The organism is Faecalicatena fissicatena (assembly GCF_016900595.1).
GTDB lineage: Bacteria > Bacillota > Clostridia > Lachnospirales > Lachnospiraceae > Claveliimonas > Claveliimonas intestinigallinarum.
Genome location: NZ_JACLYY010000008.1, coordinates 1 through 57671 on the forward strand (window position 1 = coordinate 1; position 57671 = coordinate 57671).

The following is a 57671-nucleotide window of genomic DNA, read 5'->3' on the forward strand; positions in this document are numbered from 1 at the left end:
AAATATGGGAGTTGGCATTTTGGCAAAAAGAGTGGTGCTGGAGCTAGGGCTCCAGCACCACCTTTGTCTACAGTCTGCAGGCAGCATGGGAATGCTGCCTTATCTTTCACAGGGAAGAAGCAGAGCAGTGAACGCTGAGAATCCTACCGGAGAAAAGGGAAGAGGAGGGATGAGGGAAAGTGTGCTGGGACCGTCCAGAAAAGGGAGCCCCTGTTTGAAAAACATAAGGCCCCATGAAGAGATTATCCTAGGAGAGATGAAAGGACCGGGTGTTATAACACATATCTGGATTACTGTAGATCAGAAGACATCCCCGTCAGAGTGCTTTGTACTGAGGGACCTGATTTTGAGAATGTATTGGGATGAGGAAGTTAGTCCATCTGTGGAGGTCCCACTGGGAGATTTTTTTTGCTGCGGTTTTGGAAGAGAATGCCTGATTGATTCATCTGCGATTATTGTAGCACCTGCCCGCGGATTGAATTCATATTTTCAGATGCCATTCAGGGAAAAAGCAAAGATTACAGTAGAAAGTCAACATGCCAATGTGATTCCGGAATTTTTTTATCAGATAGATTATGTGCTTTATGATACACTCCCGCCGCAGACGAAATATTTTCATGCAAGCTGGAGACGGGAAGCGATTTCCAGAACAGGTGAGGATTACGTGATCGCAGACCGCATAACAGGCCAGGGGTGGTATGTAGGTACTTATATTGCTCTATCGGTTCTGCAGAGATATTGGTGGGGAGAAGGCGAGGTGAAATTTTATATAGACGGGGATGATAGGTATCCGACTGTTTGTGGAACCGGGATGGAAGACTATTTCGGCGGTTCATGGAGCTTTGCCGTGCAGGAGAATGGAAAGACTGTGGAAAAAACGTACAGTACGTCGTATCTGGGTTATCCCTATTATTCGAAGCAGGATGATCTATCTAAAAGTCCGTATTATAATGATGACTGTCCGCCTATGCGTGGACTTTACAGATGGCATGTGTTGGATCCTATCTTTTTTGACGAGAATTTAAAAGTTACGTTGCAGCAGATTGGCTCAGGCCCGGGCGGACTGTTTGAACGTCAGGACGACTTGTCAAGTGTAGCATACTGGTACCAGTCAGAACCTCATAAAAGTTTTGAAAAAATTCTGGACAGAGAAAAAAGAAAACCGAGATGAGATGGATAAATAACAAAAAAAGTGCGGCTTTTTGGAAAGGGATTAGCTATAGGAGCGAAAGAGAATGTCAAAAGAAATCATGCAGAAAAACATAGCCCGCGCCCAGGCGTATATCGACCAGAACAAGGAGAGTGTAAAACAAGGCCGGATGCGCCAGGACTATCATTTTATGCCCCAGACCGGATGGATCAATGACCCCAACGGGCTCATTTTCTACAAGGGGAAATACCACATTTTTTATCAGTATAACCCCTACTACGGACACTGGGATTATATGCACTGGGGGCATGCCGTCAGTGAGGATCTTGTCCACTGGGAACACCTTCCCCTTGCGCTGGCGCCCAGCGAGACATATGATGACCATTACCGGGGAGGCTGCTTTTCTGGGAGCGCTATCGAGCACGACGGAAAGCTGTTCCTTATGTACACGGGATGTACGAACAATGGCAGCGGTTTTGAACAGACCCAGTGTATCGCCTTCAGTGAAGACGGCATCCATTTTGAAAAATATGAGGGAAATCCGGTTCTCGCAGCCCCGGAGGGAGTGCCAAAACATTTATTTAGGGATCCAAAAGTGTGGAAAAATGACGGGAAATATTATATGATATGTGGAGCAAGCAAAAATAATCTTGCGCAGGCTCTTTTATATGTGTCTGAAGACATGCTCCACTGGGAATTTTTCAGTGTCCTTGCCCAGAGCAGGGGTGAATGGGGATACATGTGGGAGTGCCCGGATTTCTTTCCTCTTGGAGACAAATATGTGCTCCTTGTGTCACCTATGGGTGCGGGAGAGCGGACCTGTGTGTACATGGTTGGAGATTTCAGCTATGAGACAGGGAAGTTTGTCTGGGATGTCTCGGGAGAGGCTGACTGGGGATTTGATTTCTACGCGCCTCAGTCCTTTGTGGACGGGAAGGGGCGGCGCCTTGTCATAGGGTGGGCCAATGCCTGGGACTGGATGCCCTTCTGGAAGGACTGGGGTCCGGCCTACAGGGAAGGGTGGTGCGGATCCTTTGCCGTGCCGCGGCAGGTCAAAATGAACGCAGACCATACCCTCAGCTTTGAGCCTGTGGAGGAGCTGGAGACACTCCGCGGAGAGGAAACTGTGCAGGAGAATGTGCTTGTGGAAGGCGGGAGAGAGGATATCCCGCTGCAGGACGGATACGCCTATGAGCTGAAAATGGAAGTGGACCTGAAAGAGACGACAGCCAGCGCATTTTCCCTTTTGCTGCGCTGCGATCAGGACAGGACCAGGCAGACAAAGATTACCTTTGACCTGAAGGGACAGCACATGTATTTTGACAGAAACCAAGCGGATGGCTGGAGCAGAGGCGTCAGCCACAGCCCTCTCAGACTGAAGGAGCCGGGGGTGTTCTCTGTCCACATATTTGTGGACACCAGTTCCATTGAAGTGTTTGCGGAGGATTACAGGACCAACCACAGCTGTAATGTTTTCGCTGACCGGAGCCAGGATAAAAATTTTCTGTCCGTTCCTGCCGGAAATTTAAAAATACGCTCAATGCAGACATGGTCCCTCAAAAAGACGATGGACTGCTGATACATGCAGAACAGGAGGAACGAGTATGGAGACAAGATACGATGTGGTGGCGCTTGGAGAGCTTTTGATCGACTTTACGGAGAACGGCCTGAGCGGTCAGGGGAACCCTCTTCTGGAGGCAAATCCTGGGGGAGCTCCCTGTAATGTGCTGGCCATGCTGAACAAGCTGGGCAAGAAGACGGCCTTTATCGGCAAGGTTGGAAATGACCAGTTTGGAAAAATGCTGAAGAAAGTGGTGGAGGAAAGCGGTACGGACGTGTCCGCCCTTGCCATGGATGACCAGGTACACACGACGCTGGCATTTGTGCACACATTTCCGGACGGGGACAGGGAATTTTCCTTTTACCGCAACCCGGGCGCTGATATGATGCTAACAAAGGAGGAGGTTGACCCGGAGCTGATCAAAAAGGCGAGGATCTTCCACTTCGGAACTCTTTCCTCCACCCATGCAGGCGTGAGGGAGGCCACGCGCTACGCCATCGACGTGGCGAAGGAGAACGGGCTTCTCGTCTCCTTTGACCCGAACCTGCGGGAGCCCCTCTGGGACAGCCTGGATCAGGCGAAGGAGGAGATCCTGTACGGCATGTCCAAGTGCGACATCCTGAAGATCTCGGACAACGAGATGGAGTTCATGACCGGGACGACAGACTACAATAAAGGAGTGGAGATGCTGCGGGAGCAGTTTGATATTCCCCTGATCTGTGTCACTCTCGGAAAAGAGGGAAGCCGTGCCTTCTATAAGGATATGATCGTGGAGGCGGCCCCCTTTGTGAGGGAGGACACCATCGAGACGACGGGAGCGGGGGACACCTTTGAGGCCTGCACCCTGAACTACATTCTGGAGCACGGCCTGGAGGATCTGACGGAGGAGAATTTAAAGGAGATGCTCACCTTTGCCAATGCGGGCGCTTCCATCATCACCACGCGAAAGGGAGCTTTGAAGGTCATGCCCAAGAAAGAGGAGATCGAGAAGGTCATCCAGGAGAGATAAGGCCGGATTTAGAATGAAATAAGGACAGCGCAGGATGCGCGCCCCAAAGAGAGAAAAGGCGCACAGCTTGCGCTGTTTTTTGTTGACAGAAGACATAAGCTGATGTAAGCTTTTAGTATCTTCTTTTTTTGAGGAAACATTTCTTGAACCGCATCGTTCAAAAGCGGTTCCCATTCATATCTGACGTATCGGGCATTTCTGCCGGATTACCCGGAAATGATGAAAAATTTATGTAAAAGTTGCACGGAGGGAAGAAACTGTATTATACTGACAAGGAGGAGAGGGATGGAGCAGGAGAAGAGAAGACTGTCCTGGCATCCGGCGTTCGGTGCGGTGCTGCGGATCGAACTGGAAAAGGAGCTTGACCTGTTGGAGATCGTGGATGAGCGCCAGCTCACAAAGGAGCCCCTGCAGATGGATGTGCTGGTCGTGAAAAAGGAGAAAGGCATCCGCCTGGAGAAGAATATCGGAAGGATATTCAAGAGCTACAACATTATTGAGTACAAATCCCCGGAGGATTATCTGAGCATCAACGATTTCTACAAGGTGTACGCATACGCCTGCCTGTATCAGTCGGACACGGACCGGGTGATGGAGGTGGACCCGGAGGAGATCACCCTGACATTCGTGTGCATGCGCTACCCCAGGAAGCTGCTTGGGCACCTGAAGGAGACGAGAGGGATACGGGTCAGCAGGCAGGGGGACGGAATTTACTATCTTGAGGGAGACGCCCTTGCGATGCAGCTCCTGGTCACAAGAGAGCTGTCGGAGAGAGACAACTACTGGCTGCAGCATCTGAGGGGAGACCTGAAGGAGGGGCGCGAGCTGCAGGACCTGATGGAGAGATATGAGCGGCACAGACATTCAAAGTGGTACCAGGCGGCCATGGATTTGATCGTGCGAGCCAACTGGGACAAGATGAAGGAGGAGAAGGAAATGTGCGAGGCATTGAGAGAGCTGTTTGCAGACGAGCTGCAGGAGTCGGAGGAGAGAGGAAAAGAAAAGGGGAAGGAGCAGGGGGAGGAGACAAAGCTTATCTCACTGGTCTGCAAGAAAATCAGGAAAAACAAGGCAGTATCAGTCATAGCGGAAGAGCTTGAAGAACCGGAGGAGAAGATAAGTCTTATCTGCGAGACGGCCAGCCGGTTTGCCCCGGACTATGACGCAGACCAGATCTACGCAGTCCTTGCCAAAAAAGAGACAGGGGAAGTGAAGAAACCGTAATAGAGATCTGCGTGAATATTTGAAACAATAGTTTGCCCACACAGCAGCCTGTGTGGGCTTTTTCCTGTATGATTATCGGCCGACAAGGACAATGACAGAGCGCTCTCCGATGAGCAGGGAGTCCTCCCCCAGCACGGGGAGGGGTGCGTCAAAGAGGATATGACCCTCGTCTCCTGTGTTGACCGCGATGTGCCAGTGGAGGCCGCCGGGAAGCTGTGGCAGAGTCAGCTCGTGGGCCTCCCAGTGCACGTTGATCGCGAGGTAGACAATGTCATCCCTGGACCGGGCCGCGTCGTAGCCGGCGAAGAGGACGCCGGCCACACCATTTCCGTCATCCCGCGGCGCCTTCCAGGGCTCCTCTGAGTGATAGCTGATGTCCGGCAGGGTGTAGCGGCAGCTTCTGGCAGATCCCCGCAGCACTGGGTGCTCCCCGCGGAAGTGGATCATGTACTGGAAAAAGCGGAAGATGTCCTGGTGCTTCTCCAGGAGGGACCAGTCCAGCCAGGAAATTTCATTGTCCTGGCAGTAGGGGTTGTTGTTCCCGAACTGGGTGTTACAGAATTCATCTCCGGCAAAAAACATCGGTGTGCCCCGGCTGCACAGAAGGACTGCGCAGGCGTTGCGGATCATCCGCATGCGCAGGGCAAGGACCTCCGGGTTGTCGGTCTCCCCCTCCGCCCCGCAGTTCCAGCTCCGGTTATCACCCGCGCCGTCTGTGTTGTCCCAGCCGTTTGCCTCGTTGTGCTTCTCGTTGTAGGAGTACAGGTCGTAGAGGGTGAAGCCGTCGTGGCAGGTGAGAAAGTTGACGGAGGCGTGGGTGCCCCGGATCCTGGGATCATAGATGTCCGGGGAACCGCTGATCCGCTGCAGGGCCGCGGAGGTGTGGGAGATGCCGCCCTTTAGGAAATCTCTCATGTCATCCCGGTATTTTCCGTTCCACTCGCTCCAGCGGTTAAAGGCCGGGAAATTGCCCACCTGGTAGAGACCGCCCGCGTCCCAGGCCTCCGCGATCAGCTTCGTGTTTCCAAGGAGCGGGTCAAAGGCAAGGCTCTTGAGGAGCGGGGGGTGTTCCATGGGGGAGCCGTCCTCGTTGCGCCCCAGGATGGAGGCCAGGTCAAATCGGAAGCCGTCGATTCTGTAGGAAGTGACCCAGTAGCGCAGGCAGTCCAGGATCATCTGCTGCACTACCGGGTGGTTGCAGTTCATGGTGTTGCCGCAGCCGCTGAAGTTGTAGTAGCAGCCCTCTGGTGTGAGGAGATAGTACACGTTGTTGTCAAAGCCCTTGAAGGAAAAAATGGGGCCGTTCTCGTTGCCCTCCGCTGTGTGGTTGAAGACCACATCCAGGATGATCTCAATGCCGTTGTCGTGGAGCTCCTTTACCAGCTCCTTCAGCTCAAGCCCCTCCCGGTTGTACTCCACGTCAGCGGCGTAGCTGGTGTTGGGGGCAAAGAAGCTGACTGTGCTGTAGCCCCAGTAGTTGAGAAGCTCTTTTCCATTGTAGGTGCGCTTGTCCATGAGCTCGTCGAACTCGAAGACAGGCATCAGCTCCACCGCGTTGACGCCCAGGGACTTCAGGTAGGGGATCTTTTCTTTTACGCCCAGGAAGGTGCCGGGGGCGGACACATCCTTTGCCATTTTTGTGAAGCCCCGCACATGGAGCTCGTAGATGACCAGATCCTCGATAGGGGTGCACAGCTGGGGCGCCACGCCCCAGTAGAAGTTGTTTTTCACCACCCTGGCCCGGTAGCCATTCTCCAGCACCTTCTTCCCCCAGGTGCTCTGGCCGGTGATGGCCTTGGCGTAGGGATCAATGAGGACGTTTTTCTTGCTGAACAGAAGGCCCTTTTCCGGATCCCAGGGGCCGTCCAGGCGGAAGGCGTACTCGAATTCTTCCACATCCAGGCCGAACACGATCATGGAGAAGACATTTCCTATTTTGTAGTTCTCCGGTATGGGAAGGACGGCGTAGGGCTCTTCCGCTTCCCGGTGGTAGAGGAGGATCTCGCAGGAGGTGGCGTTCTGGGAGTGGACTGTGAAGCTGACTCCCGCCGGGATGGCCCAGGCCCCGAAATACTGGTAGAGGCCCGGGCGGACGCGAAATCCGTTGATAGTTGCAAGCGGTTCCATGTGGGCTGGTAAGGTTTCTTTGATCATAGCTGCCTCCTTTTGCTGTCAGATGCCGATAGTATGTGCCCTGTTATTTGTGTCACTATTATTATAGGACGCAAACTCCCCCGGGACAAGCCGTCGGACTGATTGAATTTGAGGTCTGCTTATGTTACAATCTTTAAAGTACGATTGCAGCTAAGGAGGTCTTTTTTATGAAAAATTTTGTGCAGTACGCACCCACGGAGATCATATTTGGAAAGGATGCGGAGAAGGAAGCCGGGCGGCTTGCAAAGAAGTGGGGCGGAGATAAGGTCCTCATTGTCTACGGCGGCGGAAGCGTGGTAAGGAGCGGCCTTCTGGACAAGGTGAAGGGGGAGCTGACAGCCGAGGGCGTGGCCTATGAGGAGCTGGGCGGCGTCAGGCCCAATCCCCGCCTTGGCCTGGTGAGAGAGGGCGTGAAGAAGGCGGCGGATTTTGGCGCGGACCTGATCCTGGCCCTGGGAGGCGGAAGCGTCATTGACACGGCCAAGGCAGTGGCCATCGGAGCGGCTGACACTTCCGTGGACGTGTGGAGCTACTGGGCCGGGGAGAGACAGGTGCAGGCAGCCCTTCCCGTGGGAGTGGTCCTCACTATCTCGGCGGCCGGCAGCGAGACAAGCGACTCCGCTGTCATCACAAACGAGGAGACGGGCAAGAAGGCGGGGATCAACACGGATTTCAACCGTCCAAAGTTTGCCATCATGAACCCGGAGCTCACATACACGCTTCCCAAGTATCAGCTCACCTGCGGCATCGTGGACATCATGATGCACACTCTGGAGCGGTATTTCACACCTGTGGACGGCAATATGCTGACAGACGAGATTGCGGAGGGGCTTCTTCGCACTATGGTTACCTGCGGGGCAAAGGCCTATGAGGATCAGACGGACTACGATGCCATGAGTGAGATCATGTGGTGCGGCAGCATTTCCCACAACAATCTGACAGGACTTGGTCGTCCCAAGGATTTCCTCTGCCACAAGCTGGGTCATGAGATCGGAGGCATGTTCGACGTGGCGCACGGGGCGACTCTGTCGGCTATCTGGGGAAGCTGGGCCAGATATGTGTACAGGATCGATCCGTCCAGATTTGCCCGCTATGGAGAAAAGGTGTGGGGCCTCAAAGAGGAGGATGATGAGAAGGCGGCTCTGGCGGCCATCGGGGCGACGGAGGACTTTTTCCGGTCCCTTCACATGCCCACATGCATCGGAGAGCTGGAGATCGGCGTGCAGCCCGACGAGGTGCTCCGGAAGCTGGCGGACAGCGCCACAAAGGGGAATACCATCCAACTGGGCTCCTTTAAAAAGATAGACGCCGAGGACGCCTACCAGATTTACAAGGCTGCCAACCACGACTGATAAAGACAAGAGAGGTAAAACGGTATGATTTTTTTAGGGAAAGAAGAGATTGAGAAGCTGGTGGATCCAAATGAGATCATGGACCAGATTGAGGAGGCCTACCGGATTTTCGGGGCGGACGCCTACTACATGCCGCCCCGACCGGTGATCGAGCACGAGAACAAGACGCTCATCTACATGCCCTGCTTTACGGAGAATGTCATCGGCACAAAGATGCTGACCATTTTCCCGGAAAATGCGAAGCTGGGACTTCCCTCCCTGGACGGGCTTGTGATCCTGAACGACAGGACCACAGGAGCGCCCCTGGCTATCATGGACGGCCAGGCTGTCACCGCCTGGAGGACGGGAGCCGTGGGCGGCGTGGGGATCCGCCATCTGTCCAGAAGGGACGCCCGTACAGTGGGCATCGTGGGGGCCGGAGCACAGGGCTTCCACCAGGCCGTGTACGCCTGCGCGGCCAGAAATATTGAGACCGTGTACATCTGGAACCACAGCGACCGGGACCTGACGGATTTTATGGACAGGCTGAAGAAGACTATTGCGGACCCGGCGGTGAAAGTAGTACAATGTAAGACAGTGGAAGAGCTTGTGAAAGCCAGCGATATCATCTGCACCGCCACCCCCTCTGAGGAGCCTGTGCTCCCCAATGACAGGGAGCTGCTGGAGGGCAAGTGCATCATTGCCATCGGATCCTACACTCCCAAGATGCGGGAGATACCTGACGTGATCTGGGATCTGGTGGACAAGGTGTACATCGAACTGCCCTACGCCTGCGAGGAGAGCGGGGATCTAAGCCAGCCCCTGGCAGAGGGACGGCTCACCATGGACCGGGTTGTCCTTATGGACAAGTTCCTGGCGTCCGGGGCGGACGAAGATGAGATCGCGGGGAAGACCACGTATTTTAAATCTGTGGGCATGGGTCTTTTTGACGTGTGCGTGGCACAGAAATTATTGGAGAAGGCAAAGGAGAGATAAGAAATGAAATTAGTAGCGACAGAGAAGGCACCAAAGGCACTGGGACCCTATTCACAGGGATATATTTACAACGGCGTATTCTACGCGGCGGGACAGATCGCCATCAACCCGGCTACAGATGCGGTTGAGGCGGACACCATCGAGGGACAGACAGAGCAGGTGTGCAAGAACATCGGCGAGCTTCTTGCGGCAGCAGGAACAACCTACGACAAGGTCATCAAGACAACCTGCTTCCTGGCAGACATGGGAGATTTTGGCGCATTTAACGAGGTGTACGCAAAATATTTCACATCCAAGCCGGCCAGAAGCTGCGTGGCTGTGAAGACCCTTCCGAAGAACGTGCTGTGCGAGATCGAAGTCATCGCAGCAGTGGAAGAGTAGAAGAAGCGGTTTCAGCTGAGGAGACCAATAGAAAAGAGGTAGAGTAAAAATGGCAGAGCAGCAAAACGGGTGCTCCCCCTCCGACTGTGCGGGGTGCGCCCATGCAGACTCCTGTGGCAGCAAGCCCCAGGATATGAGGGAGCCGGCGAACCCGTTTTCCCATGTAAATAAAGTGATCGCCGTTGTCAGCGGAAAGGGCGGCGTGGGCAAGTCCATGGTGACGGCCTCCCTGGCAAGGATCATGCGGGAGCAGGGCTTTTCCGTGGGAATTCTGGACGCAGATGTCACCGGACCCTCCATCCCGAAGATGTACGGCATCCATGAGACGGCAAAGGGGAGCGACGCGGGTATCTTCCCCAGCGAGGCAAAGGACGGCACGAAGATCATGTCCGTCAATCTCCTCCTGGAGCACGAGTCCGACCCGGTGATCTGGAGAGGCCCCATCATTGCGGGAGTGGTAAAGCAGTTCTGGACCGATGTCATGTGGGGAGAGCTGGATTACCTCTTCGTGGATATGCCTCCGGGAACAGGGGACGTGCCCCTCACTGTCTTCCAGTCCCTTCCGGTGGACGGCATCGTCATCGTCACCTCCCCTCAGGATCTGGTGCAGATGATCGTGGACAAGGCCTGCAACATGGCCCGGCAGATGAATATCCCGGTGCTTGGCATTGTGGAGAACTACAGCTATCTCGTCTGCCCGGACTGCGGGAAGAAGATCTCTGTGTTCGGCGAGAGCCACATCGAGGAGACCGCCCGGCAGCTTGGCGTGCCGGTTCTCGGTAAAATGCCCATTGACCCCAGGCTGGCGGAGGCTGTGGAAGAAGAGAAATTCTATGAGGCGGACAACCAGTATCTGGCGGACGCGGTGAATAAATTATAGTCAATTCGTAAATGCAGACGTAATACTTTTCAAAAGTATTACGTCTGCATTTACGTTTATTGGTGCATAATTGTGTATCAGGATCTGGGGAAAAATGATCAAACTGGTGCATAATTGTGTGTAACATGAGGAAAGGGATCCCCTAAAGGCGGACGAAGGAAATAAGCAGGCACTTGACAGGTAGAACATATGTTTGTATACTAAAAACAAACATATGTTCTTATTTTTGGAGAGGGGAGGAATAGCTATGGAAATCCAGCAGTCTATGTCCATAGCTGAAAAACTGAAAATACTGACAGACGCGGCAAAATACGACGTGGCGTGCACGTCCAGCGGAACCCAGCGCAGCAATGACGGCACCGGTATAGGAAGCTGCGCGCAGGCGGGGATCTGCCACAGCTTCTCCGCGGACGGGAGATGTATCTCCCTGCTGAAGATCCTGTTTACAAATGAGTGCATCTATGACTGCAAATACTGCATCAACCGGAGGAGTAACGATGTGCCCAGGGCCTCTTTTACGCCGGACGAGATCTGTACGCTGACAATGGAGTTTTACAGGCGTAATTATATAGAGGGACTTTTTTTGAGCTCCGGCGTGCTCAAAAGCCCGGACTATACGATGGAGCTGATCTATGCGGCCCTGTACAAGCTGCGGACAGAACACCGCTTTCAGGGGTATATCCATGTGAAGGCCATCCCCGGCACAAGCCAGGAGCTGCTGGAGAGGCTGGGATTTCTGGCGGACAGGATGAGTGTTAACCTGGAGCTGCCCACAGCAGAGGGACTGCGTCTCCTTGCGCCCCACAAGACGAGAGAGAGGATCCTTGCGCCCATGCGGCTTGTGCAGAACAGGATGGAGGAGAACAGGCAGGAGATACAGCTCTACCGGAACGCAAAGAGGTTTGTACCTGCCGGTCAGAGCACCCAGATGATCATAGGCGCCACGCCGGAGACGGATTTTCAGATTATCCATGTGGCGGAGGCCCTGTACAAAAAGTTCGGGCTGAAGAGAGTGTTCTATTCTGCATTTGTCCATGTAAACGAGGACGCATCCCTGCCAGCCAGGACGGGGCAGGGGCCCCCGCTCCTTCGGGAGCACCGGCTGTATCAGGCAGATTTTCTGCTCCGATACTATCATTTTCAGGCAGGGGAGCTCCTGACGGAGAAAGACCCTAATTTTAATGTGTTTCTTGACCCAAAGTGCAACTGGGCTCTGCGGCATCTGAATGTTTTCCCTGTGGAGGCCAACACGGCGAAATATGAGATTCTGCTGCGGGTGCCGGGCATTGGATACAGATCGGCGGCCAGGATCGTGAAGGCCAGGCGGTATGGGAAGCTGGACTTTGGGGATTTAAAGAAAATGGGGGTGGTTCTTAAACGGGCGCTGTACTTCTTGACCTGCAGCGGGAAGATGATGTATCCGGTAAAGATTGAGGAGGATTACATTACGCGGAACCTTCTGGACGAGAAGGAGAGACTGCCTGAGGGGGCGGACGGCATGACCTACAGACAGCTCTCTCTTTTTGACGATGTGAGATTTGGCGGCATGGCAGAGAAAGGAGACACTATATGAAAACCATTTACATCTGTACGGACAGCATTACAGGAATTTTCTCTGCTGTGCACGAGGCGTGGAAGGATCGTCGCCGGGAGGGGGCCAGTGGCATCGCCATCCGGGGCAGCGTGGAGCCGGAGCTGTTCTGTGAGTACAGGGAGATAGGGGAAAATGAGGGTAAGGCGGAGGCGGTGGAGAGGATGATACTCACCAACCTTGGAAGGAATGTCTACCGTCATATTTATTATGCGGCGCTTTCCAGGGATGAAGAGAAAGGAGAGGCAATCCTGGGGACGCTGCTGGCGGCCCGGAAGCTCAGGCAGCCTCGAAGGATTATGGAACATTTGGGGAGCCCTGCCGTGGAAAAGGTGTTTGAGCTGAGCCGTAGCGTGGGGAATGAGGCACACCTGCTGACGGGATTTGTCCGCTTTCGGGAGCTGGAGAACGGGATACTCTTTTCAGACATCACACCGAAAAACCAGGTTCTTCCCTGCCTGGGGGCTCATTTTCAGGAGCGCTTTCCCATGGAGAACTGGATGATCCGGGATAAAAACCGCGGCATGTTCGTCGTCCACGAGGCGGGAAAGCGGTGGGTTCTTGTACAGGAGGATCCGGGAGTGAGGGGGGATGAGGGCTTTTTACATCTCTCCGATCAGGAGGAAACGATGCAGGCGTTGTGGCGGGAGTTCTGCGACACCATTGCCATCAGGGAGCGTGAAAATCCCAGATGCCAGAGAACCCACCTGCCGCTCCGCTTCCGGCCCAATATGACAGAATTTGCAGGAGAGTGCGGGATAGACAATTTCGCTAAATAATCAGATAATATTTCCGCGTCATACACAATACCCCACCAGTTGGTTTAATTTCAGACGTAACATTATTGAAAAGTATTACGTCCCCACTTATAATAGACCTATGGAAAAGCAACTGATCAAAATTTCGGTCCGGACCCTGGTGGAGTTTATCCTCCAGAGCGGTGACCTTGACAATCGAACTGCCTCGGCGGACAAGGAGGCCATGCAGATGGGAGCCCGGCTCCACCGGAAGATCCAGCGGCAGATGGGGAGTATGTACACGTCGGAGGTGTCCATGAAATGCCAGGTGCCCTACGAGAAGTTCGTCCTCCAGGTGGAGGGGCGGGCGGACGGCGTCATGGACACGGAGGAGGGCTTGGCCATCGACGAGATCAAGGGGGTGTTCAGAGATGTAAACACCCTGGAGGAGCCGGTACCGGTGCACCTGGCCCAGGCCAAATGCTATGCCTTTATCTACGGGGATCAGCATGAGCAGGAGAAGATGGGCGTGCAGATGACCTACTGTCATCTGGAGACAGAGGAGATACGCCGGTTCCGGCAGGAGTACACCACAGAGGAGCTGAGAGAGTGGTTTTACGGCATCACGGACGCCTACGAAAAGTGGGCTCTCTTCCAGGTGGAGTGGAAGGAGAAGCGGAACGCTTCCATAAAAAAGGTGGAATTTCCCTACCAGTACCGGGACGGGCAGAAGAAGCTGGCGGCCGCTGTCTACAGGACCATTGAGAGACAGAAAAAGCTGTTCATCCAGGCTCCCACAGGGGTGGGAAAAACTATGGCCACTGTCTTTCCGGCTGTGAAGGCAGTGGGGGAGGGACTGGTGGACAAGCTCTTCTACCTGACCGCCAAGACCATCACCAGGACTGTGGCCCAGCAGGCCTTTGACATACTGAAGCAGCCCGGCCCGGATGGGCCCGCCGCAGTGGGGCCCGCTGCAGTGGAGGAGGGGGATACGGCTCTCCGGTACAAGGTCATCACCCTGACGGCAAAGGAGAAGATATGCTTCTGCGAGAAGCCGGAGTGCAATCCGGACTACTGTCCTTACGCCAAGGGACATTTTGACCGTATCAACGATGCGGTCTATGACATGATCACCACCTCTGACGACATGAGCCGTCAGGCGGTGGAGGAGCAGGCGAAGAAATGGCAGGTGTGCCCCTTCGAGCTGGGTCTGGACCTGTCCCTGTGGGCGGACGCAGTCATCTGCGACTACAACTATGTCTTTGACCCCAACGCGAAGCTGAAGCGGTTTTTCGGCGAGGGGGTGAAGGGGGACTACATCTTCCTCATTGACGAGGCCCACAACCTGGTGGAGCGGGGGCGGGAGATGTTCAGCGCCAGCCTCTGCAAGGAGGACGTGATGAAGGTCCGCCGCCTTGTGAAGACGAGGGACGTCCGGCTTGCCCGGCAGCTGGAGGACTGCAACCGCCAGATGCTGGCCCTGAAACGGGAGTGCGATGGCTGCCAGGTGCTGGAGAGCGCCGGGGGCATCTACCTGAAGCTTCTGTCTGTCATGGCTGAGATGGAGCGGTATCTGGAGGAGTGCAAGGAGGAGGACGTCCGGGAGGAGGTGCTGAGCCTCTACTTTGAAGTGCGGATGTTTGAGACCATCTATGAAAAGCTGGACGAGAACTACATGATCTATTCCGAAATTGACGGGGAGGGAAAATTCTTTGTCCGCCTGTTCTGCGTCAACCCGGCGGTCAATCTGAACGAGGCTCTGGAAAAAGGGGTGAGCACCATCTTTTTCTCCGCCACCCTCCTTCCCATCCGCTATTACAGACAGCTCCTCAGCACAAAGACGGACGACTACGCGGTCTACGCCCAGTCCACCTTTGCCAGGGAGAACCGGCTCCTTCTCCTTGGAAACGACGTGAGCACCCGGTACACCGCGAGAGGGGAGGCCACCTACCGGAAATACGCCTCCTATCTGCTGGAGATGGTGCAGGGGAAAAAGGGAAACTACATGGCCTTTTTTCCCTCCTACAAGTTCATGGAGGAGGTATACGACCAGTTCCTCCTCCTGGCTGAAAAGGAGGATAGCAGCGCCCAGTGCGTGATCCAGGCCCCCTACATGTCGGAGGAGGCAAGGGAGATCTTTCTGGAGGAATTCGAGGAGGAGAGGGAGGAGAGCCTCCTTGGCTTCTGCGTCATGGGGGGAATCTTCTCCGAGGGCATCGACCTGTCCAGAGACCGGCTCATCGGCGCTGCCGTGGTGGGCACCGGCCTGCCCCAGGTGTGCCGGGAGAGAGAGCTCCTTAGGGAGTACTTTGACAAAAAGGGACTCCGGGGCTTTGACTACGCCTACGTCTACCCGGGCATGAACAAGGTGCTCCAGTCCGCGGGCCGGGTCATCCGCACGGAGGAGGACAGAGGCGTGATCCTCCTTCTGGACGACCGCTTCCGGGAGGGCAGATACAAAGAGACCTTCCCGCGGGAGTGGGAAGGTCTGGAAATCTGCAATGTGAAAAACGCCGGCGAAAAGATGCGGGCCTTCTGGGATCAGACCTCCTCGAAGTAGTCGAGGAAGGCGGCCGCAGCCCTGGAGAGGGGGATGCGGGTGCCCCGGACAGCCAGCAGCTCCCTCGGGGGCAGCTCTTCCTCTGTCTGTACGATGAAGAGATTGTCGTCCTCCCGGGGAATGCAGTAGTCCGGAAGAAAGGCGATGCCAAGGCCGATCCTGGCCAGGTCGATGAGCAGGTCGTTGCTGCTAAGCTCCACCTCCGGCACCAGGTCCAGGTGGTGCTGCTGGAACTGGCTGTGGAGAAACTCGCTTGTGGTGCTCTTCTTGTCCAGCATCAGGATGGGGTACTCCAAAAGCTCCGCAAAGGAGAGCCGGCGCCCCTTCAGGTCAGCGAAATCCCGGTTGGCCAGAAAGACGTCCTGGAACAGCTTGATCCGCTTTACAGTGGCGGCGCTCCCCAGGTAGGCGTTGGGGGAGTTGACCACGATAAAGTCCACCTGCCCTGATTTCAGGAGCTCCACGCTCTGGATGGAGGTGGCGTTGGTCACCTTGATGTGGGCCCCGGGAAATGCCTCGTGGAACCGCTTGATGTAGGGCACGAGAAAATACCGGCAGATGGTGTCGCTGGCGCCGATGCGTATCTGTCCCCCAGTAGAGGCGGACTCCATGAGCTGGGCCTCCCCCCGCTGTATCAGGTTCATGGCCGGCTCCACGTGGCGCAGCAGGATCTCTCCCTCCGGCGTCAGCTGGACCCTCTTTGTGCTCCGGATGAAGAGGACCTGGTCCAGCTTTCTCTCCAGCGTCTTGATGGACTGGCTCACCGCTGACTGGGAGATGAAGAGCTGCTTGGAGGCCTCGGAAAAGCTCAGGGTCGAGGCCACATAGTAAAATACCTTATATAATTCATAGTTAATATCCATGATAAGTCCTCCTAATAAAAATCATTTGTATTATAAGGGAAGATCAGGGAAATTACAATCACAAAAATGAGACAACAGAAAGAAGGATTGCTTTATGAAAAAACTGCATCATGTACTGGCCGTGGCAGCTATGCTCCTGCTTGTCCTGGCTCTTCTGCTCACCAGCTTCCAGCTGGCCATATACGGTGACCCGGACTACAGGTTTTACGAGAGGGAATATGCGAAGTACAATGTCACGGAAAGTCTCGATATGGAGATGGAGGACGTCATGGATGTGACGGAGAAAATGATGGATTACCTCATCGGGAAGAGGCAGGAGCTCTCTGTCATCACGGATGTGGACGGACAGACCCAGGATTTCTTTAACGAGCAGGACCGCCTCCATATGGCGGACGTAAAGAACCTGTTCCTGGGCGGGCTGACCCTGCGCTGGGTACTCCTTGCCGCCGCGGCTGTGCTCATCGCCCTGCTCGTACTCCTGAAGGGGGACTGGAGGCGCATCATCCCCAGGGCCTACTTTATCGCCCTTGCCATCTTCCTGGCGGTGACGGTCCTGCTTGGAGCTCTCTTTGCCTCGGATTTTACAAAATATTTCACCATCTTTCACGAAATCTTTTTCACCAATGACCTGTGGATTTTTGACCCGGCTACAGACTACATGATCCGGATGCTGCCGGAGGGATTTTTCTACGATATGGTGATGAGGATCGGAGGATTTTTCCTGGGCTTTCTTGCGGCCTTTCTTGCGATTTTCCTCGTGTGGCGGCATTTTTTGGGCAGAGGGCAGCAGGATGAGGACAGACAGGGAAAATAGATAAGAAATACTTATAAAAATCTTTAATTTTATTAACTTTACTAATAAGAAACCTCATGTTATGATAAAACCAGCGTATCATAAAATCAACATATATAAAATGGAGGAAATTTTATGGGCAATGTAAAACGAGTATATGTGGAGAAAAAACCGGAGTATGCGGTTCAGGCAAAGGATCTCTTCCACGAGATTAAGAGCTATCTGGGCATAAGCGCTCTTACGGGTGTGCGGGTGCTGATCCGCTACGATGTGGAGAACATCTCGGAGGAGACCTTTGAGAAGGCTTGCAGGGGCGTCTTCGCGGAGCCTCCGGTTGACGTTTTGTATAAAGAGACATTTCCGGCGGCAGAGGGGGCCAGGGTCTTCTCCGTGGAGTTCCTTCCCGGCCAGTTTGACCAGAGGGCGGACTCTGCCGTGCAGTGCGTGCAGTTTATAAAGGAGGACGAGAAGCCGGTCATCCGCACCGCCACCACCTACGTGATAGAGGGAGAGCTGACGGACGAGCAGTTTGAGGCTGTGAAGCACCACTGCATCAACCCTGTGGACTCAAGGGAGACAGGCATGGAGAAGCCGGAGACGCTGGTGACAAAGTTTGACGAGCCGGCGGACGTCATCATCTTCGACGGCTTTAAGGACCTGGAGGAGGAGAAGCTGCGGGAGCTCTACGACTCTCTCGGGCTTGCCATGACCTTCAAGGATTTCCAGCATATCCAGAACTATTTCAAGGGGGAGGAGGACAGGGACCCGTCCATGACGGAGATCCGGGTGCTGGACACCTACTGGTCCGACCACTGCCGCCACACCACCTTCTCCACAGAGCTGAAAGACATTACCTTTGGAGAGGGAGATTACAGAAAGCCCATCGAGGACACCTACTGCCAGTATGCGGCGGACCACAGGGAGATATTCAAGGGCAGGGACGACAAGTTCATCTGTCTGATGGACCTGGCTCTCATGGCCATGCGCAAGCTGAAGAAGGAAGGGAAGCTTGCGGACCAGGAGGAGTCCGACGAGATCAACGCCTGCAGCATCGTCGTGCCGGTGACCGTGGATGGCGTGGAGGAGGAGTGGCTCGTGAACTTCAAGAATGAGACTCACAACCACCCTACAGAGATCGAGCCCTTCGGAGGAGCTGCCACCTGTCTTGGCGGCGCTATCAGAGATCCCCTCTCAGGCCGTACCTACGTGTACCAGGCTATGCGCGTCACGGGAGCGGCGGACCCCACTGTCTCCGTGAAGGACACCATGAAAGGAAAGCTTCCCCAGAAGAAGCTTGTCCGTGAGGCGGCCCACGGCTACAGCTCCTACGGCAACCAGATCGGCCTTGCCACCGGTGCGGTAAAGGAGATCTACCACCCCGGCTACGTGGCCAAGAGAATGGAGATCGGGGCTGTCATGGGAGCGGCGCCCAGGCGCGCAGTGATCCGTGAGACCTCCGACCCGGGAGACATCATCATCCTCCTTGGCGGGCGCACCGGCCGTGACGGCTGCGGCGGCGCCACAGGCTCCTCCAAGGTGCACACAGAGGAGTCCATCGAGACCTGCGGCGCGGAGGTGCAGAAGGGAAATCCCCCCACAGAGAGGAAGATCCAGCGCCTCTTCCGCAGGGAGGAGGTGAGCCGTCTCATCAAGAAGTGCAACGACTTTGGCGCAGGCGGCGTGTCCGTGGCCATCGGAGAGCTGGCAGACGGACTCAGGGTGGACCTGGACAAGGTGCCCAAGAAATACGCGGGACTGGACGGGACAGAGATCGCCATCTCCGAGTCCCAGGAGCGCATGGCTGTGGTCCTTGACCCGGCTGATGTGGAGACCTTTATGGGCTACGCCAAAGAGGAGAACCTGGAGGCCGTGCAGGTGGCTGTGGTGACAGAGGAGCCGAGGCTTGTCCTTGTGTGGAGAGGAAAAGAGATCGTGAACATCTCCAGAGCTTTCCTTGACACAAACGGCGCCCACCAGGAGACAAGCGTGGCCGTGGACATCCCGGACCGCGCAGGCAAGGTGCTGACGGATAAAGTGGAAGTGACAGATGTGAAAGCGAAATGGCTGGAGACACTGGCAGACCTGAACGTATGCTCCCAGAAGGGGCTTGTGGAGATGTTTGACGGTTCCATCGGAGCAGGATCTGTGTTCATGCCTCACGGCGGAAAATATCAGATGACAGAGACCCAGGCCATGGTGGCGAAGCTCCCTGTACTGAAAGGGGACTGTGACACAGTGACCATGATGAGCTACGGCTTTGATCCCTACCTGTCAAGCTGGAGCCCCTACCATGGAGCGGTCTACGCTGTGACAGAGTCTGTGGCCAAGATCGTGGCAGCAGGCGGCGACTACCGGAAGATCCGCTTTACTTTCCAGGAGTACTTCCGCCGGATGACGGAGGATCCACATCGCTGGAGCCAACCGTTTGCCGCTCTCCTTGGAGCCTATGCGGCCCAGCTTGGATTTGGTCTTCCTTCCATCGGAGGCAAAGACAGTATGTCCGGTACTTTCGAGGACATCGATGTGCCGCCTACTCTTGTTTCCTTTGCCGTGGATGTGGCAAAAGAAAAAGATATCATCACGCCGGAGCTGAAGAAAGCGGGAAGCAAGCTTGTGTGGCTGCGCATCCCGAAGGATGAGTACGATCTGCCGGTATATGAGAAAGTGATGGAGCAGTACGGAAAATTTGCGGAGGATATCAAGGCCGGAAGGATCCTCTCCGCCTACGTGCCGGACCGCCACGGCGTCATCGCCGCTGTCAGCAAGATGGCCTTTGGAAACGGCATGGGCGTGAAGATCGAGCACAGCATGGATGAAAGAGAACTCTTTGCCCCCGCCTTCGGAGACCTGGTAGCTGAGGTGCCGGAGGGCAAAGTGGGAGAGCTGCAGATCACCTACACGGTCATCGGCGAGGTGACGGACGACAAGGCTTTCTCCTACGGCGATGCAGTCATCGGACTTGACGAGGCGGAAGAGGCATGGACAGGCACTCTGGAGAAAGTGTTCGCCACACGGTCCGGCGCCCAGGACGGCCCCACAAGCTGGTTCATCAGATCAGAGAAGAAAGAGGACGGAGAGCTGAAGGAAGATGGCTGCTTCCACGCATCAAAAGTCCACATCTGCAGCCACAAGATTGCCCAGCCCACGGTGTTCATTCCTGTGTTCCCGGGCACCAACTGCGAGTACGACAGTGCGAAGGCCTTTGAGAGAGCAGGGGCCAGGGTCATCACGAAGGTGTTCAGGAACATGGACGCGGCGGACATCGTGGACTCTGTAGACGTGTTTGAAAAAGCCATCAGCCAGTCCCAGATCATCATGTTCCCAGGCGGATTCAGCGCAGGCGATGAGCCCGACGGATCAGCCAAGTTCTTTGCCACTGCTTTCCAGAACGCGAAGCTGAAAGAGGCGGTGGAGAAGCTCTTAAATGAGAGAGACGGCCTTGCCCTTGGTATCTGCAACGGCTTCCAGGCCCTCATCAAGCTGGGACTGGTGCCAAACGGAAAGATTACAGGGCAGACAGACAACTCGCCTACACTGACCTACAATACCATCGGGCGCCACATTTCCAAGATGGTGTACACAAAGGTGGTGACAGACAAGTCGCCCTGGCTCGCGAATGCCCGGCTTGGCGGCGTCTATGTCACTCCGGCTTCCCACGGAGAGGGACGCTTTGTGGCGCCTGCTGAGACCATTGCCCGGCTTTTCGCAAACGGCCAGGTGGCTACCCGGTACTGTGATCCGGAAGGAAACATCTCAAACGACGAGGAGTGGAACGTGAACGGCTCCTACTTTGCCATCGAGGGCATCACAAGCCCGGACGGAAGAGTACTGGGCAAGATGGCCCATGTGGAGCGCCGGGGCCGGAGCGTTGCGATCAACATTTACGGAGAACAGGATCTGAAGATCTTTGAGTCCGGCGTGGAGTACTTTAAATAGAACACATGGATAAAAATGCATTTTCACAAGTGCAATGTTGCAAAGTTTCTGTAAAAAAGTACTAAACACAGCTTGAAATGCAGGAATGAAAGTATAAAGTTGCAGAAAAATCATAAAAAATGCAAAAAATACTTGTGTTTTGCCCCGGAATATTTTATTCTGTTAAAGAGGCAAAGAGGTCTAGTGAAGAGCAGGCTTATGCCTGCTCTTTTTTATGGCTTCCGCCTGATAAGAAGATCAAGGAGGAAGAAAACAATGTCATATGTTGATGAAGTGATTGAAAGAGTTGTGGCCAAGAACCCGGCGGAGCCGGAGTTCCATCAGGCTGTCAAGGAAGTGCTTGAGTCCTTAAGACCTGTAATCGAGGCAAATGAGGAGAAATACAGAAAGGAAGCGCTTCTTGAGAGACTGACTGAGCCGGAGAGACAGTTCAAATTTCGTGTGCCGTGGGTAGACGACAATGGACAGGTCCAGGTAAACACAGGATACCGCGTACAGTTTAACAGCGCGATCGGACCATACAAGGGCGGACTTCGTCTTCATCCCTCTGTAAACCTTGGTATTATCAAATTCCTCGGATTTGAGCAGATTTTCAAGAATTCCCTTACAGGACTGCCGATCGGCGGCGGCAAGGGCGGATCTGACTTCGATCCCAAGGGCAAATCAGACAGAGAAGTGATGGCATTCTGCCAGAGCTTTATGACAGAGTTATGCAAATATATCGGCGCTGACACAGATGTTCCGGCCGGAGATATCGGAACAGGCGCAAGAGAGATCGGCTACATGTTCGGACAGTACAAGCGCATCCGCGGACTGTACGAGGGTGTTCTGACAGGAAAGGGACTGACATACGGCGGATCCCTGGTTAGAACAGAGGCTACAGGCTACGGCCTTCTGTACCTGACAGAGGAGATGCTCAAGATGAACGGAAAGGACATCGCGGGCAAGACCATCGCAGTGTCCGGTTCCGGAAACGTTGCCATCTACGCTACAGAGAAAGCGCAGCAGATGGGCGCCAAGGTTGTCACAATGAGCGACTCCACAGGCTGGGTATACGACGCTGAGGGCATTGACCTTGCGGCAGTAAAGGAGATCAAGGAAGTCAACAGAGCAAGACTTTCCGAGTACACAAAGTATCGCCCGAACGCTGAGTACCACGAGGGCAGAGGCGTGTGGGGCGTGAAGGTTGACATCGCTCTTCCCTGCGCGACACAGAACGAGCTGCACCTTGAGGATGCCAAGGCTCTCGTTGCCAACGGATGCATCGCGGTTGCAGAGGGTGCCAATATGCCCACCACTCTGGAGGCTACTGAGTACCTGCAGGAGAACGGCGTGCTCTTCGCGCCTGGAAAGGCTGCAAACGCCGGCGGCGTTGCCACATCTGCTCTGGAAATGTCCCAGAACAGCGAGCGCCTGAGCTGGACATTTGAGGAAGTGGACAGCAAGCTTAAGAACATCATGGTCAACATCTGCCACAACATGGCTGATGCTGCCAAGAGATACGGCCATGAAGGAAACTACGTGATGGGAGCAAACATCGCGGGCTTCGAGAAGGTTGTAAACGCAATGGAGGCTCAGGGCATCGTCTAGGAGCTGCCTTCAGAGCGCATGGTTCCGGCTTTGGCCCGGAGTATATAAAAAAACGGCGCGGCTGCGCCGTTTTTTGCTACAGAAATATTTTTGGCACAGTATGAGGAGGAGGCTATGGGATTTTTCCTTCAGGGGCTGTCCATAGGGCTTGCCTATGTTGCGCCCATTGGGCTGCAAAATCTTTTCGTCATCAACGGGGCTCTGACCCACACGCGCCGCCGTGCCCTGGCGACAGCGCTGATCGTCATCTTTTTTGACGTGACGCTGGCTCTGGCCTGCTTTTTCGGCATCGGCGCTGTGATGCAGCGGTGGAAATGGCTGCAGATGGTCGTTCTGCTGGCGGGGAGCATTGTCGTTATTTTCATAGGGGCAGGCCTGCTGCGGGCAAAGACGCAGGACATAGACCGTTCCGGGGAGACCATGTCACTTGGGAAAACAGTCTATTCCGCCTGCGTTGTGACCTGGTGTAATCCCCAGGCTATCGTGGACGGGACGATGATGCTGGGTGCCTTCCGGGTGACGCTGCCGGCATCCCGGTCCATCCCCTTTATCTGCGGTGTGGGGACAGCCTCCTGCCTGTGGTTTACAGGGCTGACGCTGGTGATCTCCGCCTTCAGCAGCCGGTTTAACGCCAGGGTGCTGCGGGCCATCAACATTGTCTGCGGCGTCGTCATCCTCTTTTACGGGTGCAGGCTGCTGGTTAGCTTCTTTGCGCTCATCTGACAAACAGGTCGTCCCAGGCAGATTTTTCTGCTATAATGAAAGCATCATGAGAATTCGCAAGCGGAGGGACGAGATATGGACAGGGAAGCAGAAAAGAAAATGCACGGAGGCGCGCTCTATCTGCCCACGGACGGGGATCTTCTTGAGGAGCAGGCGGCCTGCCTGGATCTTCTCTATGAGTACAATCATCTGAAGCCGTCCAGGGGAGAGGAGAAGAGGGCGCTGCTGGAGAAGATGTTTGCGCAGATCGGGGAGGGGTGCTATATTGAGACGCCCTTCTACGCCAACTGGGGCGGAAGGCATGTCCACTTTGGCAGCCACATCTATGCCAACTTTAATCTGACGATGGTGGACGACACCCATATTTATGTGGGCGACCACACCATGATCGGACCTAACGTCATCATTGCCGCGGGAAGCCATCCTGTGTTCCCCTCACTCAGGGAACAGGAGTACCAGTTCAATATGCCGGTCCATGTGGGGAAAAACTGCTGGATCGGCGCGGGGGCCATCCTCCTGCCCGGCGTGACTGTGGGGGACAACACGGTCATCGGGGCCGGCAGCGTGGTGACAAAGGACATCCCGGCGGATGTGGTGGCGGCCGGGAACCCCTGCCGGGTGATGAGGCCCATCGGCGAACGGGACAGGGAATTTTACTTCCGGGACCGCCGGATCGACCCGGGACTTCTCTGATGGGGCGGAAAATGCCGAAAAACCGGCCTTTGAGGGACTCTCGAAAAAAATGAGAAAAAATGTAAAAAAAGTGTTGACATTTGCTCGAAATCAATAGTATAATAGCAAAGCGGGTTGCGGGAAAGCAGCCCGCGAGACCAGAAAATATGGGGTCTTAGCTCAGCTGGGAGAGCATCTGCCTTACAAGCAGAGGGTCATAGGTTCGAGCCCTATAGGCCCCATATACTATGGCGGGATAGCTCAGTTGGCTAGAGCATACGGTTCATACCCGTAGTGTCGCTGGTTCGAATCCAGTTCCCGCTACTCCCAGAGATACGGCATCGGAGATCATCCGGTGCCGTATTTTTTTGTCTGCGGGCGGTGCCGCTCATTGACAAGATCCCGGTGGAAATTATATACTTGTACTACATATGAAAAAATGGAGGAGCGCATACTATGAATGGAAAAACGAGAGACTGGCTCTGGATCATTGTGGGAGGATACCTCACCTACACAGGCGTACAGCTTGTCATGGATGTCATGAACCAGAAGCCGGAGGGATATATAGGATTTGTGGTGGCGGGCGTGCTGTTTGCTGTGTTCGGCATCGGGCTGATCGTCTATGCTATCCGGAATATGACCAAGCCGGTAGAGGAAGAGCTGGATGAGGAGCTTTCCTCTGACGAGGACATGCAGCAGGAGATTGATGAGATCGAGGCGCAGGACGCAGGGCAGACCGGGACACAAAGCGCGGGGCTGACCGGGGTGCAGTCCCAGGACGAAGAGGAAAGCGGGGAATAGAAGATGAGGATTGGAACAGGCTACGACGTGCACAGACTGACAGAGGACAGGAAGCTGATCCTGGGCGGCGTGGAGATTCCCTACGAGAAGGGACTTTTGGGGCACTCTGACGCGGACGTGCTCCTCCACGCCATCATGGACGCCCTCCTGGGGGCAGCGGCTCTGGGAGATATCGGGCGGCATTTCCCCGACACGGACGAGGCCTACAGGGGCGCTTCCAGCATGAAGCTGCTGGAGCGCGTGGGAGAGCTGGTGGCCCAGGAGCTCTACGTCATCGGGAACATTGACGCCACTGTCATCGCCCAGCGCCCGAAGCTGGCCCCCTATATCGGGGAGATGCGGGATAATGTGGCCAGGGCCCTGGGTATCCGGAAGGATCAGGTCAATATCAAGGCTACCACAGAGGAAGGCCTTGGCTTTACTGGCAGCGGTCAGGGGATCGCGGCTCAGGCGGCGGCCTGCCTGGAGACCATCGCCAACTACAGCTATGAGCCCCGGCTGGAGCAGGAGGGTCAAAGCGAGGAGGCAGGGTGCGCCTCCTGCAGCGGCTGCCCCAGACAGTCCGGGCAGCGGAAGGACAGGTGAGAGAGGATGCGGATCAGAAAACTGAAAGACGGGGAGAAGGGCGGCACCCGGAGATTGTATGAGGAGATCTTCTCCGAGGACAGCCCCTCCTTTGTGGATTATTACTATACAGAAAAGACGAAGGACAACACCATCTATGTAGTGGAGGAGGAGGGCGGCATGCGGGCTATGCTCCACCTCAACCCCTACACCCTGATGGTAAACGGAAGGGAGGAGCCCTCTCACTATATCGTGGCGGTGGCCACGGAGGAGGCCTACCGGAAGAGAGGGTATATGGCGGCTCTCTTAAAGACGGCCCTCCGGGATATGTACCGGGCAGGAGAGCCCTTTACCTTCCTCATGCCGGCGGCGGAGGGGATCTATCTGCCTCACGGCTTTTCCACAGTATATGAACAGGAGCGAAGATACTTCCGGGGGGAGGAGGAGCTTCCCGATGGCTGGAGCGCAAGAAAGGCCCTTTCGGCGGATGCGGCGGACATTGCGGATATGGCCGAAAGTGAGCTGAAGGGCCGGTATAAGGTCTATGCGAAGCGGGATCAGGCCTACTACGAGCGGCTCATCCGGGAATATGAAAGCGATGGGGGGTGCCTGATGGTCTGCGAGCAGGAGGGCCGGATTGTGGACTGCCTGCCTGCGGTGGAGGAACTGCCGGAGGAGAGACCAAAGATCATGGTCCGCCCGGTGAATGTGAAAAGGCTGCTCCTTCTTCTGGAGCTGAACTATCTGACAGCTGTGTGCTTTCAGGTGACAGATCCCATCATCCCTGAGAACAACCAGGTGTTCATGATGACGGGGACGGAGTTTTCCGGAGTCATGCTGATGGAGGGAAAGCCGGAGAACAGCGAGGGCACTTTGACTGTGGAGGCGCTCACAAAGCTTGTCTTTGGAAGGATTTCACCGGACCATATTGAAAAGGAAAAGGGAGTCACGGTGACGGAGAGGATGAAGGAGGAGCTGAAAAAAATCGTTCCGCTGTCTCCTGTTTATTTGAACGAGGTAGTATGACCGAACCGGAAAAAGAGAAAACTCTGCCTGGCGGAGGTTGACAAATTCCGGCTTTTCACATACTATAGTAGCTATAGCGGTAAAAACGGAGAACGGAAAGAGTAATATGGAAGGGAGCCACCAGAGAGGAGCTGTCACCGGCTGAAAGCAGCTCCGGGCGAGATCCGTATGAAGTGCATCCGGGAGTTGATCCGGCGAAAGGAGGGCGCTCAGAAGAGTGCGGCGCTGACTAGCCGGGTACGCGAGGGCGGGCGTTATCAGCCGGAAAGCGGGGAGCAGCTGCGTGCGCAAGGCAGGCGGGTGCTTTCAAAAGGAGTGGAACCACGGATCATCATTCGTCTCTTACATGTATTGTAAGAGACTTTTTTATTCTCCTGGAAAGTCCCTTTGGACTCCCCGGCCGATCCGCGGCATGGCGGCGCGCCCCTGACATGGAAAGACCAGAAAAGGGAGGAAGGATATGGGACTTGTAAAATATATTCGGGAAGAGATACAGGTGATCCGGGAGAGAGACCCGGCCATCAAGTCCAACTGGGAAGTGTTTCTCTACCCGAGCTTTAAGGTGATTTTAAGCTACCGGGTGGCCCACAGGCTGTACCGGAAGAAGCATTACTTTCTCGCCAGATGGGTGTCCCAGCGGGCGGCCAGGAAGACGGGAATCGAGATCCACCCCGGCGCCAGGATCGGCAGGGGGCTCTTTATCGACCACGGGACAGGCGTTATCATTGGCGAGACCACCATCATCGGAAACAACGTGACCCTCTACCAGGGTGTGACCCTGGGGGGCACAGGCAAGGAGAAGGGGAAAAGACACCCCACCCTGAAGGACAATGTGATGGTCAGCGCCGGGGCCAAGATACTGGGGTCATTTACCATCGGGGAGAACTCCAAGATCGGCGCCGGGGCGGTGGTGCTCAAGGAGGTGCCGCCTAACTGCACTGTGGTGGGAGTCCCGGGACGCATCGTGAAGATGGGAGACCAGAAAATTCCCAGGGAGGATATGGATCAGGTGCATCTGCCTGACCCGGTGAGCAACGACATCCGTGAGCTCCAGCAGGATAATATCCGCCTGAAGAAGGAATTAAGAGAGCTGGAAAAGCACATGAAATGCATGAAAGACAATTCCATAGAGATGGAAGAAGATAAGGAGGAGCAACATGAAGCTGTTTAACACAATGACAAGGAAAAAGGAAGAGTTTGTACCCCTGGAGGAGGGCAAGGTCAAGATGTACGTCTGCGGCCCTACGGTGTACAATCTGATCCATATCGGCAACGCCAGGCCTATGATCGTGTTTGACACGGTCAGGAGATATTTTGAGTACAAGGGCTACGATGTGAATTTTGTCTCCAATTTCACGGACGTGGACGACAAGATCATCAAGAAGGCCATCGAGGAGGGGGTGTCCGCGGACGAGATCTCCAAGAGATACATCGCCGAGTGCAAGAAGGACATGGAGGGCATGAACATTGAGCCCGCCACAAAAAATCCCCTGGCCACAGAGGAGATCTGCGGCATGGTGGAGATGATCCAGCAGCTCATCGACAAGGGGTATGCCTACGAGAAGAACGGAACAGTCTATTTCCGCACAAGACAGTTCAAGGACTACGGCAAGCTGTCCCACAAAAATCTGGACGACCTGCGCTCCGGCAACAGAACCCTGCTGGTGAGCGGCGAGGACGAGAAGGAGGACCCGCTGGATTTCGTGCTCTGGAAGCCCAAGAAGGAGGGAGAGCCCTCCTGGGAGTCACCCTGGAGCGACGGCCGCCCGGGCTGGCACATTGAGTGCTCTGTCATGTCAAAGAAATACCTTGGAGAGCAGATCGACATTCACGCGGGCGGGGAGGATCTGGTGTTCCCCCATCACGAGAACGAGATCGCCCAGAGCGAGGCGGCAAACGGAAAGGAATTCGCAAAATACTGGATGCACAACGCGTTCTTAAATATCGACAACCACAAGATGAGCAAGTCCCTTGGCAACTTCCGCACAGTCCGGGAGATCAGCGAGCAGTACGACCTGCAGGTGCTCCGGTTCTTCATGCTAAGCGCCCACTACAGGAGCCCCTTAAACTTCAGCGCGGATCTGATGGAGGCCTCCAAGAATGGTCTGGACAGGATCGTGAACGCGGCGGAGAACCTGAAGTATCTGAGTGAAAACGCAAAGACCGCCGACATGTCCCCGGAGGAGAAGGAGGCGCTGGCGAAGACAGAGGAGTATGTAAAAGCCTTTGAGACCGCCATGGACGACGATTTCAACACGGCGGACGCCATTGCCGCCGTCTTTGACCTTGTGAAATACTGCAATACCACTGCCGGCGAGGACAGCTCCGCCGCTTACGCGAAAGGGCTGCTGGAGGTGCTGGAGAAGCTCTGCAATGTGCTGGGGCTGATCGTAGTGAAGGAGACAGAGATGCTGGACGAGGACATCGAGGCTCTCATCGAGGAGCGCCAGGCGGCCAGAAAGGCAAAGGATTTCGCCCGGGCGGATGAGATCAGAGACGAGCTGGCAGCCAGGGGCATTATCCTTGAGGATACACGTGAAGGAGTAAAATGGAAAAGAGCGTAGAACAGAAGATACAGTGGAAGTTTGAGGACTATATGCGGGAGATCTTCCAGATGGAGGAGGCGGATATCCGGGAGTATTCGCCTCTCACCCTGGCCTACATCGGCGACAGCATCTATGACCTGGTCATCAAGACGCTGGTGGTCAGCAAAGGGAACCGCCCTGTGAACCAGCTCCACAGGATGACCAGCTCCCTTGTGCAGGCGTCCGCACAGTCCCGGATGATGCGCACCCTGCAGGGGATCCTGACAGAGGAGGAGCACGGGGTCTACAAGAGGGGGAGGAACGCCAAGAGCGTGTCCCCCGCCAAGAACCAGTCTGTGACAGATTACAGGCGGGCCACCGGCTTTGAGGCCCTTATGGGGTATCTCTACCTGAAAAGGGACTGGGCGAGGATGCTCACCCTGATCCGCGCCGGGCTTGACAGCCTGGAGGCCGGGGAAGAGGCAGGCGAAGCCGGCGGAGACGTGCCAAGCGCAGAGGTGCCCGGTAAAGATGTACCCGGTAAAGACAAAGTCCGCGAAAACCATAAAGAGGATGAACTATGAGTGACAGAGAGATAGAAAAAAACAGTACTGTGATCGAAGGGCGGAACGCTGTCCTTGAGGCCTTCCGCTCCGGGAAGACCATTGACAAGCTGTTTGTCCAGGACGGCTGCAAGGACGGCCCTGTGCAGACCATTCTGCGGGAGGCGAGAAAGCACGACACTATCGTCCAGTTTGTGTCAAAGGAGAGACTGGGCCAGCTCTCCGGGACAGGACATCACCAGGGCGTGATCGCCCAGGCCGCGGCATGGGAGTACGCCAGCGTGGAGGATATGCTGAAGCTGGCAAGGAGCAGGGGGGAAGCCCCCTTCCTCATCCTCCTGGACAATGTGGAGGATCCCCACAATCTGGGGGCCATCATCCGGACAGCCAACCTGGCCGGGGCCCACGGGGTCATTATCCCGAAGCGCCGGGCAGTGGGGCTGACGGCCACAGTGGCCCGCACCTCCGCCGGAGCCATTAACTACACGCCGGTGGCCAAGGTCACCAACCTGGTCCGCACCATGGAGGAGCTGAAGAAGGAAGGCCTCTGGTTTGTGTGCGCCGACATGGGCGGGGAGCTCATGTATGACCTGGATCTGAAGGGGCCCATCGGCCTTGTCATCGGAAACGAGGGGGAGGGCGTGGGACGCCTTGTGAAGGAAAGCTGTGACTTTACGGCAGCCATCCCCATGAAGGGGGACATTGACTCCCTGAACGCGTCGGTGGCGGCGGGAGTTTTGGCCTACGAGATCGTCCGCCAGAGGATGAGCTAGAGCGCGAAGAGGGCCGGAGGCTTTGGCGGGACGGAAAGGAAGGTAGTATGCCTCAGTATGAACAGATGACAGATGAGCAGCTGATACGCAGGCTCCGGGAGGGGGACCGGGCGATCACGGACTATCTGATGGAAAAATATAAGGGACTGGTCAAAAAGGAGGCCAAGGCCATGTACCTTCTGGGAGGAGAGAACGATGACCTCATCCAGGAGGGGATGATCGGCCTTTTCAAGGCCGTCCAGGACTACGACACGACCCAGGAGGCATCCTTTTACAGCTTTGCCAGGCTCTGTGTCAGAAGGCAGCTCTACAGTGCCATAGAGGCGTCCAGGAGGAAGAAGCACACCCCCTTAAATTCCTACATCTCCCTCTACGAGAGGGAGAACCCGGAGGAGGGGGAGGGAGCCAAGCTGATGGACACCATCCAGGCCGGCACGGAGAGCGACCCGGAGCAGGCCTTCCTCAGCAAGGACAATGCCAGGAGGATCGAGGAGGAGCTGGAGGGAGCTTTAAGTGACCTGGAGAGGAGGGTGCTCTACCTCCATCTTCTGGGGACAGACTACCGGACCATAGCGGGGCTGCTGGACAAAAGTCCCAAGACTGTGGACAATGCCCTCCAGAGAATCAAGGCCAAAACTCAGAAGATCCTGCGCAGTGAGGACGGGAAAGATTGACAGACAGCCGGAAGTGTGATATTTTATTTATCAATCCGGTATAAATCTGACAAATGCCGGGAACAAGCAGAAAAGAAAGGTGTGATTACATACATGGACGATGACAGTGACACTGAGAGCTGTGCATGCTTTCAGATGACAGTGTGTGCGGCAGATTTGTGGGCACAGGAAGAGAATGATCCATGTGATATCATGAATAGATAAGGGTATAGCCTGCAGGCGCGCGCCGGTACGACGCGGGGCCTGTGGGTTATACCCTTTTGCGATATTACTTATGACATTACATTCATTACATTAATGATCGATCGGGAGGATTAAGAAAGAAATGGTTGGACCATTAATTTTACAGGTTGTACTGATCGCGCTGAACGCGATCTTTGCAAGCGCGGAGATCGCCGTGATCTCCATGAACGAGACGAAACTGAAAAAAATGGCGGAGGACGGAGACCGCCGGGCACGCCATCTGTACACGCTGACAGAGCAGCCCGCCAAGTTCCTGTCCACCATCCAGGTGGCCATCACCCTGGCAGGACAGCTGGGAAGTGCCTTCGCGGCGGACAGCTTTTCCGGCCCTCTCTCGGACTGGATCATCAGCATGGGAGTGGCTGTGCCGGAGCGGGTGGTGAGAACGGTGGCCCTTGTGGTCATTACAGTCATACTGGCCTACTTCAGCCTCGTGTTCGGCGAGCTGGTGCCCAAGCGGATTGCCATGAAGAAGTCGGAGCAGCTCTCCCTTCTGCTGTCCGGCCTTCTGTACGGGGTGTCCAAGGTATTTGCGCCCATCGTGTTCCTGCTGACCAAATCCACCAACGGCATGCTGCGGCTTCTGCACATCAACCCGGAGGAAGAGGAGGAGCAGGTGACGGAGGAGGAGATCCGGATGCTCCTCATGGAGGGAAATGCCCAGGGAAATATTGACAGCGAGGAGAGCGAGATGATCCGCAACGTGTTTGAGTTTGACGACATCTCCGTGGAGCAGATCTGTACCCACAGGGTGGACATGGACTGCCTGTACCTGGACGAGGACATGAAGGAGTGGGAGACCCTCATCCACTCTACCAGACACACCCACTATCCGGTCTGCAACGAGAACCAGGAGGACATAGTGGGCGTGCTGGACACGAAGGACTATTTCCGCCTGGAGGACAAGAGCAGGGACAATGTCATGGCAAATGCGGTGGAGAAGGCCTACTTTGTGCCGGAGACCATGAAGGCCAACACCCTGTTCCAGAACATGAAGAAGAAGCGCATCTATTTTGCTGTGCTTGTGGATGAGTACGGCGGTGTCAGCGGCATCATCACCCTCCACGACCTGATGGAGTCCCTGGTGGGGGATCTCTATGACCCGGACGACGAGGAGGAGCCGGAGGACATCGTGAAGATCGCCGACGGCCAGTGGCGCATCCAGGGAGGCGCGGACGTGGAGGATGTGGCTGAGGAGCTGAAGGTAGAACTCCCCGCCCAGGACTATGACACCTTTGGCGGCTACGTCTGCGGCGTCATAGACCGCATCCCGGAGAACGGGGAGACCTTTGTCTGCGGCACTGACGACCTGGAGATCCGGGTTCTGGCCGTGGAAAACCACCGCATCAAGGAAGCCATTGTGTGGAAAAAGGAAAAGCCGGAGGAGGAGACGCAGGAGAGAAAATAGCCTGATGCCTGAAAAGAGGACCGGTGAGAAGACGGGACAGGAGCGCGGGAGCGTCTGCAAAGCCGCAGATGCTCCCGTGGGCCTGAAAACAGAAAAAGAGATTTTCAAAAAAGTCATTGACAAGTCCGGCTTTATATTGTATATTATTCATGTTGCTTACGAAATATATGCTGCCTTGGCTCAGTAGGTAGAGCGTCGCCTTGGTAAGGCGGAGGTCGGCGGTTCAAGTCCGCTAGGCAGCTTTTCCATTTATAATGGAACTCATATTGTTGAATGGGGCATTAGCGCAGTTGGGAGCGCGCCACACTGGCAGTGTGGAGGTCACGGGTTCAAGTCCCGTATGCTCCATTTTTTTTGTGCGAAAATTTAAGAATTTCTTTACATTTCTTAAGTATTCATTGCCCTTCTTGTGGATCCTGTCGGATTAGGTTATACTCTGTCGAAAAGAGTATGTCTGGGGAGGATGAAGAGGGACAATGAACAGGAAGGGGAAAAGCAGAGAGACAAGAGGGCGGATACATGGCAGACCCGGGGCAGGGGAGCGGATGCGCAGAAGAAGGAGAAAACGGCTCACAGCCAGGCTGCTGGTGGCCGCAGCCATCCTGCTTGTCTGCGCCGGAGCCGCGGGAACGCTCCTTGTCCTGTCCGGCTTTGGGCGGCAGGCCCGGATACAGATCGCCGCCCCGGACCAGGAGGTCTATGTGGGGGAGGAGCAGCCGCCTCTGTTTGCAAAGGTGACTTCGGATACGGAAAAGTACAATAAGAGGATCCGACTGGACAAACAGAAGAAATGGACGGCAGAGGAGCTGATGCGCCAGCTGGAGAGAGGAGAGGGTTTTTCCCTTGTGTGCGACGCGGACCTGTCCATGGAGGGGACTTACCCCGTGCGGATCGAGCTTGGCGGGAAGCTGAAGAAAAAGCTGGGAGGAGACTGGGAAAAGAAGGTGCAGATCCAGCTAAAAGACGGCACCTTGACGGTCAAAAACCCTGTGGGTCAGTGGAAGGACGGAAAATTTCAGCGGTATGACGGCTCATGGGTCACAGACAGCTTTGTCACCTGGCAGAAGAAGAGCTACTATTTTAACTCTGCCGGGGACATGGCAACCGGCTGGCAGGAGATCGGCGGAGGCAGGTATTTCTTTGACGACAGCGGCGCCATGGAGGCCGGCCAGTGGAAGGACGGGGAGGACGGCAGGTATTACCTTGGGGCGGACGGACGGGCCCTCACCGGCTGGCAGGAGATAGAGGGGAGCCGGTACTATTTTGACCAGAAGGGGAAGATGGCTGTGGGGGACGTCTACATGGGCCTCTCCCTCTATTCCTTTGACGGGGACGGGAAATTTCTCTCCGTGAAGGAGAGCCAGGTGGACCCGTCCCGTCCTATGGTGGCCCTCACCTTTGACGACGGCCCCGGGAAGAGGACAGGGGAGATACTGGATCAGCTGAAAAAGTACGGCGCCCACGCCACATTCTTCATGCTGGGGGAGAAGGTCTCCTCTTACCCGGAGCTGGTAAAGCAGATGAAGGACACAGGCTGCGAGCTGGGGAACCACTCCTATGACCACCCGGACCTGACTAAGCTGGACGAAAGGGGCGTGTCCTCCCAGATCCGGCGGACAAACGACAACATCCAGGCGGCCGCCGGCTCCCAGGCCACGGTCATGCGCCCTCCCTACGGAGCCATCAACAGCACCGTGTCCGGGAACGTGGGGATGCCCATGATCCTGTGGAACATCGACACGCTGGACTGGAAGACAAGGGACGCCAGGAAGACGATAGACACGGTCATGAGCTCTGTGGATGACGGCGACATCATCCTGATGCACGACATACATACAGAGTCTGTGGACGCGGCCCTGGAGCTTATACCAAAGCTCCAGGAGGCGGGCTATCAGCTTGTGACCGTGTCAGAGATGGCGGCGGCAAAGAACACAGCTCTGCTGTCCGGAAAGAGCTACACGGATTTTTAGCCTGGTTTCCCGCCAGACCTTGCGGCTTGTGCTTGTGGATTGCCGGGAAGTATGGTAAGATATTCTTCATGACCAGATCAATTATTGTTATCAGGAGGTTGACATGGGAGAAGAAGTGGTTTCCAAAAATTTTATTGAGCAGGAGATAGATAAAGATCTCAGAGAGGGAGTGTACGACAATGTGTGTACCAGGTTCCCGCCGGAGCCGAACGGGTACCTCCACATCGGACATGCCAAGTCCATCCTCTTAAACTACGGGCTGGCGCAGAAGTACGGCGGCACCTTCCACCTGCGGTTTGACGATACCAACCCCACCAAGGAGGATATGGAGTTCGTGGAGTCCATCAAGGAGGATGTGCAGTGGCTGGGCGCTGACTACGGAGAGCATCTGTATTTTGCCTCCGACTATTTTGATATCATGTACGAGTGCGCGGTGAAGCTGATCAAGAAGGGAAAGGCCTACGTCTGCGACCTGAGCCCGGAGGAGATACGGGAATACAGAGGAACTCTCACAGAGCCCGGCAAGAACAGTCCCTACAGGGATCGCTCCGTTGAGGAGAACCTGGCCCTCTTCGAGGCTATGAAAAACGGGGAGTACAAGGACGGGGAGAAGGTGCTGCGGGCCAAGATTGATATGGCCTCCCCCAATATCAACATGCGGGATCCCATCATCTACCGGGTGGCCCATATGACTCACCACAATACGGGAGATAAATGGTGCATTTACCCCATGTATGATTTTGCCCACCCCATCGAGGACGCGGTGGAGAAGATTACCCACTCTATCTGCACACTGGAGTTTGAGGATCACAGGCCTCTCTACGACTGGGTGGTGAGGGAATGTGAATTCGATCCGGCTCCCCGCCAGATCGAGTTCGCCAAGCTGTACCTGACCAACGTGGTGACAGGCAAGCGCTATATCAAGAAGCTGGTGCAGGAGGGCATTGTGGACGGCTGGGATGACCCCCGCCTTGTGTCCATCGCGGCTCTGAGAAGGAGAGGCTTTACGCCCGAGTCCATCAAGATGTTCGTGGAGATGTGCGGTGTGTCCAAGAGCCAGAGCTCTGTGGATTACGCCATGCTGGAGTACTGCATCCGGGAGGACCTGAAGATGAAGCGCCCCCGCATGATGGCAGTCCTGGATCCCATCAAGCTGGTGATCGACAACTACCCGGAGGGAGAGAAGGAATACCTGGATGTGGCTAACAACCTGGAGAACGAGGAGCTGGGAATGAGACAGCTTCCCTTTGAGAGAGAGCTGTACATTGAGCGGGATGATTTCATGATCGAGCCTCCGAAGAAATATTTCCGCCTCTTTCCGGGAAATGAGGTGCGCCTGATGCACGCCTACTTTGTGAAGTGCGTGGGCTACGAGACCGACGAGGAGGGCAATGTGACCGTGGTACATGCCACCTACGACCCGGAGACAAAGGCGGGCTCCGGCTTTACAGGAAGGAAAGTCAAGGGAACCATTCACTGGGTTCCGGTCTCCTGTGCCCAGAAGGCAGAGATCCGTCTCTACGAGAACCTGATCGATGAGGAGAAGGGTGTGTACAATAAGGAGGACGGCTCTTTGAACCTGAACCCCAACTCTCTGGAGATCCGGAAGAACTGCTTTGTGGAGCCCAGCTTCCAGGATGCAAAGGCCTACGACAGCTTCCAGTTCGTCAGAAACGGCTATTTCTGCATTGATGCCAGGGACTCAAGGCCGGATGCCCTCGTGTTCAACAGGATCGTGTCCCTGAAGAGCTCCTTTAAGCTGCCTAAATAGCCGTGCCATGAACGAGCTGACGATCCATCTTGCGCCTCACAGCGGCACGCCGCTGTACGAGCAGATTTACAGGTATATAAAAGAAAATATAAGGACAGGCAGGATCTCCTGTGGGGAGAAGCTGCCCTCCACCCGGGCTCTGTGCAGCCACCTGGAGGTCAGCAGGAGCACAGTGGAGATGGCCTACGAGCAGCTTCTTTCAGAGGGCTACATCGAGGCTGTCCCATACAGGGGATACTTCGTGGCAGAGGTGGAGGAGCTGTGGCATCTGGAGCCGGCCCCGGCCAGGGATGAAAAAAAGCGGGAGGAAAAGAAGCCGTCTTTCAGATACCGCTTTGACTTTACGCCCAACGGGGTAGATCTGAACAGCTTTCCCTACAACATCTGGCGGAAGCTGTCCAGGGAGGTGCTGCTGGATGACAGGACAGAGCTCTTCCGGCTGGGTGAGCCACAGGGGGAGTACGAGTTCCGCAGAGCGATCTGCAGCTATCTCTACCAGGCCAGGGGAGTGAACTGCTCACCCCGGCAGGTGGTCGTGGGGGCCGGGAGCGACTACCTCCTCATGCTCCTTTGCTCCCTGCTTGGGAGAGATCATGTCATCGCCGTGGAGAACCCTACCTACATGCAGGCCTACCGGCTCTTCCGGAGCCAGTCCTACAGGGTTTGTCCCATCCGCATGGACAGGCGGGGAATGGACACCCGGCTGCTGGAGGAGTCGGGGGCGGACATCGCCTACGTGACGCCCTCCCACCAGTATCCCACCGGGATCGTCATGCCTATCCGCCGGCGGATGGAGCTGCTGGCCTGGGCGGAGGCGAAAAGAGGCAGATATATTGTGGAGGACGACTATGACAGTGAATTCCGCTACAAGGGGAAGCCGATTCCGGCGCTCCAGGGCTATGACGCCAGGGGGAAGGTCATATACCTGGGTACCTTTTCCAAGTCCATTGCCCCTGCCATCCGTCTCAGCTACATGGTGCTCCCGGAAGTCCTGTGCGTGGAGTACGAAAGAAAGCTGGGGTTTATCAATTCCACTGTGTCCAAGGTGGATCAGCTCATCATGTGCCGCTTCCTGGAGGAGGGGTACTATGAGCGCCATCTCAACAAGACACGGTCCCTGTACAGGGGCAGGCACGACCAGCTCATAGCGGGACTGAAGCCCCTGGCGGACACATGCCGGATATCCGGGGAGAACGCGGGAGTACACCTTCTCCTTCACTTTGACGACGGCAGGACGGAGAGAGAGCTGATAGAGAAGGCGGCCGCCCGGGGGATCCGGGTGTACGGCATGTCAGACTACATCGTGGGCGAGCCGGGCAGAGAGGCGGTCATCCTTCTGGGCTATGCCAACATGCCTGAGGAGCGGATCAAGGAGGCCTGCGACATTCTCTGCGGGATATGGAAGCGGGACGTGTGAACAGAAGGGAAGCGCGAACCGAAAATGAAACATAAAAGCGGGAGCTCTCCCTGGATGATCCTTGCAGATCACCGGGAAGGCTCCCGCTTTTTACATGACTTCATTTTCACGTGATTTTTATGCGTCCTTTTTGTCCTCGCTGCCGGCCTCTTCTTTTTTATCGGCAGGCTCCTGCGCATCCTCTTCGCTGTCCTCCCTGGGAGGGGTGTTGAGGGGAACGTACTCCCGGTCGCCTACCGGCTTCAGGTCGTTGTCAAGGTCAAAATCCTCATCCTCAAACTCATCCATATCGTCATCCGTGGTATCTGAAGAAGATTTTTTCAGATAATAGTAAAGTCCGGCAGCGGCGCTTCCCACAGCGGCCAGACCGAGCACGCGTTTTATCCATTTAGACATATTCATGACTCCTTTCTGCAGACTGCGTGTATGTTATGATACATTGTAATACTTTTGAACAAAAAAAGAAAGGGGAAACATGCAAATACTGGCGAAATTCCGGGCACAGGTCCGGTTGTAGAGGCCGGGAAAGTGTGTTACACTATATTGCGTCAGACAAGATAAGGAGGACTTTATGGGAAAAAACGAACCGGGAAAGGCGCGGTCAGGGCTTTCCAGGATCATATTCAGCCGTACAGGATTTATTCTTCTTCTGATCCTGATACAGCTTGGAATTTTTGTGGTGACAACAAATCTGCTGCAGTCGTACGCGCTTTTTATAAACGGAATTCTCAGAGTAATGGGTGTTGTCGTGCTGATCTATATTATCAACGCGGAGGGAAACCCTGCCTTTAAGATGACGTGGATGCTCTGCGTCATGGCGTTTCCCGCGGTGGGCACACTGTTCTATATATATGTAAAGACACAGGTGGGCGCCCGGTGGATGGGAAAGCGGCTGGCCACCCTGAAGATAGAGACAGATCCCTACATGATGCAGGACATGGACGTGGTGGACGCGCTGCGGGCCAGCAAGCCGTCCAATGCGAATCTGGCCTACTACCTGGCCCATCACATGGGATTTCCCACATACCGGAACACGGAGGTGACCTACTTTCCGCTGGGGGAGGACAAATTTGAGGCCCTTGTCCCTGAGCTGAAAAAAGCCCGCAAATACATTTTCATGGAATATTTTATCGTGGAGAAGGGCTACATGTGGGACACCATCCTTAAGATCCTTGTGCAGAAGGCAAGGGAGGGGGTGGAGGTGCGCTTCATGTACGACGGCACCTGCGCCATCTCCAACCTGCCCTACGACTATCCCCAGGAGCTGGAGCGAAAGGGCATCCGGTGCAAGATGATGAACCCTATCAAGCCCTTTTTGTCCACCGTGCAGAACAACAGGGACCACCGGAAGATCTGCGTCATTGACGGCCGGGTGGGCTTTACGGGAGGCATCAATCTGGGGGACGAGTACATCAACCGGAAGGAGCGGTTCGGCCACTGGAAGGACACGGCTGTCATGCTGAAGGGGGACGCGGTCCAGAGCCTGACCATGCTGTTCCTCCAGATGTGGAACGTGGACGAGAAGGAGGAGGAGCACTACGGGCATTACCTGACTCCAAGGCGGCAGGGGCTGCGAAGAGAGCTGGGGTACGTGCTCCCCTACGGGGACAGCCCGTTTGACGATGAAAATGTGGGGGAGGAGGTGTACTTCCACATCCTGAACCATGCGAAGAAGTACGTGCACATTATGACCCCCTACCTCATACTGGACAATGAGATGATCACTACCCTGACAAGGGCGGCCAAGAGCGGCATCGAGGTCATCATCATCATGCCTCACATTCCGGACAAGTGGTACGCCTTTGTGGTGGCCAAGACCTACTACAGGGAGCTCATCCGGGCGGGGGTCCAGATCTACGAGTACAAGCCGGGCTTTGTCCACGCCAAGGTCTTTGTGTCAGACGATGACACGGCCACGGTGGGTACCATCAACCTGGACTACAGGAGTCTCTACCTGCATTTTGAGTGCGGCGTGTTCATATACAACAATTCCGTGGTGGACCGGGTGGAGAGAGATTTTCAGGAGACACTCATGAAGTGCCACAAGGTCAGTCTTGTGGAGCTGAGAAACAGGAGCCTGTTCTCCAAGATAGCAGGGCAGGTGCTCAGACTGGTTGCTCCTCTCATGTAGCCGGCAAAGCAGGCCCGTTGGGAAATAAGTGTTGTACAACAGGAGAAAAATATAGTATAATGCATATGGCTGTTTGTGAGCCATGAATGTAAATGATACACAGGAGGAATGGATAATGGTAAAAGCAGTAGTAGGTGCGAACTGGGGCGATGAAGGTAAGGGCAAGATTACCGACATGCTGGGGGAGAACGCGGATATAATCGTCCGTTTCCAGGGCGGTGCCAACGCGGGACACACCATCATAAATGATTACGGTAAATTTGCACTTCACACACTGCCTTCCGGCGTGTTTTACAGTCACACCACAAGTATTATCGGCAACGGGGTTGCGCTGGATATTCCCAGACTTTTCGGAGAGATCCAGTCCATCGTGGAGAAAGGGGTGCCCATGCCGAAGATCCTTGTGTCAGACAGAGCGCAGATCGTGATGTCCTACCACAAGAATTTTGACGCCTACGAGGAGGAGAGACTGGGAGGAAAGTCCTTCGGGTCCACGAAATCCGGTATCGCGCCCTTCTACTCAGACAAATACGCAAAGATCGGCTTCCAGGTAAGCGAGCTCTTTGACGATGAGCTGCTCAAGGAGAAGACTGTCCGGGTGGCAGAGCAGAAGAACGTGCTGCTGGAGCATCTGTACCATAAACCATTGATCGATCCTGCTGACCTTTATAGAGAACTGAAAGAGTACAAAGAGATGATCGAGCCCTATGTGTGCAATGTATCACTCTACCTTTACAACGCTCTCAAGGAGGGCAAGGAGATCCTGCTGGAGGGCCAGCTCGGCTCCCTGAAGGATCCGGACCACGGCATTTACCCCATGGTCACATCCTCCTCCACTCTGGCAGGCTACGGCGCCATCGGGGCCGGTATCCCGCCCTATGAGATCAAGCAGATCATCACTGTCTGCAAGGCCTACTCCAGCGCTGTCGGCGCCGGCGCCTTTGTCAGCGAGATCTTCGGCGAGGAGGCGGACGAGCTGAGGCGCAGGGGAGGAGACGGCGGCGAGTTCGGCGCCACCACAGGACGCCCGAGACGTATGGGCTGGTTCGACTGTGTAGCCTCCAAGTATGGCTGCAGACTGCAGGGAACTACAGACGTGGCCTTCACAGTGCTGGATGTGCTTGGTTATCTGGATGAGATCCCTGTCTGTGTGGGCTACGAGATCGACGGGGAAGTGACGACAGAGTTCCCCACCACCCATCTTTTGGAGAAGGCAAAGCCGGTCCTCAAGACTCTCCCCGGCTGGAAGTGCGATATCCGGGGCATTAAGAAGTACGAGGACCTTCCGGAGAACTGCAGGAACTACATTGAGTTCATCGAGAGGGAGATCGGCTACCCCATCACAATGATCTCCAACGGACCGGGAAGAAGAGACATTATCTACAGAAATAAATAGTTTGATCTTGATCCCCTTCGGGCGGCATGGCTGACAGGCCATGCCGCCTGTTTTCGTTGTACATTTTGTGTTGACAGGACAGCCCGGGCTGTGGTATTCTTTTAGAGAAATAATTTAACACGTTAAAGCGTTGCGGTTTAAAGCGACGAAGAAAAAGCGGAGAAAAGGAGGAAACAAAAATGATCATCAAGCTTACGATCCTGCTGTTATTTTTTATTGTCATGGTGGCAGTGGGGATCTATGCCAGGAGACATGCGGGCAGTGTAGACGGATTTGTGCTGGGAGGACGGTCAGTGGGGCCGTGGCTGACAGCATTCGCCTACGGAACCTCCTATTTCTCAGCGGTCGTCTTTGTGGGATATGCTGGGCAGTTCGGGTGGAAATACGGCCTTGCCTCCACCTGGATCGGAATTGGGAACGCGGTTATCGGCAGTCTTCTCGCCTGGGTTGTCCTTGGAAGGAGAACCCGCGTCATGAGCCAGCACCTGAGCTCCAGGACCATGCCTGATTTCTTCGGGGAGAGGTATGGAAGCCGGTGGCTGAAGATCGCGGCGTCAGCCATCGTGTTCATTTTCCTTGTGCCCTACACAGCGTCCATCTACAACGGACTTTCCAGGCTCTTCGGGATGGCCTTCAACATTCCCTATGAGTGGTGCGTGATCCTCATGGCGGTGATCACGGCCGTGTACGTGATACTGGGCGGATACATGGCCACAGCCATCAATGATTTTATCCAGGGCATCATCATGCTGGCGGGCATTGTGGCGGTCATCGCGGCGGTTCTCTCAGGCCAGGGAGGCTTCATGGAGGCCGTAGGTAAGATGGCCCGGATCCCCAGCGACGTGGAGGTGACAATGGGGCAGCCCGGAGCCTTCACATCCTTCTTCGGCCCGGATCCCTTAAACCTGCTGGGAGTGATCATCCTGACTTCCCTTGGAACCTGGGGACTGCCCCAGATGATCCACAAATTCTACACCATCCGGGATGAGAAGTCGGTTCAGACGGGAACCATCATCTCCACTGTGTTTGCCATTGTGGTGTCCGGAGGATGCTACTTCCTGGGCGGCTTTGGCAGACTCTTTGACTCCCCGGAGATCTACGGGGCGGACGGATCCGTGGTGTACGACAGCATCATTCCCTTTATGCTGTCGGGACTTCCGGACATTCTGGTGGGCATTGTGGTGATCCTGGTGCTGTCGGCGTCCATGTCAACCCTGTCCTCCCTTGTCCTCACATCCAGCTCCACCCTGACGCTGGATTTCCTGAAGGATACAGTGATGAAGAAGATGAGCGAGAAAAAGCAGATCATTGTGATGCAGCTGCTGATCGTGTTCTTTATCCTCCTGTCTGTTGTGCTGGCTCTGGACCCGCCGGCCTTCATCGCGCAGCTTATGGGCATTTCCTGGGGCGCTCTGGCAGGGGCATTCCTGGCTCCCTTCCTGTACGGCCTGTACTGGAAGCGGACCACAAGGGCGGCCGTGTGGGCCAGCTTCATCGCCGGCGTGGGCATCACCGTGTCCAACATGTTCATAGGATATATCGCCTCCCCCATCAACGCAGGCGCTCTGGCCATGGTGGCGGGAATGATCATCGTGCCAATTGTGAGCCTTCTGACGCCGGCACCTGAAAAGGAGCATATTGAGAAGATATTTGCCTGCTACGATGAGACGGTAGTGATCAGGAAAAAGCATTCCCTGGAGGAGCAGTGACAATACTTTTTTAAGAAATTCCTTACTTTTATTTTAGGTTCTCTCCATACAGAAGACACATTTGCGGAGTATAGTAGCAGCATAGAAGAAAAAAGTCATAAAAACAGAAAGCCGGCAATATAATAATAAAGCCGGGAAAACGGAGTATGGAGTATAAATAAGTAGAAGTGGAGGTATGCATCATGAGAAACAGCGAGAGAAAAGACATCAGCCAGGAAGCGATTTCCATGGAAGAATACTTGAGTAAGAGACAGAAGATAAAGGAGGCACAGCAGCGCAGACGGAGCCGGGAGAAGGAAAAAAGCCCGGCCTGGATGTGGGCCGGACTCTACGTCTGATCCTGTCCGGGGTCAGACGCTTCTGCAGCCTTCCCCGCATTTTCGGGGGAGCTCTCCTCGTCGGAGGGCGGGCGGCTGTTTTGGATATTTTTGTACACTAGAGTGTAGGCGTACAGAAGGACGGGGATGACAAAGGTGCAGACGATGGAGGCTTTCAGAAGGCCCATTGTCTGTGAATGGTCAGTGACTGCGAAGAACAGGGTGCTGCCGTACATGACGAGGAGCAGCAGGGCTGCGCAGGCCGCCAGGATCCGTCTGATCTTTTCCATGGAAGGGGCTCCTTTCAGAAACATATTTACGATGTCCACGGATTGTTCCGTGCTGCGGGCTTTCACAATCCTGGCATCATTATATCGGGAAACAGCTAAAAAATCAAACCCATCCTCTTTGAAAATCGGGGAAAATAGTATATAATAGGGCTTGCACAGAAAAAAACCTGCACAGGCAGGAGCACAAAGGAGTATAAAAATGAGTACATTACTGGAACAGTGGCGGGCTACCGCTTACAATGAGAAGGCAGACAGAGGCCAGCTTCAGAAGTTCTGGGCTTCCTATTTCCAGATTGAGAAGGAAATCTATGAGAAGCTGCTCTCCAATCCGGACGAGGAGGTCCGCGGCACGGTCAAGGAGCTGGCGGAGAGATTTGGACACAGCGTCATGACTATGGTAGGCTTTCTGGACGGCATTGACGAGAGCCTGAAGGTGCCGAACCCTATTGAAACCATGGATGAGGACACACAGGTAAACCTTGTGTATGATAAAGCCCTGTTATATAAGAACATGGTGGCTGCCAAGGCTGACTGGCTTTACAATCTTCCCCAGTGGGACAATATTTTCACTGAGGAGGAGAGAAAGGCCCTCTACAAGGAGCAGAAGGAGTCAGGCACGATCCGCAAGCCGAAGAAGATAGGGCGCAACGATCCCTGCCCCTGCGGAAGCGGAAAGAAATACAAGCACTGCTGCGGAAGATAAGATGATACTGGCAGCAGCGGTTTTCTGTCTGGCCTATTATCTGATCATCTGTAAGGCGATGGGAAAATGGAATTCTACCTTTGCCGGGTTCTGGCCCGGGGCCGGGGCGGCGTGCCTTCTCGGGCATGCGGCCGTCATTGCAGGCCCCCGCTGGCTTAGACTGGCAGTGGAGAGTTCTTTTTCCATTGCCCTTTTTGTATTTGTGCTGGTGGAAATCAGGATCCTCCGGGGGATGCGCCCGGACCGGGAGACGGACTGCCCCTTTATCATTGTCCTGGGCGCCCAGATCCGGGGGACAGAGGTGACTGTCTCCCTGCGCCGGCGCCTGGATACAGCCATTTCCTACCTGAAGGAGCATCCGGGGACGATGGCTGTCCTGTCCGGCGGACAGGGCAGGGAGGAGGCTGTCAGCGAGGCCAGAGCCATGGGAGAGTACATGCGGGCAAGGGGGATCAGCCAGGCAAGGCTCATTCTGGAGGAGCGCTCCACGTCCACCAGGGAGAATTTTGCCTTTTCCAGCCCGCTCATACCGGACCGGACAGCGCCGGTGGGGATCGTGACCAACAGCTTTCACATGTACAGGGCAAAGGAGTATGCCAGGAGAACAGGATACCAAAATCCACGGGCCATACCGGCGCCCAGCGGCCCGGTGCTGTTTTTGAACTACATGACAAGAGAATTTTTCGCGGTCTGGAAAATGTGGATTTGCAGATAAAGGAGAAAAATATGAAAAATATGTACGACTGCTACACTTTGAACAATGGAGTGAAAAATCCCTGCCTTGGTTACGGCACCTACAAGGCGGCGGACGGAAAGAGCGCAGACATCATCCAGATGGCCATCGAGGCGGGATACCGGTATTTTGACACGGCCTCCTTCTACGGGACAGAGGAGTATCTGGCGGAGGCTATACGCAGAAGCGGCGTCCCAAGAGAAGAGTTCTTCATCACGTCCAAGGCCTGGAAGACCCAGATGGGTTACGAAAATGTAAAGGAGGCCTTCCGGCAGTCTCTGGAGGCGCTTAAGACCGATTACCTGGATCTCTACCTGATCCACTGGCCCCTGCCGGAGGAGGGCTACAGTAACTGGAAACAGCTGGACAAAGAGACATGGAGGGGGCTGGAGGAGCTGTACGAGGAGGGAAAGGTGAAGGCAATCGGCGTCAGCAATTTCCTCCCCCATCACATTGAAAATCTGCTGGAGGACTGCCGCGTCCGCCCGGCGGTGGACCAGATCGAGTTCCATCCCGGCTACACCCAGGAGATGACAGTCAGGTACTGCCAGGAGAAGGACATTCTGGTGCAGGCCTGGAGCCCCATCGGCAGGCGGGCCCTCCTGGATAATGAGATGCTCCAGGAAATGGCCGGGCAGTACGGCGTGTCCGTGGCCCAGCTGTGTATCCGCTACGCTATCCAGCGGGGGATCGTGCCCCTTCCCAAGTCCTCCGCCATGGAGAGGATGAAGCAGAACCAGGATGTGTTCGGATTTGAGATCACGGAAGAAGACATGTACAGGCTGGGGACTATGCCCCAGACCGGCTGGTCGGGACTGCACCCGGACGCCGGATCTGTGAGGAGGCCGGAAAAATGATGAGAGAGATACAGGAATACAGACACAAAGTGCAGTATTACGAGACAGACCAGATGGGGATCGTCCACCACTCCAACTACATTCGCTGGTTCGAGGAGGCCAGGACAGACCTTCTGGAGCAGATGGGGATGGGATATGACAGAATGGAGGCCCTGGGCATAGGAAGTCCGGTCCTGGGAGTGGAGGCGGACTATCTGCGGATGGTCCACTTCGGGGACATCGTGTCCATACAGACCAGGATGAAGGAGTACAACGGCATCAAGCTGACGCTGGAGTACGAGGTGACAGATGAGAAGACCGGCATGGTCCACTGCCGGGGGCTGACAAAGCACTGCTTTCTAAATGAGAAGGGGCGTCCCGTGTCCCTGAAAAAGGATTACCCGGATATCCACGCTCTCTTTGTGGAGATGATGGAGCAGGGGAAGCAGAAGCCAGAGTAAAAAAGAAGAATATTTTTCAAAAAAAGTGCAGATACTATCTCTGATAAACAGATAAAGGAGGTAGTATCAATGCCAGAATTAAAATGTACTGTACAGACCTGCATGCACAACCAGAACTATTACTGTACGCTGGACAAGATCCAGGTGGGAGGCAATTCTGCCCAGAGAGCGGAGGAGACAAGCTGCGACAGCTTCCAGGAAAGAGGAGGCGCCCAGACCAACTCCTTCGGAGGCTCCTACAGCAATTCCCAGAGTAATTCCTACAGCGGCGCCGCCGGCATGGGAATGGGAAACAGCACAGGCAGCGCATCCGCCTGCAGCTGTGTGGACTGTCAGGCAGTCCAGTGCAAGTACAATGACAACTGTCACTGCAACGCGGGAAAGATCAGTGTGGAGGGCGGAAATGCCTGTCAGAGCAGCCAGACAGAGTGCACCACATTTACCTGCTGAGACTAGAGCGGGCAGCGCGAGAGCGGCTGGAGAGCACGGAATAATCTTCCTATCATGAAAAAGAGAGGAAGGACGGCATATGTATTGGCATATGCGCTGTCCTTCCTCTCTGTATGTCCTTCGCATGCCTGCTGTTCCTTTCTGCGTTGCTTTTTCAGATGGGCATTGCTATAATAGTTTATATGCGCAGAATGAAAAGGAAATGATAGATATGACCGAGACGGAGAGGGAAACAAAAAAAGAGAATAAGGACAGGCCAAGGAGCGGGAGAGGAACCTCCTGGATCCGCCAGCAGTTTGGCCGGGGACTTACATATTTTATTGTGGTGGCAGCAGGAATTATGTTTTATTTTGCCCTGCTGCGGGCCACCAATCTGACAGATGTGCTCTGGACTGTGGTGGATGTGCTGAAGCCCATTTTGTACGGGCTTATCATCGCCTACCTGCTGAACCCCATTGTGAAGCAGGTGGACCGGCATCTCGGACCGGCGCTGAAAAAGAAGATGAAAAACGAGACAAAGGCAAAGAAGCTCTCACGGGCGGCCGGGATCGCCCTGGCTGTCGTGTTCCTCTTCTTCCTGATCACTGCCCTGATCAACATGCTGATACCGGAGCTGTACAAGAGTATCCGGGATCTGGTGATGACGCTGCCGGGGCAGCTGAACAGCCTAGGGCGGGAGTTCAACAGGTTCTACGCGAATGACTCTGCCATAGGCGATATCGTAAAGCGGGCTCTCAGCGAGGGGACGGATATGCTGCAGAACTGGCTTCGCACGGATCTGCTGGCCCGGATCAACGACCTGATGGCCAGCCTGACGGAGGGCGTGATCAGCTTCCTCAGCGAGGTGTTCAACGCTCTGATCGGCGTCATCGTGTCCGTGTATGTGCTGTTCAGCAAGGAGAAGTTTGTCTCCCAGACAAAGAAGACAGTCTACGCGGTGTTTTCCACCAGGAACGCCAACGCCATCCTCCATCTGACCAGGAAGAGCAACGAGATATTCGGCGGCTTTATCATCGGAAAGATCATCGACTCCGCCATTATCGGCGTGCTCTGTTTTATCGGCATTTCCATACTGAGGATGCCCTACGTCATGCTGGTCAGCGTGATCGTGGGAGTGACCAATGTGATCCCCTTCTTCGGACCCTACATAGGGGCGATCCCCTCGGCTATCCTGATCATGCTGGCCGATCCGCTGAAGGGCGTATACTTTGTTATTTTTATCTTCCTCCTGCAGCAGCTGGACGGCAATTTCATCGGGCCTAAGATCCTCGGAAACAGCACAGGGCTTTCCGCCTTCTGGGTTATCTTTTCCATCCTCCTGGGAGGAGGGCTTTTCGGGTTCCCGGGGATGCTCATGGGGGTGCCCACCTTTGCGGTGATCTACTATATTGTCCAGACAATCGTCAACAGACGGCTGGAGAATAAAAATCTCCCTACTCAGTCGGACTTTTATGACGAGCTGAGCTATGTGGATGACAGCGGCTCCTACGTGGGCGGCGGAGATGCCGGCGATACCCGCGACGGGCAGGGCAGCGAGGCGGAAAACGGCAGGCAGGACCAGAAGTGAGGCAACAGAGCCAGGACAGCGAGATAACAGAGTGAATATATAGAAGAATTCAGAGAGGATAAAGGAGAAAAGACTATGCCAATTCGAGTACAGAACGATCTTCCGGTAAAAGAGATACTGGAGCAGGAGAATATCTTTGTGATGGATGAGCACCGGGCTACCCATCAGGACATCCGGCCCATCCGCATCGGGCTTCTGAACCTGATGCCGCTGAAGGAGGACACGGAGCTGCAGATCCTGCGGTCCATGTCCAACACACCCCTTCAGATTGATGTGGTGTTCATCAATGTGTCCAGCCATGAGTCCAAGAACACGTCCACCAGCCATCTGAACAAGTTTTATCTGCCCTTTAAGGAGGTAAAGGATCAGAAATTCGACGGCTTTATCATCACCGGCGCCCCGGTGGAGCAGATGCCCTTTGAGGAGGTGGACTACTGGGAGGAGCTGACCGAGATCATGGAGTGGACCAAGACCAATGTGACCTCCACCCTCCACCTGTGCTGGGGAGCCCAGGCGGCCCTCTACTACCACTACGGGATCGACAAGGTGCCTCTGGAGAAGAAGCTGTTCGGCGTCTTCAGCCACAGGGTGCTGAACCGGAAGATCCCCCTTGTGCGTGGATTTGACGATGTGTTCCTGGCACCCCACTCCAGACACACCAACGTGCCGGCGGACAGGATCCGCGCGGACGGCAGGATCACCATCCTGGCGGAGTCAGAGAAGGCGGGGGCTTTCCTGTCCATGGCCCGGGACGGACGCCAGATCTTCGTCATGGGGCACCCGGAGTACGACAGGGTCACCCTGGACGGGGAGTATAAAAGAGACCTGGCCAAGGGGCTGCCCATTGAGATGCCGGAGAACTACTATCCGGATGATGACCCGCAGAAAAAGCCTCTCCTGACCTGGCGGGCCCACGGGAACAACCTGTACACCAACTGGCTGAATTATTACGTGTATCAGGTGACGCCCTACAACATGATCGGGACGCCGTTTTAAGAGAAGACTTTTGGTGTTGGCCAGCAGATGATAACGTAACTGATACATCTTTGCGATTGAGAAGGAAGAAAAAATGCAGAAGAGGAAATGGCAGGTTTTAATTGTTGAGGATGAATTTCGGATAGGGATGCTGATCAAGCATCTGATCCGCTGGGATGAATTCAATATGGAGTGCGTGGATGTAGTGGATAACGGTGAGAGCGCTTTTGAGCTCATACAGAGAGTGCCTCTTGATATTGTCATCACTGACATCCGTATGCCTAAAATGAATGGGCTTGACCTGATCAGCAAGGCAAGAGAGCTGCATGAAGAGATGAAGTTTATTGTGATCAGCGGGTACAAGGAATTTGAGTATGCGCATCGCGCACTTCAGTATGGCGTAGACGATTATCTGTTGAAGCCGATCAATGAGAACGAGCTCAATAAGGTGATGAAAAAGCTTCACACAGAGCTTATGGAGAAATATCAGCAGTCCATAGAACAGATGGAGATGAGGGAAGCGGTTTCTGAGAGTCGTCAGATCATTAAGAGAGATTTCCTGAAAAATATTATTGAGCAGGAAGACGAAATCCAGCCGGAAGATATGCGGGTGCCTCTGGAGGGAGAGATCTACAGGGGGATTGATATTAAGCTGGACTACGTGGATTACAATAAGCATGATAAAAAGCAGGATAAACTGACTGTTGAGAGAATCACCTCTTCGGTGGAAAGTATCCTTCAGACAGAGGCGGAGGAAGTGCTGATCTGCGAGAAGGAAAATCTGCATATCTACTGTCTGTTTAACTACGACTGCAGCAAAACAAAAGAGATCAGGAACAGGATCAGCGATATCCTCTCATCCGTTAAGGAATATCTGATGGGATTTGAACAGTATGAGGTGACGATAGGAGTAGGAACTGAGAGAACGGAGTTCAGTGAGATCCGGTTTTCTATACGTGAGGCGAACCAGGCTGTCGGAAACAGGATCAAGCTGGGAGTTGGCAGAATCATTTACGCAGAGTCCATTACCCGCGGACGAAAGACAGATTCCGCTGATTTTATTGACAGATACAGAAATGATATACTGACAAGTATCGAGAGTTATTCCCGGGAGAAATTGGAACAGTGCATTAATCAGATGTACAGTGAATTTATGTTGAGAGACGATCTGGATTTTTCCGTATGCTATGAGTTGGCTGAAGCTCTGATCACTCTTTTCTTTGAACATATCGATATGCAGCACGATGAGTCCAGAAGTGTCAGAAAAGGACTGAAGTCCAACTGCCAGCACTGCTATACGATTCCGGCGTTAAAAAGTCTTCTGAAGGAGAGCCTTGGAGGGTACCTGGACGCAAGCCGGGAGGCTATGGAAGCAGAGTCTGCAAAACCGATCAGACAGGCACAACAGTATGTGGATGAGCACTACGGAGAGAAGATTGTACTGGAAGACCTGGCTGATATTGTCGGGCTTAATCCAGTGTATTTCAGCGTACTTTTCAAAAAAGAGACAGGAATCAATTTCAGCGCATATCTTGTCAATATCCGCATGGAGAAAGCCAAGGAAATGATCTGCGATACAAATGAGACGATCGCTGCGATCGCAGAGAGTGTGGGATATAAGGATTCCAGATATTTCAGTCAGATTTTTACCAAGACAGTCGGGGTGAAGCCGGCTCTTTACCGTAAGCTGCACTCGTAGGAGGGAAGCATGAAACAGATCCGGGTTACGAAAATTATATTAGTGATAGAGACAGTGCTTGTTTTTCTGCTGGTGGGAGCACTTGGTCGGATAGGCTATCCCCCTGTGACACTGTTCTTCCTCTGCGTACTCCAGCTGATGTTGGACGTTGTTGCCTTTTGCGCTGTGATAAAACCGCTAAAAAATTTAGGTGAGACGCTGGACATGTTCGCGGGACGAGACTGGACTGACGAAGAGTTTGAAGAACGGACGGAGAGTGTGCCGTATATCAGACAGATCAGAGAGATGATGGACCGGTATGCGGCCCAGAAGACAAGAGAAAACTCGGCGCAGATATTTGACAAGCAGACAGAGCTCACAGCTCTTCAGAGCCAGATCAATCCTCATTTTCTCTACAACACACTGGAATGCATCCGGGGACAGGCCCTGATGGACGACAATCGGGAGATAGCAAGGATGGTTGAGGCTCTGGCAGCCTTTTTTCGGAACAGTATCAGCAAAAAGGGAAGTCTTGTCACCCTCAGAGATGAGATGGCAAATATTGACAATTATATGCTGATACAGAGGTACCGTTTTAACAATCGGTTTTCTATGGAGATCATCATAGACGAGGAAGATGAGGAGGCGTACAATTTCCTGATTCCCAGGCTGATCATCCAGCCTGTTGTGGAGAACGCTATTTTCCACGGGCTTGAGGAGAGACTGGAAGGGGGGAAAGTTGTTATTGAGGTGATCGTGACAGAAAAAAATCTGATCATCACCATATCGGATAATGGCAAGGGAATTGAAAAAGAAAAGCTTAAGAAACTGAATGAAAAGATTCGATCAAGGGATATAAAGCTGGAAGACGGCGCCGGGAAGGATCAGAGGAATACAGGGATTGCCCTTCCCAATATCCATAAGAGGATCCAGCTTCTGTACGGAGAGGAGTATGGTGTCAATGTATACAGCACACCGGGACAGGGAACCGATGTGGAAATTACAATCCCGGTAAACGATGGGACAGACAGGGGTGGGGAGAATGAAGAAAGAAATATTGCGGATTAATGATCTGAATTATACTTATACTTCGACAAACAGGCTCGAGAATATTTCACTTTGCATTCTGGAAGGGGAATGCGTGGGATTTCTCGGGCTTACTTATTCAGGAAAAGATCTTCTCGTACAGCTTTTGGACGGAAATCTGGAAGGTGGTATAGACGGAGCCGCGGTTTATATTGCGGGGGAAAAAGTGAGCGGGAGCAAGTACCTGCGCGAAAAGGTGTATCGCATAACCGCGGACAACTATCTGATCGACGACTGGACAGTGGCGGAATATATTGGCCTTGTTGATACAGGATGGCTCGGTATGCTGCTGCATGGGAGACAGCTGGCGCAGGAGATAGGACAGTATTTTGAAAGCCTGGGGCTAAAATTTGATGTATCAAGAAAAATGAGGGAGCTCACCGAGGCAGAAAAGAGAATCGTAGATCTGGTTAAAGCACTGAAGAGGGGAGCAAAATTAGTCATTATTGAAGATGAGTTTGAGGGCATGGACTCGAGGGACATTGCGCTTTTTGCAGATGCGATGAAAAGATTGATAGCAGACCGGATGGCTGTTGTCGTGAACAGTCATTCTAATATGATCATGCATCTTCTGTCCGACAAATATATCATTTTCAGCAAGGGACGCATTGTGAAAAAATGCTCCAAGAGTTATATCAGAGACACTGAGCATTTGGAGCAGTTCCTTTTGAGTGGAGGGACGATAGCCGGGAAGACAGCAGCGGGAAGGTATGTTCAGGAACAGGCGGAAGACGAAAATATTGTGTATAGAGTAAAAGGTTTTGTGTTTCAGAAAGAACAGAGAAGAGATTTTGCGTTTGCTAAAGGAAAAGTGGCGTCATTTCTTATATTGGACGGAAAAGAGAAAGAACGATTTTTTATGGCCCTTTCAGGCAGAATACCAGAGGAGGATATCGAGTATGTTGTAGATGGCCGGCGTTATAGAAGTGTGAGCCCGGATTTCCTTGTCAGGCATAAAATCGTGTCTGTTAAATCCATGGGCGGACAGGATGAGATTTTCACAAAGATGTCTGTGGAGGAAAACCTGCTGCTTCCGTCCCTTTACAAGATTTCCTCTCTGGAATATATTTCTTACGCCGGTGGTATGGCAAGGATGGCAGGAGAGAACATGGAAAAAGAAGAGACAGACCAGACAGCAATGGCCGGGAGTCTGGAAATCAACGATGTGATCAGCATGACTTTGGAACGATGGTATATTTACAACCCCAAGGTCCTCATCCTTTTTGAACCTTTTATTCTGTGCGATGCATATGGGGTGTCGATCGTGAAATCATATATAAAGAAATTTGCGGCCAGAGGTACATCTGTTGTGATCATAAAATCCAGGGAAGAGTATGTGGAGGATATCTCGGATGAGATTATTAACCTGCGATAATGTCTAAAATTAGTCTCACTTATTCTAAATTTTGTCTCGTTGGAAAAGAAAAAAACGTGATATATAATAAAACCATCAAAAAGAGAGAAAATTCAGAAAAGGAGGAGTAAAATGAAAAAGAAAGTTTTAGCGGTATTGCTGACAGCAGCTATGACTGCCACACTGGCAGCCGGGTGTTCAGGAGGATCATCTGACGGAGGAGGATCCAGCGAAGGCGGCGGTGGAGCGGCAGAGGACATGACCTTTGTTGTTGTACCCAAAACCGTGCATGCATGGTTCGATGAGGTAAACAAGGGAGCTCAGAAAGAGGCTGATCTTCTCTCCGAGCAGCTTGGAGTGGAAGTGAAGATTGATTACAGAGCTCCGGAGTCAGCAGAGGTTTCTGAACAGAACTCGGTACTGGAGCAGGCAGCAGCCACAGAACCGACAGCGATCCTGATCGACCCTGTAGATTATGACGGAAGCGCGGATATTATTTCTGAGATCCAGGACAGAGGTATTCCGGTAATCCTGTTTGACGCGCCCTCACCTGAAGGTAGCGGGCTGACATCCGTAGGTAATGATTTCGCGGAGCAGGCAGAGATTGCTGTGGATATGCTGATCGAGAACATGGGCACATCCGGAAAAGTGGCAGTTATGCAGGGCGCGCCTACCGCTCCCAACCATGCAGAGAGATATCAGGCTCATCTTGATGCTCTGGCACAGTATCCGGATATTGAAGTGATTGACGGCGGTATCGACAATGACAACGTTGAGACGGCTCAGTCCCAGGCAGCGGCGGTTCTGGCGGCTAACCCGGATCTGACCGGATACCTGAACTGTGACGCTTGTGGCGCTGGCGTAGCAGCAGCCATTGAGGAAAAAGGCATGCAGGATCAGGTGACATTCGTTGCCATGGATAATCTGATCGAGATCCTTGATTACGTGAAGTCAGGAACGATCACAGCCACATCCTCCACACTTCCCCAGGAGCAGGGAATGTACGCGGTTCTTATGGCATACCAGGCAGCCCAGGGGATGGATCTTCCGGCAATGGTTGACACGGGAATCGGACAGATCACACAGGACAATGTAGATGAGTGGATTGAGATTGTTAGCGCTCAGTCAGAGTAGGAGCGATCAGTAAATAGTTTTTTTAACGACTAGTAAGCGGGGGCTTGTAACTCGATTTAATCAAGTTGCTCGCCCCCGCTTTAGTGTGAGGAGCATGTCTATGAAAATATTAGAGGCGAAAAATATTACAAAGATGTTTCCGGGCGTTGTCGCCCTGGATTCTGTAGATGTGGCCTTTGAACCGGGAGAGATACATGCGATTATCGGAGAGAACGGTGCGGGTAAAAGTACATTGATCAAATGTCTCACCGGCGTCTATGAGCCGGAGGAAGGAGAGGTGCTGATCGGCGGGGAAAACGCAGTGAAGAATAAGGCGCTTTTCGGAAAAATCGCGTATGTGCCCCAGGAAATCGACCTGTTCGGATATATGTCCGTTGCGGAAAATCTGTTCATGCCGTATGAGAAATCCGGTATCAAAGGTACAGTTAATCAAAAAGAGCTGGAAAAAAGGGCGGTCCCTATTTTGGAGAAGTTTTCCATTCCCATTAAACCAAGTGATCTGGTAAAGGATATTTCCGTATCATCTCAGCAGCTTCTTCAGATCGCACGTGCAACAGTACATGAGGATTACGATGTTCTGATGCTGGATGAGCCCACTACCAGTTTGACAAGCAGGGATACAGAAATCCTGTTTGATGTGGTGAGAAAGATAAAAGAAGAAAACAAAGCGATTATCTTTATATCGCATAAATTGGAGGAAATATTCCTGCTGTCGGACGTGATTACTGTTTTCAGGAATGGGAAAAAGGTGGCTTTTTCCAAAACAGAAGATGTTGACACCGACTGGGTCATCAGGCAGATGACGGGACATGAAGTGGATCAGAATGAACGCTTTTACTCCACGAAAGTATCTGATGAGATTTTGATGGAGGTGAACCACCTCACAGGAGAGAAATTTACAGATATTAGCTTTAAACTGCGAAAAGGAGAAATCCTTGGTTTTTCCGGCCTTGTTGGCGCGGGACGGAGTGAACTCATGCAGGCAGTGTTCGGCTACCTTCCCGTTTACGCCGGATCGGTGAAGATTGACGGGAAAGAATGGAAACTGGGAGACACGAATTATTCTGTAAGGAACGGACTCATTTATCTGCCGGAGGAAAGAAAGAAGCAGGGTATACTCCCGGTGCTGTCTATCAGGGAAAATATTTCCATCTCTGTACTTGATAATCTGAGAAGCGGATTAAATATATCCAGAAAGAAGGAAGAAGAACTGGCTCAGGATGTGATAGATACATACGATGTGAAGACACCTGGATCAGATAAGGAAATCCAGTTCTTATCCGGAGGAAATCAGCAGAAAGTTATCATTGGTCGGGCAATGGCCAGCAAACCAAAGCTTTTGATTTTTGATGAGCCCACCAAAGGTATCGATGTAGGAACAAAAACGGAGATATACCGCCTTATGAAAAAGCTTGCGGAGGACGAAGGTATCGGTATTGTGATGATATCATCTGAGATGGAGGAAGTGAAAAAATGCTCCAACAGGATCATTGCAATGTACGAGGGAAGGATAGCAGGCGAATTTGATGAATATGCCGGGCAGCAGGATATTCTAGGGGCGATCATCGGAGTGAATTCTTAGGTAAAGAGGAGTTTGTTATGAATAAAGAAAACACAAAACAGAAAACAGGAAATGCATTTGTCAATGCATTGAAAAAAAGTAATATGACTGCAATGGCGGCCATCCTGGTTGTCATGATCATCATTGCGAGTGTTGTATCCCCTTACTTTCTGAATATTTATAATCTGCAGTCAGTGCTGAGGGATCTCGCGTTCATTGGAATGATCGGTATTGCACAGTCGTTGCTCCTTCTTGTAGGAGAACTGGATCTGTCAGTAGGAAAGATCGCATGTCTGTGCGGTATCCTTTCCGGTATGCTGATGGTAAATGCGGGAATTAACCCGTGGCTGGCATTGGTAGTAGGGCTGATACTTGGTGTTATATTTGGTTTTGTCAACGGGATCATCATCACTCGTCTTCGGCTGAATTCCATGGTCGCCACGATCGGTATGCAGGGCGTGTATGGAGGAGTAAACCTTGTTATTACAAAAGGAAAAGCCGTAACGGGTATCCCGGCTGATGTACAGTTCCTTGGGAAAAATTCCATAGGTCCCGTTCCTATTCCGTTTATCATCTGCATTATTGTCCTTATCATTATTTTATTTTTGGTAAAGAAAACAAAGACCGGGCGCTATATTTATGCCATTGGTAACAGCAAGGAAGCCGCAAAGATCCTGGGTATCAAAGTGGACCGCATCCGCGTGATGATCTACTCCATCGTCGGCCTGATCTCCTCCCTGGCAGGGCTTTTGTATGTTTGTCGTCTGGGATCAGCCCAGACAGCCATAGGTGAAGACTGGCCCATGAACTCCATCGCCGCATCTGTTATCGGAGGCCTCTCCCTGACAGGAGGAGTTGGAAATCCGGCAGGAGCACTGATCGGAGCAGCGGTTATCACCATTATCCAGAACATTATCGTACTGTTCGGTGTTAACTCTTACTGGCAGTCGGCGGTCAGCGGCATCGTCGTTGTACTTGCTATTTCCTTCAGTTCTATTTCTGACATCGTACGTGAGAAACGGCAGAGAAGGATCAAACTTAACTAAATAGACGCAACAGGATCTTATACACAGGAGGTTTAATCTATGAAACTTGGTTTAAATTTGTCTTTTGCTGTAAAGCGCTGGCTGGATCCGGTTCAGCTGGCCAGGATGATCAAACAGGATTTTGGCACGGACCATGTCCAGTTCACCTGGGATCTGATCGATCCCTGGTGGCCGGAGGAATACAGAGATGTCATGGTGGATCAGTATAAAAAAGCATTTGCGGACGAGGGTGTGGAGATTGACGGAACATTCGGTGGCCTTGCTTCCTATTCTTATGCGCATCTGCTGGCACCGGCCAGGGAACAGCGGGAGGCGGCGCTTGTCTTCTTTAAAAGAGCGATCGATCTGACAGTGAGAA

The 57671-nt window shown here is 53.9% G+C and carries 51 protein-coding genes, 4 tRNA genes and 1 other annotated feature (1 of these 56 running past the window's edge); of the genes, 51 read left to right on the top strand and 4 right to left on the bottom strand.

The window, feature by feature from the left end; genetic code table 11:
* The first annotated feature begins 85 nt into the window (after positions 1–85).
* From H7U36_RS09170 to H7U36_RS09185, 4 genes are all read left to right on the top strand, one after another.
* Entirely contained in the window at positions 86–1171 is a 1086-nt protein-coding gene (locus H7U36_RS09170) for a glycoside hydrolase family 172 protein (RefSeq protein WP_408610360.1), read from the top strand.
* A gap of 64 nt (positions 1172–1235) precedes the next feature.
* Positions 1236–2729 (top strand): glycoside hydrolase family 32 protein, encoded by a 1494-nt coding sequence (locus tag H7U36_RS09175; protein WP_033124475.1) that lies wholly within the window; start codon positions 1236–1238, stop codon positions 2727–2729.
* 25 nt (positions 2730–2754) lie between these two features.
* Positions 2755–3720, top strand: a complete 966-nt coding sequence (locus H7U36_RS09180) for a carbohydrate kinase family protein (protein ID WP_205148774.1) — start codon at positions 2755–2757, stop codon at positions 3718–3720.
* Between the two features lie 285 nt (positions 3721–4005).
* A complete protein-coding gene (locus tag H7U36_RS09185; RefSeq protein WP_205148775.1) occupies positions 4006–4944 on the top strand; it encodes a 3-isopropylmalate dehydrogenase in 939 nt (312 codons plus the stop codon).
* 72 nt (positions 4945–5016) lie between these two features.
* Here the strand turns inward: H7U36_RS09185 and H7U36_RS09190 are convergent, their stop codons facing one another.
* Positions 5017–7098 (bottom strand): glycogen debranching protein, encoded by a 2082-nt coding sequence (locus H7U36_RS09190; RefSeq protein ID WP_205148776.1) that lies wholly within the window; start codon positions 7096–7098, stop codon positions 5017–5019.
* 167 nt (positions 7099–7265) lie between these two features.
* On the opposite strand from H7U36_RS09190, the gene H7U36_RS09195 reads away from it, so the two are divergent.
* From H7U36_RS09195 to H7U36_RS09225, 7 genes are all read left to right on the top strand, one after another.
* Complete coding sequence (locus H7U36_RS09195; RefSeq protein WP_205156053.1) at positions 7266–8450, top strand: iron-containing alcohol dehydrogenase; 1185 nt, start codon at positions 7266–7268, stop codon at positions 8448–8450.
* 24 nt (positions 8451–8474) lie between these two features.
* Complete coding sequence (locus H7U36_RS09200; RefSeq protein WP_033124483.1) at positions 8475–9425, top strand: ornithine cyclodeaminase family protein; 951 nt, start codon at positions 8475–8477, stop codon at positions 9423–9425.
* Positions 9426–9428: 3 nt separating this feature from the next.
* Positions 9429–9806 carry a Rid family detoxifying hydrolase gene (locus tag H7U36_RS09205; RefSeq protein WP_076777176.1) on the top strand — a complete coding sequence of 126 codons (378 nt, stop codon included), beginning with the start codon at positions 9429–9431 and terminating at the stop codon, positions 9804–9806.
* Between the two features lie 49 nt (positions 9807–9855).
* The gene (locus tag H7U36_RS09210; RefSeq protein WP_205148778.1) at positions 9856–10686 is read left to right on the top strand and encodes an Mrp/NBP35 family ATP-binding protein; all 831 of its coding nucleotides are present in this window, start codon (positions 9856–9858) and stop codon (positions 10684–10686) included.
* Between the two features lie 247 nt (positions 10687–10933).
* Positions 10934–12259 carry a putative DNA modification/repair radical SAM protein gene (locus H7U36_RS09215; RefSeq protein WP_205148779.1) on the top strand — a complete coding sequence of 442 codons (1326 nt, stop codon included), beginning with the start codon at positions 10934–10936 and terminating at the stop codon, positions 12257–12259.
* A complete protein-coding gene (locus tag H7U36_RS09220) occupies positions 12256–13056 on the top strand; it encodes a TIGR03915 family putative DNA repair protein (protein WP_205148780.1) in 801 nt (266 codons plus the stop codon). Before H7U36_RS09215 ends, H7U36_RS09220 begins: the two co-directional genes overlap by 4 nt.
* 100 nt (positions 13057–13156) lie before the next feature.
* Positions 13157–15574, top strand: a complete 2418-nt coding sequence (locus H7U36_RS09225; protein ID WP_205156054.1) for an ATP-dependent DNA helicase — start codon at positions 13157–13159, stop codon at positions 15572–15574.
* Here the strand turns inward: H7U36_RS09225 and H7U36_RS09230 are convergent.
* Positions 15556–16437: a LysR family transcriptional regulator gene (locus H7U36_RS09230; protein ID WP_087173142.1), complete on the bottom strand. Its 882-nt coding sequence runs from the start codon at positions 16435–16437 to the stop codon at positions 15556–15558. The two genes, H7U36_RS09225 and H7U36_RS09230, sit on opposite strands and share 19 nt — an antisense overlap.
* Before the next feature lie 94 nt (positions 16438–16531).
* On the opposite strand from H7U36_RS09230, the gene H7U36_RS09235 reads away from it, so the two are divergent.
* The 22 genes from H7U36_RS09235 to pdxR all read left to right on the top strand — a co-directional run bounded on the left by H7U36_RS09235 (position 16532) and on the right by pdxR (position 37886).
* The gene (locus H7U36_RS09235; protein WP_205156055.1) at positions 16532–17251 is read left to right on the top strand and encodes a TIGR01906 family membrane protein; all 720 of its coding nucleotides are present in this window, start codon (positions 16532–16534) and stop codon (positions 17249–17251) included.
* Positions 17252–17365: 114 nt separating this feature from the next.
* On the top strand, positions 17366–21166 hold the full coding sequence (locus H7U36_RS09240; RefSeq protein WP_205156056.1) for a phosphoribosylformylglycinamidine synthase: 3801 nt from the start codon (positions 17366–17368) through the stop codon (positions 21164–21166).
* 255 nt (positions 21167–21421) lie between these two features.
* The gene (gene gdhA, locus H7U36_RS09245) at positions 21422–22756 is read left to right on the top strand and encodes an NADP-specific glutamate dehydrogenase (RefSeq protein ID WP_033124491.1); all 1335 of its coding nucleotides are present in this window, start codon (positions 21422–21424) and stop codon (positions 22754–22756) included.
* 90 nt (positions 22757–22846) lie between these two features.
* Complete coding sequence (locus tag H7U36_RS09250; protein ID WP_330637078.1) at positions 22847–23479, top strand: LysE/ArgO family amino acid transporter; 633 nt, start codon at positions 22847–22849, stop codon at positions 23477–23479.
* A gap of 75 nt (positions 23480–23554) precedes the next feature.
* Positions 23555–24172 (top strand): sugar O-acetyltransferase, encoded by a 618-nt coding sequence (locus H7U36_RS09255; RefSeq protein ID WP_138302701.1) that lies wholly within the window; start codon positions 23555–23557, stop codon positions 24170–24172.
* A gap of 148 nt (positions 24173–24320) precedes the next feature.
* Positions 24321–24393 (top strand) — tRNA-Val (locus H7U36_RS09260).
* An 8-nt stretch (positions 24394–24401) separates the two neighbouring features.
* A tRNA-Met gene (locus tag H7U36_RS09265) sits at positions 24402–24475 on the top strand.
* Positions 24476–24607: 132 nt separating this feature from the next.
* Entirely contained in the window at positions 24608–24952 is a 345-nt protein-coding gene (locus H7U36_RS09270) for a hypothetical protein (protein ID WP_138302700.1), read from the top strand.
* Between the two features lie 3 nt (positions 24953–24955).
* Positions 24956–25537 carry a 2-C-methyl-D-erythritol 2,4-cyclodiphosphate synthase gene (gene ispF, locus H7U36_RS09275; RefSeq protein ID WP_138302699.1) on the top strand — a complete coding sequence of 194 codons (582 nt, stop codon included), beginning with the start codon at positions 24956–24958 and terminating at the stop codon, positions 25535–25537.
* Positions 25538–25543: 6 nt separating this feature from the next.
* Positions 25544–26542 carry a GNAT family N-acetyltransferase gene (locus H7U36_RS09280; RefSeq protein WP_138302698.1) on the top strand — a complete coding sequence of 333 codons (999 nt, stop codon included), beginning with the start codon at positions 25544–25546 and terminating at the stop codon, positions 26540–26542.
* 79 nt (positions 26543–26621) lie between these two features.
* Positions 26622–26888: a binding site (T-box leader), on the top strand.
* A 114-nt stretch (positions 26889–27002) separates the two neighbouring features.
* On the top strand, positions 27003–27713 hold the full coding sequence (gene epsC / locus H7U36_RS09285; RefSeq protein WP_033124497.1) for a serine O-acetyltransferase EpsC: 711 nt from the start codon (positions 27003–27005) through the stop codon (positions 27711–27713).
* Positions 27700–29106, top strand: a complete 1407-nt coding sequence (gene cysS / locus H7U36_RS09290) for a cysteine--tRNA ligase (RefSeq protein ID WP_138302697.1) — start codon at positions 27700–27702, stop codon at positions 29104–29106. Before epsC ends, cysS begins: the two co-directional genes overlap by 14 nt.
* The gene (locus tag H7U36_RS09295) at positions 29091–29651 is read left to right on the top strand and encodes a Mini-ribonuclease 3 (RefSeq protein WP_191428974.1); all 561 of its coding nucleotides are present in this window, start codon (positions 29091–29093) and stop codon (positions 29649–29651) included. The genes cysS and H7U36_RS09295 overlap by 16 nt, the downstream gene beginning before the upstream one ends.
* Positions 29648–30403 (top strand): 23S rRNA (guanosine(2251)-2'-O)-methyltransferase RlmB, encoded by a 756-nt coding sequence (gene rlmB, locus H7U36_RS09300; RefSeq protein ID WP_033124499.1) that lies wholly within the window; start codon positions 29648–29650, stop codon positions 30401–30403. Before H7U36_RS09295 ends, rlmB begins: the two co-directional genes overlap by 4 nt.
* Before the next feature lie 47 nt (positions 30404–30450).
* Positions 30451–31077 carry a sigma-70 family RNA polymerase sigma factor gene (locus H7U36_RS09305; RefSeq protein ID WP_033124500.1) on the top strand — a complete coding sequence of 209 codons (627 nt, stop codon included), beginning with the start codon at positions 30451–30453 and terminating at the stop codon, positions 31075–31077.
* Positions 31078–31402: 325 nt separating this feature from the next.
* Positions 31403–32728 (top strand): hemolysin family protein, encoded by a 1326-nt coding sequence (locus H7U36_RS09310; RefSeq protein WP_138302694.1) that lies wholly within the window; start codon positions 31403–31405, stop codon positions 32726–32728.
* A 4-nt stretch (positions 32729–32732) separates the two neighbouring features.
* On the top strand, positions 32733–32915 hold the full coding sequence (locus tag H7U36_RS09315; RefSeq protein ID WP_205156057.1) for a hypothetical protein: 183 nt from the start codon (positions 32733–32735) through the stop codon (positions 32913–32915).
* Positions 32898–32970 (top strand) — tRNA-Thr (locus H7U36_RS09320). Before H7U36_RS09315 ends, H7U36_RS09320 begins: the two co-directional genes overlap by 18 nt.
* 33 nt (positions 32971–33003) lie before the next feature.
* Positions 33004–33076, top strand: a tRNA-Ala gene (locus H7U36_RS09325).
* A gap of 128 nt (positions 33077–33204) precedes the next feature.
* The gene (locus tag H7U36_RS09330; RefSeq protein ID WP_243127114.1) at positions 33205–34698 is read left to right on the top strand and encodes a polysaccharide deacetylase family protein; all 1494 of its coding nucleotides are present in this window, start codon (positions 33205–33207) and stop codon (positions 34696–34698) included.
* A 103-nt stretch (positions 34699–34801) separates the two neighbouring features.
* The gene (locus H7U36_RS09335; protein WP_033124502.1) at positions 34802–36469 is read left to right on the top strand and encodes a glutamine--tRNA ligase/YqeY domain fusion protein; all 1668 of its coding nucleotides are present in this window, start codon (positions 34802–34804) and stop codon (positions 36467–36469) included.
* Between the two features lie 7 nt (positions 36470–36476).
* Positions 36477–37886: a MocR-like pyridoxine biosynthesis transcription factor PdxR gene (gene pdxR / locus H7U36_RS09340; RefSeq protein WP_033124503.1), complete on the top strand. Its 1410-nt coding sequence runs from the start codon at positions 36477–36479 to the stop codon at positions 37884–37886.
* Between the two features lie 117 nt (positions 37887–38003).
* Here pdxR and H7U36_RS09345 read toward each other — a convergent pair whose 3' ends face one another.
* Complete coding sequence (locus H7U36_RS09345) at positions 38004–38282, bottom strand: hypothetical protein (RefSeq protein WP_243127113.1); 279 nt, start codon at positions 38280–38282, stop codon at positions 38004–38006.
* 175 nt (positions 38283–38457) lie between these two features.
* Here H7U36_RS09345 and cls point away from each other — a divergent pair, with 175 nt between their 5' ends.
* The 4 genes from cls (at position 38458) to H7U36_RS09365 (ending at position 43460) form a co-directional block, all read left to right on the top strand.
* A complete protein-coding gene (gene cls / locus H7U36_RS09350) occupies positions 38458–40017 on the top strand; it encodes a cardiolipin synthase (protein ID WP_033124505.1) in 1560 nt (519 codons plus the stop codon).
* A gap of 115 nt (positions 40018–40132) precedes the next feature.
* A complete protein-coding gene (locus tag H7U36_RS09355) occupies positions 40133–41413 on the top strand; it encodes an adenylosuccinate synthase (RefSeq protein ID WP_033124506.1) in 1281 nt (426 codons plus the stop codon).
* 179 nt (positions 41414–41592) lie between these two features.
* A complete protein-coding gene (locus H7U36_RS09360; protein ID WP_033124507.1) occupies positions 41593–43122 on the top strand; it encodes a sodium:solute symporter family protein in 1530 nt (509 codons plus the stop codon).
* A 182-nt stretch (positions 43123–43304) separates the two neighbouring features.
* Positions 43305–43460, top strand: coding sequence for a hypothetical protein (locus H7U36_RS09365; RefSeq protein ID WP_171031481.1), 156 nt, complete (start codon positions 43305–43307; stop codon positions 43458–43460).
* Here H7U36_RS09365 and H7U36_RS09370 read toward each other — a convergent pair.
* Positions 43451–43729 (bottom strand): hypothetical protein, encoded by a 279-nt coding sequence (locus H7U36_RS09370; RefSeq protein ID WP_138302692.1) that lies wholly within the window; start codon positions 43727–43729, stop codon positions 43451–43453. The two genes, H7U36_RS09365 and H7U36_RS09370, sit on opposite strands and share 10 nt — an antisense overlap.
* Before the next feature lie 199 nt (positions 43730–43928).
* Between H7U36_RS09370 and H7U36_RS09375 the strand changes: the two genes are divergently transcribed.
* From H7U36_RS09375 to H7U36_RS09440, 14 genes are all read left to right on the top strand, one after another.
* Complete coding sequence (locus H7U36_RS09375; RefSeq protein ID WP_033124508.1) at positions 43929–44432, top strand: SEC-C metal-binding domain-containing protein; 504 nt, start codon at positions 43929–43931, stop codon at positions 44430–44432.
* Between the two features lies 1 nt (position 44433).
* On the top strand, positions 44434–45147 hold the full coding sequence (locus H7U36_RS09380; protein ID WP_138302691.1) for a YdcF family protein: 714 nt from the start codon (positions 44434–44436) through the stop codon (positions 45145–45147).
* A gap of 11 nt (positions 45148–45158) precedes the next feature.
* Positions 45159–46022 (top strand): aldo/keto reductase, encoded by an 864-nt coding sequence (locus H7U36_RS09385; RefSeq protein ID WP_033124630.1) that lies wholly within the window; start codon positions 45159–45161, stop codon positions 46020–46022.
* On the top strand, positions 46022–46462 hold the full coding sequence (locus tag H7U36_RS09390; RefSeq protein ID WP_408610361.1) for an acyl-CoA thioesterase: 441 nt from the start codon (positions 46022–46024) through the stop codon (positions 46460–46462). Before H7U36_RS09385 ends, H7U36_RS09390 begins: the two co-directional genes overlap by 1 nt.
* A 69-nt stretch (positions 46463–46531) precedes the next feature.
* Complete coding sequence (locus tag H7U36_RS09395) at positions 46532–46912, top strand: DUF1540 domain-containing protein (protein ID WP_138302689.1); 381 nt, start codon at positions 46532–46534, stop codon at positions 46910–46912.
* Positions 46913–47123: 211 nt separating this feature from the next.
* Entirely contained in the window at positions 47124–48479 is a 1356-nt protein-coding gene (locus H7U36_RS09400; protein ID WP_191493372.1) for an AI-2E family transporter, read from the top strand.
* Positions 48480–48554: 75 nt separating this feature from the next.
* Positions 48555–49475, top strand: coding sequence for a homoserine O-acetyltransferase MetA (metA, locus tag H7U36_RS09405; RefSeq protein WP_205156058.1), 921 nt, complete (start codon positions 48555–48557; stop codon positions 49473–49475).
* Between the two features lie 73 nt (positions 49476–49548).
* The gene (locus H7U36_RS09410; RefSeq protein WP_033124513.1) at positions 49549–51153 is read left to right on the top strand and encodes a response regulator; all 1605 of its coding nucleotides are present in this window, start codon (positions 49549–49551) and stop codon (positions 51151–51153) included.
* Between the two features lie 9 nt (positions 51154–51162).
* Positions 51163–52200, top strand: a complete 1038-nt coding sequence (locus H7U36_RS09415; protein ID WP_205156059.1) for a sensor histidine kinase — start codon at positions 51163–51165, stop codon at positions 52198–52200.
* A complete protein-coding gene (locus H7U36_RS09420) occupies positions 52175–53593 on the top strand; it encodes an ATP-binding cassette domain-containing protein (RefSeq protein ID WP_205148479.1) in 1419 nt (472 codons plus the stop codon). The genes H7U36_RS09415 and H7U36_RS09420 overlap by 26 nt, the downstream gene beginning before the upstream one ends.
* 111 nt (positions 53594–53704) lie before the next feature.
* Complete coding sequence (locus tag H7U36_RS09425; protein ID WP_033124515.1) at positions 53705–54706, top strand: substrate-binding domain-containing protein; 1002 nt, start codon at positions 53705–53707, stop codon at positions 54704–54706.
* A gap of 133 nt (positions 54707–54839) precedes the next feature.
* Positions 54840–56288 carry a sugar ABC transporter ATP-binding protein gene (locus tag H7U36_RS09430; RefSeq protein ID WP_243426745.1) on the top strand — a complete coding sequence of 483 codons (1449 nt, stop codon included), beginning with the start codon at positions 54840–54842 and terminating at the stop codon, positions 56286–56288.
* A gap of 68 nt (positions 56289–56356) precedes the next feature.
* Positions 56357–57313 carry an ABC transporter permease gene (locus H7U36_RS09435; protein ID WP_243426742.1) on the top strand — a complete coding sequence of 319 codons (957 nt, stop codon included), beginning with the start codon at positions 56357–56359 and terminating at the stop codon, positions 57311–57313.
* A gap of 39 nt (positions 57314–57352) precedes the next feature.
* On the top strand, positions 57353–57671 hold the 5' end (the start) of the coding sequence (locus H7U36_RS09440; protein ID WP_033124518.1) for a sugar phosphate isomerase/epimerase family protein. Its footprint extends 569 nt past the window's final position; 319 of the gene's 888 nt are visible here — the first part of the coding sequence; it begins with the start codon at positions 57353–57355; the stop codon falls past the right edge of the window.

Bases quoted from the DNA above. Each gene is read 5' to 3' on its own strand.
- H7U36_RS09430 (WP_243426745.1), top strand. From the start codon at position 54,840: ATGTTTCCGGGCGTTGTCGCCCTGGATTCTGTAGATGTGGCCTTTGAA.
- H7U36_RS09330 (WP_243127114.1), top strand. From the start codon at position 33,205: ATGAACAGGAAGGGGAAAAGCAGAGAGACAAGAGGGCGGATACATGGC.
- H7U36_RS09315 (WP_205156057.1), top strand. From the start codon at position 32,733: ATGCCTGAAAAGAGGACCGGTGAGAAGACGGGACAGGAGCGCGGGAGC.
- H7U36_RS09410 (WP_033124513.1), top strand. From the start codon at position 49,549: ATGCAGAAGAGGAAATGGCAGGTTTTAATTGTTGAGGATGAATTTCGG.
- epsC (WP_033124497.1), top strand. From the start codon at position 27,003: ATGGGACTTGTAAAATATATTCGGGAAGAGATACAGGTGATCCGGGAG.
- H7U36_RS09230 (WP_087173142.1), bottom strand. From the start codon at position 16,437: ATGGATATTAACTATGAATTATATAAGGTATTTTACTATGTGGCCTCG.
- H7U36_RS09295 (WP_191428974.1), top strand. From the start codon at position 29,091: ATGGAAAAGAGCGTAGAACAGAAGATACAGTGGAAGTTTGAGGACTAT.
- gdhA (WP_033124491.1), top strand. From the start codon at position 21,422: ATGTCATATGTTGATGAAGTGATTGAAAGAGTTGTGGCCAAGAACCCG.
- H7U36_RS09310 (WP_138302694.1), top strand. From the start codon at position 31,403: ATGGTTGGACCATTAATTTTACAGGTTGTACTGATCGCGCTGAACGCG.
- H7U36_RS09400 (WP_191493372.1), top strand. From the start codon at position 47,124: ATGACCGAGACGGAGAGGGAAACAAAAAAAGAGAATAAGGACAGGCCA.
- ispF (WP_138302699.1), top strand. From the start codon at position 24,956: ATGAGGATTGGAACAGGCTACGACGTGCACAGACTGACAGAGGACAGG.
- metA (WP_205156058.1), top strand. From the start codon at position 48,555: ATGCCAATTCGAGTACAGAACGATCTTCCGGTAAAAGAGATACTGGAG.
- H7U36_RS09390 (WP_408610361.1), top strand. From the start codon at position 46,022: ATGAGAGAGATACAGGAATACAGACACAAAGTGCAGTATTACGAGACA.
- H7U36_RS09385 (WP_033124630.1), top strand. From the start codon at position 45,159: ATGAAAAATATGTACGACTGCTACACTTTGAACAATGGAGTGAAAAAT.
- H7U36_RS09280 (WP_138302698.1), top strand. From the start codon at position 25,544: ATGCGGATCAGAAAACTGAAAGACGGGGAGAAGGGCGGCACCCGGAGA.
- H7U36_RS09270 (WP_138302700.1), top strand. From the start codon at position 24,608: ATGAATGGAAAAACGAGAGACTGGCTCTGGATCATTGTGGGAGGATAC.
- H7U36_RS09425 (WP_033124515.1), top strand. From the start codon at position 53,705: ATGAAAAAGAAAGTTTTAGCGGTATTGCTGACAGCAGCTATGACTGCC.
- H7U36_RS09335 (WP_033124502.1), top strand. From the start codon at position 34,802: ATGGGAGAAGAAGTGGTTTCCAAAAATTTTATTGAGCAGGAGATAGAT.
- H7U36_RS09365 (WP_171031481.1), top strand. From the start codon at position 43,305: ATGAGAAACAGCGAGAGAAAAGACATCAGCCAGGAAGCGATTTCCATG.
- H7U36_RS09355 (WP_033124506.1), top strand. From the start codon at position 40,133: ATGGTAAAAGCAGTAGTAGGTGCGAACTGGGGCGATGAAGGTAAGGGC.
- H7U36_RS09380 (WP_138302691.1), top strand. From the start codon at position 44,434: ATGATACTGGCAGCAGCGGTTTTCTGTCTGGCCTATTATCTGATCATC.
- H7U36_RS09240 (WP_205156056.1), top strand. From the start codon at position 17,366: ATGGGCAATGTAAAACGAGTATATGTGGAGAAAAAACCGGAGTATGCG.
- rlmB (WP_033124499.1), top strand. From the start codon at position 29,648: ATGAGTGACAGAGAGATAGAAAAAAACAGTACTGTGATCGAAGGGCGG.
- H7U36_RS09360 (WP_033124507.1), top strand. From the start codon at position 41,593: ATGATCATCAAGCTTACGATCCTGCTGTTATTTTTTATTGTCATGGTG.
- H7U36_RS09185 (WP_205148775.1), top strand. From the start codon at position 4,006: ATGGAGCAGGAGAAGAGAAGACTGTCCTGGCATCCGGCGTTCGGTGCG.
- H7U36_RS09190 (WP_205148776.1), bottom strand. From the start codon at position 7,098: ATGATCAAAGAAACCTTACCAGCCCACATGGAACCGCTTGCAACTATC.
- H7U36_RS09195 (WP_205156053.1), top strand. From the start codon at position 7,266: ATGAAAAATTTTGTGCAGTACGCACCCACGGAGATCATATTTGGAAAG.
- H7U36_RS09205 (WP_076777176.1), top strand. From the start codon at position 9,429: ATGAAATTAGTAGCGACAGAGAAGGCACCAAAGGCACTGGGACCCTAT.
- H7U36_RS09305 (WP_033124500.1), top strand. From the start codon at position 30,451: ATGCCTCAGTATGAACAGATGACAGATGAGCAGCTGATACGCAGGCTC.
- H7U36_RS09420 (WP_205148479.1), top strand. From the start codon at position 52,175: ATGAAGAAAGAAATATTGCGGATTAATGATCTGAATTATACTTATACT.
- cls (WP_033124505.1), top strand. From the start codon at position 38,458: ATGGGAAAAAACGAACCGGGAAAGGCGCGGTCAGGGCTTTCCAGGATC.
- H7U36_RS09235 (WP_205156055.1), top strand. From the start codon at position 16,532: ATGAAAAAACTGCATCATGTACTGGCCGTGGCAGCTATGCTCCTGCTT.
- pdxR (WP_033124503.1), top strand. From the start codon at position 36,477: ATGAACGAGCTGACGATCCATCTTGCGCCTCACAGCGGCACGCCGCTG.
- H7U36_RS09210 (WP_205148778.1), top strand. From the start codon at position 9,856: ATGGCAGAGCAGCAAAACGGGTGCTCCCCCTCCGACTGTGCGGGGTGC.
- H7U36_RS09200 (WP_033124483.1), top strand. From the start codon at position 8,475: ATGATTTTTTTAGGGAAAGAAGAGATTGAGAAGCTGGTGGATCCAAAT.
- H7U36_RS09395 (WP_138302689.1), top strand. From the start codon at position 46,532: ATGCCAGAATTAAAATGTACTGTACAGACCTGCATGCACAACCAGAAC.
- H7U36_RS09215 (WP_205148779.1), top strand. From the start codon at position 10,934: ATGGAAATCCAGCAGTCTATGTCCATAGCTGAAAAACTGAAAATACTG.
- H7U36_RS09255 (WP_138302701.1), top strand. From the start codon at position 23,555: ATGGACAGGGAAGCAGAAAAGAAAATGCACGGAGGCGCGCTCTATCTG.
- H7U36_RS09370 (WP_138302692.1), bottom strand. From the start codon at position 43,729: ATGGAAAAGATCAGACGGATCCTGGCGGCCTGCGCAGCCCTGCTGCTC.
- H7U36_RS09415 (WP_205156059.1), top strand. From the start codon at position 51,163: ATGAAACAGATCCGGGTTACGAAAATTATATTAGTGATAGAGACAGTG.
- H7U36_RS09175 (WP_033124475.1), top strand. From the start codon at position 1,236: ATGTCAAAAGAAATCATGCAGAAAAACATAGCCCGCGCCCAGGCGTAT.
- H7U36_RS09220 (WP_205148780.1), top strand. From the start codon at position 12,256: ATGAAAACCATTTACATCTGTACGGACAGCATTACAGGAATTTTCTCT.
- H7U36_RS09225 (WP_205156054.1), top strand. From the start codon at position 13,157: ATGGAAAAGCAACTGATCAAAATTTCGGTCCGGACCCTGGTGGAGTTT.
- H7U36_RS09170 (WP_408610360.1), top strand. From the start codon at position 86: ATGGGAATGCTGCCTTATCTTTCACAGGGAAGAAGCAGAGCAGTGAAC.
- H7U36_RS09375 (WP_033124508.1), top strand. From the start codon at position 43,929: ATGAGTACATTACTGGAACAGTGGCGGGCTACCGCTTACAATGAGAAG.
- cysS (WP_138302697.1), top strand. From the start codon at position 27,700: ATGAAGCTGTTTAACACAATGACAAGGAAAAAGGAAGAGTTTGTACCC.
- H7U36_RS09180 (WP_205148774.1), top strand. From the start codon at position 2,755: ATGGAGACAAGATACGATGTGGTGGCGCTTGGAGAGCTTTTGATCGAC.
- H7U36_RS09345 (WP_243127113.1), bottom strand. From the start codon at position 38,282: ATGTCTAAATGGATAAAACGCGTGCTCGGTCTGGCCGCTGTGGGAAGC.